This is a genomic window from Streptomyces sp. NPDC044061 (assembly GCF_056434305.1).
This window is the reverse complement of record NZ_JBWKFL010000003.1, coordinates 291648-348714: the sequence shown is the minus strand read 5'-3', so window position 1 is coordinate 348714 and position 57067 is coordinate 291648. Positions and strand designations below refer to the sequence as shown.

The following is a 57067-nucleotide window of genomic DNA, read 5'->3' as shown; positions in this document are numbered from 1 at the left end:
GCCCATCGTCCACACCTGGAGCATGGTGGGCGGGGCGACGGCGTCCGGCCCCCGGTACGCCGGACCGGTGTCGCCCATCGCCTCGCACCAGTGCCGGATCATCGGTGCGTTCACCGGGTCCTTGCCGACGCCGGTGACGGCGGCCGGGCACCCCTCGTACGCCTTGAGCCGTGCCCCCAGCGCGTCCGCCCGCTCGCTCACCTCGGCCCCCTCGTCATCCCGAGCCGCATCGTCGCGACGATCTCCCGCTGCACCTCGCTCACCCCGCCCCCGAACGTGTTGATCTGCGCCGCCCTGTTCAGCCGCTCCAGCTCGCCGTCCCCGAACGCACCCGGGGAGCCGGAGCGGACCAACGCCGCTTCTCCGACGATCTCCTGACACATGCGATACGTCGCGACAGCCGCTTCCGTTCCCGCGACCTTCACCGCACTGGCGTCCCCGGGGGTCGGCCGACCCGCCCCGACGTCACCCACCAAACGCCAGCTGAGCAGGCGCGATGCGGCCAGCCGGGCATGTGCTTCGGCCGCCAGGAACCGCACCCACGGCTCGTCAATCCGTCGACGGCCGGTCACCGGATCGGGTGTACGGGCGGCGGCGAGGGCGGCGGCGTGGAAGTCCTCGGCCTGGAGGCCGACGGCGGCGAGGGCGACCCGTTCGTGGTTGAGCTGGCTGGTGATCAGCGACCAGCCGTCGTTCTCGGCGCCGACCAGGTTCTCCGGGGGGACGCGGACGCCGTCGTAGTACGTGGCCGTCGTCGTCTGCCCGCCCACGGTCTCGATCGGCGTCCAGGAGAAGCCGGGGGCGTCGGTGGGGACGAGGAGGAGGGAGATGCCCCGGTGCCGGGGCGCTTCGGGGTCGGTGCGGCAGGCGAGCCAGATCCAGTCGGCGTGCTGGGCGCCCGAGGTGAAGATCTTCTGTCCGTCGATCCGCCAGCCCCCGCCCTCCCGCACGGCCCGGGTCCGCAGCGAGGCGAGGTCGGTACCGGCGGAGGGCTCGGTGTAGCCGATCGCGAAGACCAGGTCGCCGGCGAGGATCCGGGGGAGGAAGTAGGCCTTCTGGCGCTCGCTGCCGTACTTCATCAGCGTGGGGCCGACCGTGTTGAGGGTGACCATGGAGACGGGGGCGCCGGCCCGGTACGCCTCGTCGAAGAAGACGAACTGCTCGTCCGGGCCCCGGCCCTGGCCGCCGTACCCGGTCGGCCAGCCGAGCCCCAGCCAGCCGTCGGCGCCGATGCGGCGCAGCAGGGCGCGCCCGTCGGCGGGTTCGCCGTTCTCGGGCATCAAGGCGCGGAAGTAGGCGCGCAGTTCGGCGCGCAGGCGCTGCTGCCGCTCGGTGGGGGCGAGGTGCACGACGGGCCCTCCCGGCCTAACTTGCCCGACGGGACAGTTTCTGACTGTCCGTCAGATAGTGGTGGGTGTCAAGGTCGCCACCCCCGGCGCACCACCGGAAGAACGCCTGCGCGGCGGCACCGAAGCACCGCCGCGCAGGCGCGTTACGACCCCGAAGCACACCCCTGAGGGCCCTCCCCACGAGGGACCTCAGCCGGGATTCACCACCACAGCGGACTGAAGCGGATGGCCACGTTCTCGTTGCCCTGCTGGACGGCCGTCGACGCGGAGCCGTTGACCTGGGCGGTGTTGCTCCGGTTCGAGGCGCCGAAGCCGACCGCGTTCTGCGGTGCCGTGGACGAGTTTCCGTCGTTGTTGTGGCCGACCCCGCTGCCGGCCACGGCGTTCGATCCGTCGTCCGCGACGGCGCCGTTGTCCGCGGCAGCGACACCGGCGAAGAGGGCGGCGGCGAGCGGGAGAGCGGAGACGGCGGCGAGAACGCGGGCGGTACGGATGCTTGCCATGTTGTTCCTCCAGAACCGAACACTCAGCGGCCCCAGGGCCGCGAATACGTGAAGTACGGCTGTCATCAGGGCAGTTGGCCGACCGCCCCGGTTGTCGTGAACGACGTCGCGCATCCAGAGTTGCCCACCGAATCCCTGGCGAACCACTCCGGAAGCCGTGATTCGCACGCAAGCGTGATGACAAGTCGATAAACCCCTGTCGATATCTTTGCTGATCTTCCGCCACAAAAAAGCACAGAGCGGATCAATGATCACCAAGCACCATAAGAGGGGAATCGTTCCAGCGCTTTTCCGGCCATTTCCCCCGGCCCCGGCACGTCATCACGGGCCCCCACTTCCCTTTTTCGAACACGCGTACGAACATGGAGGCATGGCCACCACCGACCGGCAGGCCACGACGCTGGCCCTCGCACACGCCCTGTCAGCCGCCGAACGCGGACTGGCCGTCATCCCCCTGTCCCGGACGAAACTCCCGGCCCTGCGCTCCCCGCACCGCGACGACCCCGACTCCACCCCCTGCCACGGCCAGTGCGGTCGCTTCGGCCACGGCGTGTACGACGCCTCGACCGACCCGGTCCGCATCCGCGAACTCTTCGCCGCCGCACCATGGGCCACCGGCTACGGCATCGCCTGCGGGCTGCCCCCGCACCACCTGATCGGCGTCGACCTCGACACCAAGTCCGGCACCGACTCCTCGACCGCACTGCGCGAGCTGGCCCTGCGCCACCTGTTCACGATCCCGGAGACGGTCGTCGTCCTCACCCCCAGCGGCGGGCGCCACCTGTGGCTGACCGGCCCGGCGGACGTCGTCGTGCCCAACTCGGCCGGGCGGCTGGCCCCCGGCATCGACATCCGGGGCGCCGGCGGCTACCTCGTCGGGCCCGGCTCCCGCACCGACCACGGCGTGTACGCCACCGCGCCGGGCACCGCGCACCTGGCCCCCGCCATCTGCCCGCCCGCCCTGCTACGGCTGCTCCTGCCGCCGCCCCGCACCGAGCACCCGGCCCCACCGCCGGCCGGCGACCACGGCCGGGGCCTGGTCCAGTTCGTGCTGACCGCACACGAGGGCCAGCGCAACACCCGCCTGTTCTGGGCCGCCTGCCGCGCCTACGAGAACGGCATCGGCCCCGCCCTGCTCGCCCCCTTGATCGAAGCGGCGCTGAACACCGGCCTCTCCGAACGCGAGGCCCGCGCGACGATCGCGTCGGCGGCCCGGATGACGGGACATCGGCCGTAGTCGTCTGCCGGTCCACCGCGGCGGGTCCGGAATGTGAGCCCCCGGCCAATCAGCTTCTTTCCGGCCGGAGTTGGCTCAGGCAGCTGTCTCGCAGATGGCGTAGTAGGTCACGTCGATCGGGGACCGGCCCTCGTTGGCCACGACCTCGTACCAGCCGTTTCCCGAGGGCGCGGACCGGGTGATCCTGGAGACCTGATCGTTGGAGACGTTCGCTCCTCCCGACACCGGCTCCGTCCCCGCGGGGCACTGGAGGATCGGTCCCAGGGCCTCTCCCGGAGGGACCGTACCGTCCTCGGTGACCACTTTCCGCTCCACCGGCTTCGGCGTCTCCGTGGACGAGGTCTGCCTCGCGCTCTGGGAACAGCCGATGTTCTGAGTGCCGGAGGTGTTGTGGCTGCCGATCTGCCCCGAGGGGAAGCACGCGAGAGCGACCGAGGGGCCGTCGAGCAGGGACAGCGGGCCGCCGTCGTCCTGCGCCTGGGCACTTCCGGCCGCTGCGCCGAGCACGGCGGTGGCGGCGACGCACAAGGTGAGGATCTTCTGGCCGAGCTTGAACGACATCTCCCTTCGACGGCCCCCTCGGCAGACATCCGACACCCGGCGCAACGTGGTCCGGCGAGAGCCACTGCGCGCCACGGCCGCAATTCGCTCGTTCAGCGGGTCGGCCGCACGCGCCGGTCAAGGGAGGGATACGGGCGGCACCACAAGGTCATGCGGAAGGGGTGCGGCTCCGGAGAGCCGCACCCCTTCTGACCTGCAAGCTTCTGACCTACGTGGCGGTGGGTGTGGGATTTGAACCCACGGTGACATCGCTGCCACGACGGTTTTCAAGACCGTTCCCTTAGGCCGCTCGGGCAACCCACCTCTGTCTCCGCCGGGCTGGGCCGGAGCGGGTACAGAGTACCGGGAGCTGCACGGGTGGTGGGGGCCCGGTCCGCATCCGGCGTCCGGAGCCGACGGGAGGGGTGCCCCTCCGCAGGAGGCACCCCTACGCGCGCGTGCCGGTCAGCTGTCGCCCGCGCGGGAGCCGAGGGTGAGGTCCACCGTGTGCTCCTGGCCGCCCCGCTTGTAGGTGATCGTCACCTTGTCGCCGGGCTTGTGGGTCCAGATCTCGCCGATCAGGGTCGGGCCGCTGTCGATCACGTTGTCGTCGAGCTTGGTGATGACGTCACCGGGCTTGAGGCCGGCCTTGTCGGCGGGGCCGCCCGACTCGACCGCGGCGGAACCGCCCGAGCCCTGGTCGGTGATCTTCGCGCCGTCCGTGGACTCCTCCAGGGAGACGGACGCGCCGATCTTGGCGTACACCGGCTTCCCGTTCTTGATCAGCTGCTGGGCCACGTACTTGGCCTGGTTGATCGGGATCGCGAAGCCGAGGCCGATCGAACCCGACTGGCCGGAGCCGAAGCCGCCGCTGCCGGAGGACTGGATCGCCGAGTTGATGCCGATCACCGCACCGGAGGCGTTCAGCAGCGGACCGCCGGAGTTGCCCGGGTTGATCGACGCGTCGGTTTGCAGGGCGCTCATGTACGACGCCTTGCTCGAGGAGCTGCCGTCGCTGGAGGCCACCGGGCGGTTCTTGGCGCTGATGATGCCCGTGGTGACCGTGTTGGACAGCCCGAAGGGGGCGCCGATGGCGATGGTCTCGTCGCCGACGGCCACCCGGTCGGAGTCGCCGAGGGCGAGCGGATTGAGGTCGGACGGGGCGTTCTTGAGCTTGATGACCGCGACGTCGTAGCCCTGCGCGTGGCCGACGACCTCCGCGTCGTACTTCTTGCCGCTCGGGAACGTGGCGGTGAGCTTGCCGCCGTCCACCGCCTCCGCCACCACGTGGTTGTTGGTGACGATGTGGCCCTGCTTGTCGAAGACGAACCCGGTACCCGTGCCGCCCTCGCCGCTGGTGCTCTCCGCCTCGATGGTGACCGTGCTGGGCAGCGCCTTGGCGGCCACGTTGGCGATCGTGCCGGGTGCGCGCTTGACCTGCGAGGCGCTGTTGTCCGAGGCGGAGACGGTGGTGGATCCGCCGCTGTCGTTGTCCTTGGCCAGGGTGTAGCCGAGGCCACCGCCCAGACCGCCGGCGACCAGCGCGGCCACCAGGACCGCGGCGACGAGCCCGCCGCGCCCGTTGCGGGGCTTGGGCGCGGGCTGCTGGTACGAGGAGCCCCAGCCGGCGCCCGCGCCACCGGAGCCGTCGCCGTAGGACGGCGTGGCCGGGGGCGGGGGCGGCCAGGAGCCGTCAGGGGCGGGGCCGCCGTAGGGCTGCTGGGCGTCGTAGGGCTGGGCGTCGTAGGGCCGGGTGTCGGGCGCGGGACCGGAGGCGTGCGCCTGCTCCGTCGGGCCGGTGGGCGCCTGCGCCGCGGCCACCCCCTGCTCCGGAGCGCCGGGGGTGCCCTGGGGCACCGGCGGGAGCGGAGCCGTCGGCGCGTTCCCGTCGGGCGCGGAGCCCTGCGGCGAAGCAGCGGGAGATGCCACCGGCACGGGAGGTGCGGACGGGGCCGGGGGTACCGGGTTGCCCTCGTTCTCGGTGCTCACAGCTCTTCTCCTCGATCCACGGCTGTTGTTCCAGGTCGCACTCGGTCACACTCGCTCATGCTCGTTCACGCTCGTCGCGGCGTGCACGTTCTGTCGCCCGTGAAGCGTGGGCCCGGCGCGATGCAGCTGTGCATGGTTCTGGTGTTCCTGTTGTATGCAGTCAGCTTTTCCCACGGGCCGTCAGAGCACCATAAGCGGTTGCTGTGGGTCCAGCGGCACCCTTTATATAAGACTTTTAAGGCAAAAGTTACATAAACCAGCAGGTCGAGCGCCTCCGTTCGCTGCAGGGACGCACCCGCGCCGCCCCGTGTACCCCGCGTCGGTGGCACCATGACGCGGTGACCCACGCACCACAGCACGCCATCCAGGTCGTCGCCCATCGGGGGGCCTCCGAGGACGCGCCCGAACACACCCTGGCCGCTTACAAGAAGGCGATCGAGGACGGGGCGGACGCCCTGGAGTGCGACGTACGGCTGACCGCCGACGGCCATCTGGTCTGCGTCCACGACCGGCGGGTGAACCGTACGTCCAACGGCCGTGGGGCCGTCTCCGCCCTGGAACTGGCCGATCTCGCCGCCCTGGACTTCGGCTCCTGGAAGTCGCGCGACGCCTGGCGCGGGCGCGACGAGGAGCCCGACTGGGAGCACCGCCCGGAGGACCCGGCGGAGACCTCCGTGCTCACCCTGGAGCGGCTGCTGGAGCTGATCGCGGACGCCGGGCGCCGGGTGGAACTGGCCGTCGAGACCAAGCACCCCACGCGCTGGGCCGGGCAGGTCGAGGAGCGGCTGCTGCTCCTGCTGAAACGGTTCGGTCTGGACGCACCGGCCTCGGCCGCCGAGTCGCGGGTGCGGATCATGAGCTTCTCGGCGCGCTCGCTGCACCGCGTGCGTGCCGCGGCGCCGACGCTGCCGACGGTCTATCTGATGCAGTTCGTCTCGCCCCGACTGCGCGACGGGCGACTGCCGGCGGGCGTGCGGATCGCGGGCCCCTCGATCCGCATCGTGCGCAACCACCCCGCGTACGTGGAGCGGCTGAAACGAGCCGGCCACCAGGTCCACGTGTGGACCGTGAACGAGCCCGAGGACGTCGATCTCTGCGTCGACCTGGGCATCGACGCCATCATCACCAACCGCCCGCACGCGGTGCTGCGCCACCTGGGCCGCTGAACCCGCTGGGACGGGACCCCAAGAGCCGGGTAAGGACCGCTGCACACCCCTTGACCCGGGCGCCCGGCTCCAGCATTCTCCGTTCTCGGCCACACCAACGAAATTCAGCCACACGACGAGAAGCCCGTCACGGGGAGTGCTCCGGCGCATTCGTTCCGTACGCGGTCGTTGCGAATGCGTCACCGGAAGAGGATTGGCCGGTTTCCGGTACAGGCCAATGGGGCATCCACACCGTGGCGTGGGGCAAAGGAGGTCTCGGGGGTGGCGTTGGTGGTGGCACAGGAGGTGCCCACGTCGTCGAGCATGGCCGTACCCCATGGCCCTGCGGGCGTGGGGAAGGCGAGGCACCGGATGCGTGCGCAACTGCGCAGCGGAGGTGTGTCGGAATCGGTCATCGACGATGCCGTACTGATCCTTTCGGAACTTTTGAGCAACGCCTGCAAACACGGGCGCCCCTTGGGCGACGCCCCGGCCGGGGACGGCGACGTGCGCGCCGCCTGGCGGGTGGACAGGGGCGGACGGCTCGTCGTGGAGGTCACGGACGGCGGTGGTCCGACCCGGCCGGCTCCGGCGACCCCGTCGGTCACCGCGCACGGCGGCCGCGGGCTCAACATCATCACGGCCCTAGCCGACGACTGGGGTGTCCGGGACGACATCCAGGGCGAGGTGACGGTCTGGGTCGTGGTCAACGAGGACGTCCACGATCCCGACGCCGCGGACCGGCGCGGCGGCTTCGCTACGCGCGTCACCGGCCCGGCGGTTCCGGCCATGGCCGACCTGAACTTCGCGGACGCGTTCGACGAGCTGGACTGAGGCCTTCTGTACGGGGATTCCCCGCAGGTTCGCACCATCGGCTCGCCCAAGTGTCCGTTGTCCACAGGTTCCCGTCGGTCGTGCTCCGAACGACTAGGCTCCCGCCCGTACGAGAAGAGCCGTAACCGGGAGACCCCACGATGGCCAAGAAGCGACCCCAGACGAAGGCCAAGCGGCCGCAGCTCAGCGACGCAGAGGTCCCGGTCGTCGGCGCCCGCGAGCCCTGCCCCTGCGGCAGCGGCCGACGCTACAAGGCGTGCCACGGCCGGGCGGCCGCGCACGCCGCGACCGAACTGGTGCACCGCCCGTTCGAGGGGCTGCCCGGCGAGGGCGACTGGGTGGCGCTGCGCGAACTGGTGCCGGCCGCCACGGTGGAGCTGACCCTCCGGGAGAGCCTGCCCGAGGGCGTCCCGTCGGTCACGCTCGCCACGGTGCTGCCGATGGCCTGGCCCGCACTGCGCCGCGACGACGGCTCGGTCCTGATCGGCCTGCAGAACGACACGCCCTCCGGCGACATCAGCCGCGACCTCGCCGACACTCTCCGGCGCGCCCTGGAGGCCGAGCCCGGCACTCCGGTGGAGGGCCGCCGCGCCCCCGCCGAGGGTCCGCGGCTGCAGGACCTGCTCGACCCGGACGGCGCGTTCGAGCCAGTTGTGCACAGCGGCTTCGAGTTCTGGGTGCCGGACGCGGAGAACGCCACCCCGGACGTGGCCGCCTCCCTGGAGCGGGCCAACGCCGCCGCCATCCCGACCGTGAAGCTGTCGGGCGTGGATGCCGCGTACTGGTGCGAGACCCCGGAGAAGAACCACCTGCGCTGGGTCATGACGCACCCGGAGGAGCAGCTTCTGGACGCTCTCGCCCGGCTGCACGCGGCCGGCCGCTCCGGCCTCGGCGAGGGCACCCGGCTGGTGGGCTCCTTCCGTGCTCACGGCCTCACGGTGCCGGTCTGGGACCTGCCGAGCGGGGTCACGGCCGAGGACGTGGAGAAGCCGGCCGCCGAGTTCGCCGAACGGCTCGCCGCCGCCCTCGCCGTCACCGAACCGCTCACGCCCGAGGAGCGCCGGTCACGCGGCGGACTGACCAACCGGCAGGTCACGCTCAGCTGAGGCACAGCCGGACACGGATTCGCGGCTGACCGACCGGTCAGCCGCGAAGACGGCACCGAAACAGGTGACTCCTGTCACAACTCCCCGTCGTGACAGGGAAATCAGTGTCCGAATAGCCGAGATCGAATTTGCGAACCGCCGATCTCTTGTTACCGTTCCAGTAGCCCGGTTGCTGGTGCATCCCCCGTCGCCAGCAACCGGGTCTTTCCATGTCCGCGTCCGATGTACAGCGCGCAGGGCACGTCAACTGCCCATTGTTTCCCCGAAGTTGCTGACCGAGCGCAGCAGTAGCGGCCCGCCGGCCCCGAGTCGGGCGAACTCACTGACCGCCGTGTAGGCGTCCGTCCCGCCCCGGGTGTGTTCGCGGGGGGTCTCGCAGGTGGCGGGCTCGTCGTCGGCGCCCGCGGCGCAGTGCGTCTGTACGGTCCTGCCGCCCGGCCCCATCAGGCTCAGCACGGAGTCCAGGGCCTGGCCGGTGGTGTTGCGGTAGTAGGTGCGCGCCCAGGTGTCCACGCCCTGCGTCAGCACACAGGTCTGCGCCTCGACGCCGTCGGGGGAGGAGAGTTCGGGTCCGCAGCGGGCGGCGGTGGCCAGGCCGAGACCGAGCAGCAGCGGGGAGCGTGTGGGGGCGGCCGAGGGCGCGGCACCGGCGCGTGAGGGCGTGGGTACGGCGGCCCGCCGCCCGTTCTTCGCCGCGGGGCCGGTGGCCTCGCCCACCTGCCCCGCGGACGCCACGGCCAGCGGCAGAGCGGCCGCGGCCGCCACGACGCCCAGCAGGGCGAGCAGACGAAGCCTTCGGGGGTCCGGCCCGCCGCGGTCCGACGGTCGAGTGCCGTGACCCCCAGAAATGCGCAGCATGTAGCGGAAGATAACGACACGGGCGGGCATCGGGCCGCGCCCGCGCCCGACACCCCTACAACTCGGGCGCGCTCACACCCGTACGAGTGAGGGCGTCGACCACGGCGTCCACCACGGCCTCCACGTCGGGGACCCAGGGCGACGCCGAGCCGGGCAGCGGGGCGCGTTCCCAGCGGACGGCGCCCTGGCCGGTCTCGGAGGGAGGCAGGGCGAGGTAGCCGCCCTCCCCGTGGAAGCGCAGGGAGCCGGGCACGAAGTCCTTGGCGTAGAGCAGCTCGCCGAGCTGCTCCATGGAGTACGGCTTGACGAGCACCGCCCAGCGCGTCGGCGAGGCGATCACCGGGCCGAGGCGCATGCCCCGACGGTCGAGCAGGTCGAGCGCGTGGGCCGCCGCGAGCGCCGGCAGGCTGACCGCACAGGGCGCCGTACCGCCGGTGGCGAGGACGATCGGCGCGCCCGGCCGGTTGGTCCACCACCAGCGCACCATGCGCGCGTCGGTGGTGGCCGCGAGCAGGCCGGGGTCGAAGGGGTGCGCACCGGGAACCGTGCACTCCGGGTCCGGGCACCCGCAGCGGGCCCGCCCCTGCGGGTCCGGGGCCACACCCGGGAGCACGGGCCACTGCCATTCCGCCGCGAAGGTCAGGGCCGCGCTGATCAGCTCAGGCCTCCCGTCGTTCCGCCTGGACAGGAGCCTGCGTCGCCTTTTGAGGATCTCGCGCATGAGCGCTCGTTCCTTTCCGTTGCACCGCTGGCAACACCGTGGACCACATCACACCATGTGTCGATCACTTCACTGTGCGTACCTATTGGCGCATCACACCCCTGCGCACGGCAGGGGGAACCCCATGGGGTCGAGCGTTGACCGCTTCCGCTTCCTTGGTGCGTCCATCAAAAGCACGGGTGCGGCGTGGGGGTGGCGAAGTATGGCGTTTTGCCGTCGCGCGTATTTCTCTCCGCCTCCGCCACGGGAGGATGGGGCTCGGCCGTCGGTGGCTATGACGCCCGGGTCCGTCGCCAGGTTCCGGGTGGCCCCCAACCACCCCTGGCCTTCTCCGAGTACGTACCCATCACGACCGCTGTGACGCTCTGTGGAGCAAGGCCAGTCGACCGCAATGAACCCATACCTGAGGCAGTTTTAAGCCAACTTGGCAGTAAGGCAAGGGTTTCGGAAGAAACCCACATCAGACCCATGGACACCAGGAATCCCCGCAGGACAATGCTGGACATCCCCTCACGAGTGCGTGTACATGTGGAGACACCGCTAGCGGCGCAGAATGACATGGGGGTTTGCGATGCTTCTGAGCAATACGCACCGGTCTGAAGGCCGGACGCCATGAACGCCCCGCACCCACCGAAAGTGGCTGGAATCGATCCAACGGTTCCCACGCCCGCACACACTGTCGCGCCCGCGCCCTCCGCTCCGGGTGCCGACCCCTCCCCCGACGCCGCGCTTCCCGTCGCGAACGCCCCCGTGCCCGCCGGACCCGCTCCAGGCGCGCTGCTGCAGGACCGGCTGGCCGGCTGGGTATCGGACCTCACGACCCTCCACGAACTCACCGAGCGCCTGTCCCGCACGCACGCCGTCGAGCCCGCCCTCCACGAACTCCTGTGCGCCGGATCCACCCTGGTCGGCGCCCGCCGCGGCCTGGTCGTCCTGGAACCCGGTGACGGACTCGGCCCCCACTCCACCATCGGCCTCGGCCTGGGCCGCGCCGACCTCGGCCACATCGAGACCGTGCCGCGCCGCTCCCTCCCCTACGGCACCCTCCTCGACGCCGGCGCGAGCACCGGTTCGGGCACCGAGATCGTGCACCCCGACCTGCTCGCCGAGGACGGCCTCGACCCCCGCCACCGCGAGGTGGCCGCCCGTCTCGGCTACGCCGCCAGCTACGCCCTCCCCCTGTCCTCCGAGTCCGCGGGCCGCCTCGGCGCCGCCGTGTGGCTCTACGACGAGCCCGCCGAACCGGACGAGCGCCGCCGCCACCTCGTCGGCCTGTACGTGCGCCACGCGGCCGAGCACCTGGCCCGGCTGGTGGAGGTGGAGCGCACGCGCGCGTGCGTGGCGACCATCTCCGAGGAGCTGCTCCCCTCCCGGCTGCCCCGGGTGGCCGGCGTCCGGCTTGCCGTCCTGCACCGCACCGGTCCGCGCGGCGGCGGCGACTGGTACGACGCCCTGCCGCTGCCCGATGCCGCCCTCGGCCTCTCCGTCGGCTCGGTCACCGGCTCCGGACCGAGCGCCGTGGCCGCCATGGGCCGACTGCGCGCCTCCCTGCGGGCCTACGCCGTGATGGAGGGCGAGGACCCGGTCGCCGTCCTGTCCGACCTGGAGCTGCTGCTGCGGCTGACCGAGCCCGCCCGGTCGGCCACCGCCCTGTTCGCCTACTGCGAACCGGCACTGCGCAAGATCACCCTGGCCGGCGCCGGGCACAGCCCGCCCCTGCTGATCGGCGAGCGGCGCACCGAGTTCGCCGAGACCTCCGTCTCCGCGCCGCTCGGCATGCTCGCCTGCTGGGAGGCGCCCAGCGTGGAGATCCAGGCCGAGGCCGGGGAGACGGTCCTGCTCTACACCGACGGGCTGCTGCACCGCACCGGCGACCCCATGGACCGCGCCTTCGCGCGGCTGCACGCGGCCGCCGCGAGCATCCCGCGCACGCTGCGCCGCGACCCCGCGGCCGTCGCCGAACACGTGCTGCGCACCGTCCTGCCGGACGGCCGGGACACCGCGGACAGCGAGGAGGACGTGGTGCTGCTGGCGGCCCGCTTCGACTGAGAGCTTCCGCCCGGCCCGTCGGCATGGCCTGGCATAACACGTCTTCCGGCCCTGGGCCGCTCTCGGTACGACCGTACGATGATGGAGGTCCCCGCTCGGCCACAAGCATGAGCGCAGCGGGCCCGGGGGGAGATCACATGCGTACCGAGGAGGATCACGTGTCCGACGAGCTCAACCCGGCTGTGCCCGATTCTGCCACCGCAGAAGGCCCCGAGACCGAGTCCGAGGAGCCCACCAAGCAGCGGAAGAACGGCCTGTACCCGGGCGTCTCCGACGAGCTGGCCGAGAACATGCAGTCCGGGTGGGCCGACACTGAGCTGCGTGGCCTGGAGCCGATCACGCAGGCCACCGAGACCGCCCGCCGCCGCGGCGCGCTCTCCGCCCGCTTCCCGGGCGAGCGCCTGGTGATCCCCGCCGGCAACCTGAAGACCCGCTCGAACGACACCGAGTACCCCTTCCGTGCCTCGGTGGAGTACGCCTACCTCTCCGGCAACCAGACCGAGGACGGCGTCCTGGTCCTGGAGCCCACGGCCGACGGCCACCAGGAGACGATCTACCTCCTGCCGCGCTCCGACCGCGAGAACGGCGAGTTCTGGCTCTCCGGCCAGGGCGAGCTGTGGGTCGGCCGCCGCCACTCCCTCACCGAGTCCGAGGCGCTGTACGGCATCCCGGCCGCCGACGTGCGCGAGCTGGCCGACAAGCTGCGCGAGGCCACCGGCCCGGTGCGGGTCGTGCGCGGCTACGACGCCGGCATCGAGGCGGCGCTGACCGACAAGGTCACCGCCGAGCGCGACGAGGAGCTGCGCGTCTTCCTCTCCGAGGCCCGCCTGATCAAGGACGAGTTCGAGGTCGGTGAGCTGCAGAAGGCCGTCGACTCCACCGTGCGCGGCTTCGAGGACGTCGTGCAGGTCCTCGACAAGGCCGAGGCCACCTCCGAGCGCTACATCGAGGGCACGTTCTTCCTCCGCGCGCGCGTGGAGGGCAACGACGTCGGCTACGGCTCCATCTGCGCGGCCGGCCCGCACGCCTGCACGCTGCACTGGGTCCGCAACGACGGCCCGGTCCGCTCCGGCGACCTGCTCCTGCTGGACGCGGGCGTGGAGACGCACACGCTGTACACCGCCGACGTCACGCGCACGCTGCCGATCAACGGCTCGTACAGCGAGCTCCAGAAGAAGGTCTACGACGCCGTGTACGAGGCCCAGGAGGCCGGTATCGCGGCCGTCCGGCCGGGCGCCAAGTACCGCGACTTCCACGACGCCGCCCAGCGTGTGCTCGCCGAGCGGCTCGTCGAGTGGGGCCTGGTCGAGGGTCCGGTCGAGCGCGTCCTGGAGCTGGGCCTGCAGCGCCGCTGGACCCTGCACGGCACCGGCCACATGCTCGGCATGGACGTCCACGACTGCGCGGCCGCGCGGACCGAGACCTATGTCGACGGCACGCTGGAGCCGGGCATGGTCCTCACCGTCGAGCCGGGCCTGTACTTCCAGGCCGACGACCTGACGGTGCCCGAGGAGTACCGGAGCATCGGCGTCCGCATCGAGGACGACATCCTCGTCACCGAGGACGGCAACCGGAACCTGAGCGCCGCGCTGCCTCGGCGGTCGGACGAGGTCGAGGCCTGGATGGCGTCGCTGAAGGGTTGATAAGACACTTGGTGGCCGGGCACCCGGAAGGTGCCCGGCCATCGGCGTGTTCGCACGCGTGTGAAGGCTTCACGTGCCTAGGGGGAGGGTGTTCGTGGACGACTTCTGGTCCGGTGTGGGTGTGGACCTGCATCTCGAACCCGACGCGGCGGACGGGCGCCGCGTCGGTCTGGAACGGGCGCTCAGGGACGCCGTGAGGGACGGGCGGCTCGCGCCCGGCACCCGGCTGCCGGCCACGCGGCGGCTCGCGACCGACCTCGGCATCTCGCGCGGCACCGCGAAGGCCGCCTACGACCAGCTCGTCGCCGAGGGCTACCTGACGGCACGGCAGGGCTCGGGCACCCGGGTCGCCGAACTGCCGGCCGTCGAGACGGAGGAACCGGGGACGGCGGCACGCGCGCGTGCGCCGCGTTTCGACCTGCGGCCGGGCAGCCCCGACGTGGGCGCGTTCCCGGCCGCGGCCTGGCTGCGCGCGCTGCGCCGCGCCATAGCGACGGCGCCCTCACTGGCATACGACTACGGCGACCCGCGCGGCCGGATCGAACTGCGCACCGCGCTCTCGCGCTACCTCGGCCGGGCGCGCGGGGTGCTCGCGCCGCCGGAGCGGATCGTGATCACCTCCGGGTACGTCCAGGGACTCGCGCTCCTCACGCGCGTGCTGGACGGCGCCTCGGTCGCCATGGAGGACCCGGGGCTGCCCTTCCACCGGGAGGTGGTGCGGCGCAACGGCGGCACCGTCCTGCCGTTGCGGGTGGACGAGCGCGGGGTCCGTCCCGAGGAACTGGGCGACGCGGCCGCCGTGGTGGTGACCCCGGCCCACCAGTACCCGACCGGTGTGACCCTGCACCCCGAGCGGCGCCGCGCCCTCACCGACTGGGCACGCGCGCGTGCGGGGCTCATCGTGGAGGACGACTACGACGGCGAGTTCCGCTACGACCGCCAGCCGGTGGGCGCGCTGCAGGGCATGGCCCCGGGCCAGGTCGTCTACCTGGGCACCGCCTCCAAGACCCTCGGACCCGCGCTGCGGCTCGGCTGGATGGTGCTGCCGCCGCAGCTCGCCGACGCGGTCGCCGACGCCAAGCTGCACAGCGACCACCACACCGAGACCATCGGCCAGCTGGCGCTCGCCGAGCTGATCGACAGCCACGCCTACGACCGGCACGTGCGCGCGTGCCGGCTGCGGTACCGGCGCCGCCGCGACCAGCTGCTGGACCGGCTCGGGGCACGCGACGTGCGGGGCATCGCGGCCGGACTGCACGCGCTGATCGACGTGCCCGACGAGGCCGAGGTGCTGGCCCGCGCCGAGGCGGAGGGACTCGCCGTCGGCCACTTGGGCGGCCATTGGCACACTCCCGGCGAGGAGCGGCCGCAGGGCCTGGTCGTCGGCTACGGCACACCGCGGGAACGGGCGTACCCGGAGGCGCTGGAGGCGCTGTCCAAGGTCCTGGACGCCTGAAGTGGGCCACTGGCACGGCAGAGCGCCGGCTCTGCTCGGCGACTCAACGGGCACCTGACGTGGACGGCAGGACGAGCCGGCCGCAGCGCTTCCCGGCGCAGCCGGACACTGCCCTGCCGGCCGTGCGCCCCGGGACCCGCGAGCAGGCCCGCGCCGGCCTCCGTCGCCGTGCCGCCGGTCGCCGGTCGCCGCGAGAACGCGGCGCCGGTGATCGAGGGGTTCCTGCGGTTTCCCGTCATGGCCGGGGAAGTCGGGAAAGCCGCGCGCCGGCCCGATGGGCACGACCTGACAAAGAGCTGTGGACGCGAGGAAGCCGGAAAATCAGGCCGGAAACGAACCTCTCACGGAAGGGGGGCGTGGTCGTGCAGCACGCGCTGGAAGAGCCGGCAGTCCCGCCATTTTGCGTTGATGTGCAGGTAATTCGGTGCAAGGCCGATCGCTTCGAATCCGCATTTGTGGAGCACCCGTTGGGAACTCGTGTTCTCGGTCAGCGTGGAGGCCTCGATCCGGTGCAGTCCGATCGTGTCCCGGGCGATGCGGCAGACCTGCTCCACCGCGGAGCTGGCCAGCCCCCTGTTCTGCTGGTCGGCGGCGACCCAGTACCCGAGGTACGAGCTGCAGAAGGGGCCCCGGGAAATCCCCGACAAGGTGATGGCCCCGACGATCCGCCCGTCCGGAGCCTCGAACACCCACGGCATCATGGTGCCGTCGGCGCACTGCCGCAGCAGCCCGTCGATGCGCTCGGCCTGCCCCACGACGGTGAAGAAGGATTCCGGCCTGAGCGGCTCCCACGGTTCCAGGTGTGCACGATTGTCCGTATAGGCGGAGGCGAGCGCCAATGCGTCGGCCGCGGCGAGCGGACGCAGGATCACCCCGACGGCTATTTCCTTGCTTTCCATCGATTCGACAAGCATGCGCGCACCCTAGTGGCGGAGTTTCCCCGTGACGCCCGTCATGCCGTAAGCAGGGAAGGATCTTTCTTCCACTTGAGAATCTTGTCGAAGCTCACCACCGTCCCGCCCCGGCCCGGCTTGGCGACGCCGATGTGCACGTGGTCGGCGAGTTCCCGGATCAGACACAGCCCGCGGCCGTGCTCGGCGTCCTGGCGGACGGGCCGGACGTCCGGGAGGCGCGTGATACCGGGTCCCGAATCGGCCACCTCGATCCGGCACTTCTCGCCGTCGAGATAGGCGGTCACCCGGTAGGCCTCCGAGCAGCCGCGCGCGGCGTCCCCACCGTGCTCGACCGCGTTGGCGCAGGCCTCGCTGAGGGCGACGGACAGGTCGTAGGAGACATCGGGGTCGACACCCGCCGTCTCCATCGTGCCGATCAGCAGCCGCCGGGCGAGCGGGACGCTCGCTGCCTCGCGGCGCAGATGGAGTGACCACCAGATGCTCATGCTCCAGCCTCCAGGCCGCGGCTCGACATACCGTTACCTATTGCCGCCCGTAGGCGGCCGTAAGCACACCGTTGACGTGACTCCGCCCATACAGTCGATGCGCCCCGGGAGGAATCGGTGTATGAGGGGTGACTTTCGGCGGAGGATGATCTTCCAGTCGTAACAACGGCCGTTTCGCCGTGGCGGGATCCCGCGACCTGCCGCAGGGCCCCTGTGAGCCCAGTGGGATGATTGGCCCGCCATGACTGCCCCCCACCCGCGCACGGCGCGTCCCGGAGCCGGGCTCCGGATCCTGCGGGCCGCGGTGTTCGCCGCGGTCTGCGTCGTGCTGGCCGCGGCCGGGCACACTCTGGCCTCCTGCGCACGCGTGCCCCTGTGGACGCTCGGCGCGGGATTCCTCGGCTCCCTGCTGCTCGTGGCGCCGCTCGCCGGACGCGCGCGCTCGCTGCCGGGCATCGCCGCTCTCCTCGCGCTCGGCCAGACCGTGCTGCACACCCTGTTCGGGCTGGGCCAGCACGGGGCGTCCGGCGCGATGGCGATGGGCTCGACGAGCATGCCGGCGAGCGACAGCGCGCTCGTCGAGCGGGCCGCCCGGCTCCTGTGCGGGTCCAGTCCGTCGGCGCTCACCCCCGGGCACGCCTACCGGCTGCTGCTCGACGCGCACCTCATCGACCCCTCGGGCCGGGGCGCCGGCACCATGCCGGCCATGCGCCACATGGACGACACGGCCGGATCCCCGACGTCGCTGCTGCCGTCCCTGCCGATGCTGCTCGGCCACGTCCTCGCGGCCGTCGCCGCCGGCTGGCTGCTGCGTCGCGGCGACCTGGCCCTGCTGCGGCTGGTCGAACTGTCGGCGCACGGAGTCGCGGAGGGGGCGCTCGTGCGGTCCCTGCGCGGGGCGCTCGCGCTGGCGCACGCCCTGTGCACCGGGCTGCTGCCCTCGATCGAACCGGGCCCACGCCCCCGTCGTACCGCCCAGGACGACACGCCCGCCCCGCACACCACCGCGCTCCAGCACACGGTGATCCGGCGCGGCCCGCCCACCGCCGCGTTCCTCCTCGCCGCCTGACGCGACGCGACCACACTCCACCGGAGCCGGAAACGGAGACCCGGACGAGAGGGGCCGCCGTCGTGCGGCACGCGTGCGTGCGCGCTTTCCCGAGCGCCACGGCCCCGACGCCGACCACGCGCGCGCATCCCTCTCACACCGCAACTCACTCAGAGTGGAGTGCTCCCAGCCATGAAGGCTTCTCGTATCGCCGCCGCCACCGCCGTCGCGGGCTCGGCCGTCCTCGCCCTGTCCGCCCCCGCCTTCGCGCACGTCACCGTGCAGCCCGAGGGCACGGCCGCCAAGGGCGGCTACGCGGTCGTCGACTTCAAGGTCCCCAACGAGCGCGACGACGCCTCGACCACCAAGGTCGAGGTGAACTTCCCGGCCGACCACCCGATCGCCTCCGTGATGCCCGAGCCGCTCCCGGGTTGGAAGATCGACGTCACCAAGTCCAAGCTCGACAAGCCGCTGACCATGCACGGCCAGAAGATCGACGAGGCCGTCACCAAGGTCACCTGGACCGCCGACGGCAAGGGCGTCGAGCCCGGCTACTTCCAGAAGTTCCCGCTCTCCGTCGGCGCCCTGCCCGAGGACGCCGACCAGCTCGTGTTCAAGGCGATCCAGACGTACTCCGACAAGGAGGTCGTGCGCTGGATCGAGGTGCAGCAGAAGGGCCAGGACGAGCCGGAGAACCCCGCGCCGGTGCTGGAGCTGTCCGCCGCCACCGGCGACCACCACGGCACCTCGACCGCCGAGGACGCCTCCGACAAGACCGACGGCAAGGCCGAGGCCACCGCCGCCGACGAGGGCTCGAAGGGCGGCAGCGACACCACCGCGCGCGTGCTCGGCGTGGTCGGCATCGTCATCGGCGTCGCGGGCGTGGGCTACGGCGTCCTCGCGGGCCGTCGCCGGACGGCCTGACCACCGTTCCGCACGCGCACCGGGGCCGTGCGACGCTGTCGTACGACCCCGGTGCGCGCCGGATACCTCACATCTGGGACATTTTTCTATGCGCAAGAAGACGTTCGCCGCGGCCGCGCTGCTCGCCGCCGCCACCCTGACCCTCTCCGCCTGCGGCAGCGGTGACGACGGCAAGTCGCCCGTCGCCGTGGTGTCCGAGGAGTCCGACTCGGGCAAGGCCGCCACCGTCCTCGACCAGCCGTTCGAGAAGCCGGACCTGGTCCTCACGGACACGCACGGCAAGAAGTACGACCTGCGCGCCGAGACCAAGGGCCACCCCACCCTGATCTACTTCGGCTACACGCACTGCCCCGACATCTGCCCGACGACGATGAGCAACATCGCCGTCGCCGAGAAGGCTCTGCCCAAGGCCGAGCAGGCCAACCTCAGGGTCGTCTTCGTCACCACCGACCCCGACCGCGACACCCCCGCCGAGCTGGGCAAGTGGCTCAAGGGCATCGACCCGCAGTTCATCGGCCTGACCGGCGACTTCGCCACCGTCCAGGCCGGCGCCCGCTCCCTCGGCATCTCCATCGAGCCGACCAAGAAGGACAAGAACGGCAAGGTCGTCTCGGTCCACGGCACCCAGGTCATCGCCTTCTCACCGAAGACCGACGGCGGTTACGTCCTCTACGGCGAGGACGCCACGGTCGACGACTACACCAAGGACCTGCCCAAGCTCGTCGAGGGAGCGAAGCCGTGAGGCGTGCGCTGCTGCCGGCGGCCGCCCTCGCCGGCGCCCTGGCCCTCACCGGCTGCGGCTCGGACCAGGACTCCGGCGCCTCGAAGGCCGCGCTGTCCGTGAGTTCGCCGTACATGCCCCAGCCGGTCTCCGCCGACATGGCCGCCGGGTTTCTGACGATCACCAACAAGGGCGGCGCGAAGGACGAGCTGACCTCGGTGACCAGCGACGTCGCCGGCCGGATCACCATGCACAGCACCGTCGGCGGGGCGATGGAGCAGAAGAGCTCCTTCGGCATACCCGCCCATGGTCAACTCGTGTTCAAAAGCGGCGGCAACCATCTGATGTTCGAGAAGCTGAAGCACAGGCCGGAGCAGGGCCAGAAGGTCACCCTGAAGCTCACCTTCGCCAAGTCCGGGGCCCTCACCGTCGAGATGCCGGTGAAGTCCGCCACGTACAACCCGTCGACCGGCCACTGAGGGAGGGACCACCTTGACGCGGACCATCACCCCCCGCCTGCGCACCCTGGTGCTGCTGCTGCTCGCCGTCACCGGCGCGCTCCTCGCGGGTGCCGGACCGGCCTCCGCGCACGCCGCGCTGACCGGCAGCGACCCCGCGCAGGGGGTGGTGGTCGACAAGGCTCCCACCCAGGTGTCGCTCACCTTCTCCGAGAAGGTGGCGATGAACGACGACTCGCTGCAGGTACTTGACCCCAAGGGGAAGAACGTCGAGGTGGGCGGGCCCGCCAACATCAGCGGGACGACATACGCCGTGAAGCTCAAGGGCGGTCTGGCCAAGGGCACCTACACGGTCGCCTACCAGGTCGTCTCGGCGGACAGCCACCCCGTCTCGGGTGCCTACACCTTCTCCATCGGGGCGCCCTCGCAGACCGTGGTCTCCGGCGTCGCGGCGGCGGGCGGCGGAGTCGTCGGCTTGCTGTACGCGGCCGGGCGGTACGTGTCGTACGCCGGGTTCATCGTGCTGGCGGGCGGCGCCGCCTTCGTGCTGGCCTGCTGGCGGCGCGGCTCGGGCGTACGGGCCGTGCAGCGGCTCGTGGTCGGCGGCTGGCTCGCGCTCACGGCGGCCACCCTGTGGCTGCTGCTCCTGCGCGGCTCCTACACCTCCTCGGGGAAGTTCGGCGACGTCTTCGACCTCAACCTGCTCGGCCAGGTGCTGCAGACCAAGACCGGCGCCGCGCTGGTCTCCCGGCTGCTGCTGCTCGCCGCCGCGGCGCTGTTCATCGCCGTCCTCTTCGGCGCCTACAACCGGCGCGAGGAGGGCGAGGAGAAGCGGGACCTGACCTTCGGGCTCGCGATCGGCGGAGTGGTCGTGGCCGCCGGTCTCGCGGCGAGCTGGGCCATGGCCGAGCACGCCTCCACCGGACTCCAACCGGGCATCGCCATGCCCGTCGACGTCCTCCACCTGCTGGCCGTCGCCGCCTGGCTGGGCGGCCTCACCACTCTCATCGTCGCCCTGTACCGGGCGCCCGCCGAGGCCCCGGTCGAGGCCGCCGCCGTCCAGCGCTTCTCCCGTGTCGCCTTCGGCTCGGTCCTCGCCCTGGTCGTCACCGGCACCTACCAGTCCTGGCGCCAGCTCGGCTCCTGGTCGGCGTTCACCGAGACCCGCTACGGGCAGCTGCTGCTGGTCAAGATCGGGCTGGTGGCGCTGCTGGTGGGGATCGCCTGGATCTCGCGGCGCTGGACGGGACGGCTCGTGGACGCGGCCGCGGCCGCCCTCGCCAAGAAGGGGAAGCAGCGCGAGAAGGAGCAGGTCGGCTCCGCCGCCAAGAAGGCGTCCGGGAAGAAGTCCGCGTCCGGCGACACCACAGCGGACACGTCCGGTGACGGCAAGGCGGCCGCCGCCGGTGACGGCAAGCGTGCCGCCCAGCTCGCCCGGCAGCGGGCCGCGGTGGACGCCGCCCGGCAGAAGCGGCTGCGGGCCGCCGACCCGAACCGCTTCGGCCTGCGCCGCTCTGTGCTCGCCGAGGCGGGCGTCGCGGTCGTGCTGCTCGCCGTCACCACCTGGCTGACCCAGACCGAGCCGGGCCGCACCGAGCTGGAAGCCAAGGCGGCCACGTCGTCGTCATCGTCGTCGTCATCGTCGTCTTCATCGTCGTCTTCATCCTCGTCCTCGAATTCCTCCGGCGCGCTGACGCTGGACATGCCCTTCGACACCGGCGGCACCGACGGCAAGGGCCTCGTCCGGATCGACTTCGACCCCGCGCGCGTGGGCGGCAACGAGATGCACGTCTACGTCCAGCGGCCCAACGGGCGCGCCTTCGACGTCCCCGAGGTGAAGGTCGCCTTCACCCTGGAGGCGAAGAAGCTCGGACCGCTTCCGGTGACCCCCGACCACATCACCACCGGCCACTGGTCGGCGAGCGGAGTGCAGATCCCGATGGCGGGCGACTGGAAGATCGCCGTGACCGTGCGGACCTCCGACATCGACCAGGTGACCGTCTCCAAGAACGCGCAGATCGGCTGAACCACACCATGCCCGACCAGTCCGTCCCTCAGGCCCGCACGCCCGACTCCGCGGTGCGGGAACCCGCCGCCGACAGCGCCTCGGGCCCAGGTATCTCCCGACGCGCGCTGCTCGGCACCGCCGGGGCCACCGGGGTCGTGCTCGGCGCGACCGGCGGAGCCGTGGGCTACGCGGCAGCGCCCGCCCAGGCCACTCCGCTGAGCTCGGTGGGCTCCGACCGGGCGATGTTTCACGGGAAACATCAGTCCGGCATCACCGAGGGACTGCAGGCCCGCGGCCATCTCGTCGCCTTCGACCTGGCGGCGGGCGCGGGCCGCAAGGAGGCGACGGCCCTGCTGCGCCGCTGGTCCATGACGGCCGAGCGGCTGATGACGGGCAAGGCGGCTCCGCACGACGACACCGATGTGGCCCGGGACGCGGGCCCGTCCTCCCTGACCGTCACCTTCGGCTTCGGCCACAGCTTCTTCGGGAAGACCGGCCTGGAGAAGCAGCGGCCGGGCGCTCTCGACCCGCTGCCCGACTTCTCCTCCGACCGGCTCGACAAGGCGCGCAGCGACGGCGACCTGTGGGTGCAGATCGGCGCCGACGACGCCCTGGTCGCCTTCCACGCGCTGCGCGCCATCCAGAAGGACGCCGGCAGCGCGGCCCGTGTCCGCTGGCAGATGAACGGCTTCAACCGCACCCCGGGCGCCACCGCCCACCCGATGACGGCCCGGAACCTCATGGGCCAGCTGGACGGCACCCGCAATCCCAAGCCGTCCGAGGCCGACTTCGACAAGCGGATCTTCGTGCCCGCCTCGGGTGAGCCCGCCTGGATGGCGAACGGCTCCTACGCCGTCGTACGCCGTATCCGCATGCTCCTCGACGACTGGGAGAAGCTGTCGCACTCCGCCCAGGAGGCGGTCATCGGGCGCCGCAAGGCCGACGGCGCGCCGCTGTCCGGAGGCGGCGAGACGACCCCGATGGACCTGGAGAAGACCGACGACAAGGGCGAGTACGTCGTCCCCGTCAACGCGCACGCCCGCATCACCCGGCCCGACCGGAACGGTGGCGCGGCCATGCTGCGGCGCCCGTTCTCCTACCACGACGGCATCGACGCGGACGGCACGCCGGACGCCGGGCTGCTGTTCATCTGCTGGCAGGCGGACCCGCTGCGCGGCTTCGTACCGGTGCAGCGCAAGCTCGACCGCGGGGACGCGCTCTCGACGTACATCCGGCACGAGGCGAGCGCTCTGTTCGCGGTGCCCGGTGGGTCGGCCGAGGGGGAGTACGTGGGACAGGGGCTGTTGGAGGGGTGAATCGGGGTTCAAACCACCCGGTCGAGTGGCTTCCATGAGACACGGAAGCCACGTTCCCCGACGGCCATTAGGGTGAGGACATGCCAGCGAGCTATGCGTATCTCGGTCCCGAAGGCACCTTCACCGAAGTCGCCCTGCGCACGCTTCCGGAGGCGGCCACCCGGGAGCTGATCCCGTACGTGTCGGTGCAGTCCGCGCTCGACGCGGTGCGGGCCGGCGAGGCCGAGGCCGCGTTCGTGCCGATCGAGAACTCCGTCGAGGGCGGCATCACCACCACCCTGGACGAGCTGGTCGCGGGCGAGCCGCTGATGATCTACCGCGAGGTGCTGCTCTCGATCACCTTCGCGCTGCTGGTCCGCCCGGGCACGAAGCTGTCGGACATCAAGACGGTCTCCGCGCACCCGGCGGCCCAGCCGCAGGTCCGCAACTGGCTCAGGAAGAACCTCCCCGACGTCGACTGGGAGTCGGCCGCCTCGAACGCGGACGCCGCGCGGCTGGTCCAGGAGGGCAAGTACGACGCCGCCTTCGCGGGTGAGTTCGCCGCCGCCCGGTACGGCCTCGAGGCCCTGGAGACCGGCATTCACGACGCGGAGAACGCGCAGACCCGGTTCGTCCTGGTCGGCCGCCCGGCCCGGCCCGCCGCGCCGACCGGCGCCGACAAGACCTCGGTGGTGCTGTGGCAGCGGGACGACCACCCCGGTGCCCTGCGCGACCTGCTCGGCGAGTTCGCCACCCGCGGCATCAACCTCATGCTGCTGCAGTCCCGCCCGACCGGCGCCGGCATCGGCAACTACTGCTTCTGCATCGACGCCGAGGGCCACATCTCCGATCGGCGAGTGGCCGAGGCGCTGATGGGGCTGAAGCGGATCTGTCTGCAGGTTCGTTTCCTCGGCTCCTATCCGCGCGCGGACATCCAGCCGGGCGAGGCCAGGTCCACCTTTCCGGGAACCTCGGACGAGGAGTTCGTGGCGGCGTCGGACTGGGTGGCGCGCTGCCAGGACGGCCGGTTCTAGAGCGGCCGTAGCGCTGCTTCCGGCCAGTCGTACCTGCGTATCTTCGTTATCCACAGAAGTTATCCACAGGTCCGCTTCTCGACCTGGGGACAAGTCGACAAGAGACTGCGACTTGGTCGACAAATCGCCCTGGAAGTCCCAGATGCGGCCACCGTCCCGCAGGTCACCCTTCGTCCACTCGTTTCCTTTGGTTCATCTTTTGGAGCGACCCCTTTCCACCCGAAAGTGGGTGTCACCCCTGCTCGAACCGGGAATTCCTCAGTCCGGCCAGAACTTCCGGAGTGATCAATTCCAAAATCCACAGAGTTTCCGCACAGCCTGTGGATAACTCTGCCCGGCGCATGGATTCCTGTGGACAACGGCCCGCTCAAGTGCCGCTCTCCACAAGGCGATCCGGTCAACCAGGAGTCCACCGGCTGACTCGTTCCAGGTAGTGAGACGGCTTCAATTGACACACGACTACACACAGCGACAAGTGTCGACACTCTGCGTAATTGCCCCATATCGGCGCGTGGGTCGCGAGTCGCAATAGTGAGTCGTGGCCTGCGAGCTCGCACCGGTAGCCTTGGCCACGTGATTGACCTTCGCCTGCTTCGTGAGGACCCCGACCGTGTGCGCGCATCGCAGCGCGCCCGTGGAGAGGATGTCGCGCTCGTCGACTCCCTCCTGTCTGCCGACGAGCGGCGCAGGTCCTCCGGCGTCCGCTTCGACGAGCTGCGCGCCGAGCAGAAGCAGCTCGGCAAGCTGATCCCCAAGGCCACCGCCGACGAGAAGGCCGAGCTGCTCAAGCGGGCCGAGCAGCTGAAGGCCGACGTCAAGACCGCCGACGCCGAGCGCGACGCGGCCGACGCCGAGACCCAGCACCTGCTGCTCCGGCTCGGCAACCTCGTCCACCCCGACGTGCCCGTCGGCGGCGAGGAGGACTTCGTCACGCTGGAGACGCACGGCACGATCCGCGACTTCGGCGCCGAGGGCTTCGAGCCCAAGGACCACCTCGAGCTCGGCCAGCTCCTCGGCGCGATCGACGTCGAGCGCGGCGCCAAGGTCTCCGGTTCCCGCTTCTACTTCCTCACCGGCGTCGGCGCCCTGCTGGAGCTGGCCCTGGTGAACGCGGCGATCGCGCAGGCGACCGCGGCCGGCTTCACCCCGATGCTGACCCCGGCGCTGGTCCGCCCGCAGTCCATGGCCGGCACCGGCTTCCTCGGCCAGGCGGCCCAGGACGTCTACCACCTCGACAAGGACGACCTGTACCTGGTCGGCACCTCCGAGGTCCCGCTGGCGGCGTACCACATGGACGAGATCATCGACGCCGACCGGCTGCCGCTGCGCTACGCGGGCTTCTCGCCGTGCTTCCGCCGCGAGGCCGGCTCGCACGGCAAGGACACGCGAGGCATCTTCCGCGTGCACCAGTTCGACAAGGTCGAGATGTTCTCCTACGTCACCCCCGAGGACTCGCAGGAGGAGCACAAGCGTCTGCTGGAGTGGGAGAAGCAGTGGCTGAGGTCGCTGGAGCTGCCGTTCCGCGTCATCGACGTCGCCTCCGCCGACCTCGGCGCCTCGGCCTCGCGTAAGTACGACTGCGAGGCCTGGATCCCGACCCAGGGCAAGTACCGCGAGCTGACCTCGACCTCGGACTGCACCGAGTTCCAGTCCCGCCGGCTGTCGATCCGGCTCCGGGACGGCAAGCAGGTCCGCCCGCTGGCCACGCTCAACGGCACCCTGTGCGCCGTACCGCGCACGATCGTGGCGATCCTGGAGAACCACCAGCAGGCCGACGGCTCGGTGTACGTGCCCAAGGTGCTGCGCCCGTACCTGGGCGGCCGGGAGGTCCTGGAGCCGGTCGCCAAGTGAGCGCCGGATTCCCGTTCCGACTCATCGCCACCGACCTCGACGGAACGCTCCTGCGCTCCGACGAGTCGATCTCGCAGCGCACCCGTGAAGCGCTCGCCGCGGCCACCGCGGCGGGCGCCGCGCACATCGTCGTCACCGGCCGCGCGGTCCCCTGGACCCGGCACATCCTGGACGACCTCGGCTACGACGGCCTCGCCGTCTGCGGCCAGGGCGCCCAGGTGTACGACGCCGGGGCGCACCGCCTGCTGACCTCCGTGACCCTGGACCGCCGGCTGGCGGGCGTGGCCCTGGCCAAGATCGAGGCCGACGTGGGCCCGCTGCACCTCGCGGCGAGCCGGGACGGCCTGGACGGCGAGGTGCTGGTGGGGCCGGGGTACGCGGTCACCGGCGCGCTCCCGGCGACGCCGTTCACGGACGCGTCGGACCTGTGGACCGCCCCGCTGAACAAGATCTACATACAGCATCCGACGCTGAGCGACGACGACCTGGCGGAAGCGGCACGCCTCGCGGCCGGTGGTCTCGTCACGGTCGCCATGGCGGGCGCGGGCATCGTGGAGCTGCTGCCGCTCGGCCTGTCCAAGGCCACGGGCCTGTCGCTCGCGGCCCGCCGCCTGGGCCTGAAGGCGGCCGACACGATCGCCTTCGGCGACATGCCGAACGACATCCCGATGTTCGCCTGGGCGTCCCGGGGCGTGGCCATGGCCAACGCCCACGAGGAGCTCCGCGCGGTGGCCGACGAGGTCACGTCCTCCAACGAGGAGGACGGCATCGCGGTGGTGCTGGAGAGACTGCTGGCGTAGGAATGCGCGGCGGTCGGAGCGCCTCGACGGCCGACGGCGCCGCAACTCCCAGGGGCGCGGGGAACCGCGCCACCGGCCCCCACGTACCCGCAGGGCGAACGACGGCACGCCCCACGGCCGTGAGTGGTCGTGCCGCTGGGGCGGCACGGGTGGGCACGGTCAGAAGCACCGGGTGTCTCTTCGACATGCTTCCGGCCCTGAGCCTCGGCCGAGCCCCAGTGGCAACGTCTCGCGGAGGATGCACGGATCGAACGTGCGCGGGGTCACCCCCGACCATGGCTTAGCAAGCCAGTGCCTTACCACTCGGCCAATCCTCCGGGTGGGCGGCCCACGCGAGAGCGACATCGCGTGCTCGAAGCGGCCGCCCCGGGCAGTGCCCGTGGCTACACGGAGAGGTAACGGCTACTCCGGAGCCCGCCTCGGACTGCCCTGTCGGGAGCCGGGCGTACTTCCGTGCATGGACATCGCCCGCCTCCTCTCCCAGATCGCGGCGCCGGGACACTCCCGGCGGATGGGGCACAACCACTCTGCCCCGCCGCCGAGTTGGGCGCCACCGAATTAACCGGGGGACCGTGTCACCGGCGGCGCCACCTGCGCCGGCGCGCCTTGCTGAAGAACCAGCCCGCCGGCGGATCGTCCGACCGCCACGGCTGCGGCTGCGGTTCCTCGGCCCGCCAGCGGGCGGCGAGCATCCGGGCCCGGGCGGACGGCTCGGAGGTCTCGGCGGCGCGTACGAAGGACTCGTCGAGGACCAGCTCGTCCCAGACGTCACCGGCAGCCCGTCCACGGGCGTCGCGCTGCGGCGTCTCCTCTGCCATCCGGACCTCCCAATCGAACATCCGCTTTGCCCAGTCTGCCCGGGCAGAGATGAAGCCCCCGTCAAGACGGGGACCGGTCACTCCTCGCCGGCCAGCGTCAGCGCCCGCAGCTTCTGGCCCGCGTACCAGGTGGCCAGGACGGTGACCGCGACCAGCAGCACCGTGGCCGTGGTCAGCCCGACGTCGGAGGTCACCAGGTCCCCGCCGGCGACCTTGTGGGCGACGGCCAGCGACCACTGCTGGACGCTCAGCGTGCGCGCGCCGGGCACCAGGGAGCCGAACAGGGCCTCCCAGACGAGGGCGTAGACCAGGCCGAAGACCACCGCGTGCCGGGACACGGTGCCCAGCAGCAGGAACAGCGCGGAGTAGGCGATGGAGGAGACGAGCGCGGCCACCGTGTAGGCGACGGCGATCTGCTGGCCGTTCCCGTTCAGGATCAGGCCCGCGATCATGGTCGGCACCGCCGAGAACACCATGGTCACCGCGATGGCGACGATCAGCTTGGTGAGAATGATCGTCGGCCGCTTCAGCGGCTTGGACAGCAGGTAGACGACGGAGCCGTCGTCGATCTCGGGGCCGATCGCGCCCGTGCCCGCGATGACGCCGATGATCGGCACCATGGTGGCGAGCGCGAACCCGCCGAGCACGTCGGCGGCGGTCTGGTCGTCCGCGCCGGTCAGGGCGCGCACGGCCACGGAGATCACGAGCAGCAGCAGGGGCAGCGCGCCGAGGATGAGGGCCCGGCGGCGGCCGAGCAGGGCCCGGTAGGTGAGCCGGGCGACGGTGGGGTCGTACATCTTCGGCCTCCTACGCCGCGACCAGGTACGAGAAGACGGACTCGAGGGACTCGTCGGACGGCGAGACCGTGAGCAGCCGGATGCCGTGGTCCCTGGCGACCTTCGGCAGCAGGGCGGTGAAGCGGCCGAAGTCGACGGCCTGGACGCGCAGCGCGCCCTCGGTCACGTCCACCTCGATGCCGGACGTCGACGGGTCGGCGATCAGCGCGGCCGCGAGGGCGCGGTCGTCGCTGGAGCGCACCAGGTAGCGGTGCGGGCGGTCGGTCATCAGGCGGCGGATCCTGCGGAAGTCGCCGCTGGCCGCGTGCCGTCCGGCGACGACGACCTCGATGTGCCGGGCGAGCTGCTCGACCTCCTCCAGGATGTGCGAGGAGAACAGCACCGTGCGGCCGTCGTCGCCCATCTTCCGCAGCAGGTCCATCAGTTGCATGCGCTGGCGCGGGTCCATGCCGTTGAACGGCTCGTCCAGCAGGAGCAGGGAGGGGTCGTGGACCAGGGCGCTCGCCATCTTCACGCGCTGGCGCATGCCCTTGGAGTACGTGGCGATCCTCCGGTCCTGCGCGTACTCCATCTCGACCGTGGCGAGGGCGCGTTGGGCGGCCTTGGCGCCTAGGCCGTGCAGCTCGGCGTTGGCGACGACGAACTCGCGGCCGGTGAGGAAGTCGTACATCGCCTCCCGCTCGGGGACGATACCGATCTGCTTGTAGATGGACTCGTTGCGCCACACCGGCTGCCCGTCGAGAGTGACCGTGCCGGTGGAGGGGGCGAGGAAACCGCCCATCATGTTGATGAGGGTGGACTTCCCGGCGCCGTTGGGGCCGAGCAGGCCGGTGACGCCGGGCCCGATGGTCATGGTGATGTCGTTGACGGCGACCACGTTGCCGAACCAGCGGGAGACGTGGTCGATGCTCAGCGTGGTCACAGTCCCACCTTCTGGTAGCGGCGGATCAGGAGGCCGTAGCTCGCGGCGATCAGGCCCAGGACGGCCAGGACGAACACCACGCCCTCACCGGTGGACGGGCCGGTACCGCCGGGGAAGGCGGAGGTGCCGCCGAGGAAGGCGGACTGCACGCCGTCGATCAGCGTGATCGGGGAGAACAGGCCGATCCAGGGGACGGCGCCGCTGTTGCCCTGGACGTCGGCGATGGCCTGGAGGGTGGAGACCGCGCCGTAGGAGATGGTCATCACGGCGATCACGGCGGCGATGCCGAAGCCGCGGCGCGGGGTGACGGCGGCGACGACCAGGCCGATGCCGGCGAACAGCAGCGAGAGCAGGGCCACGGCGACCAGTCCCTGGGCGAATTCCTTCGTCTGGTGGGCGAAGCCCATCTTGGACAGCAGCGCGCCCACGTACATCACGAGCAGCGGGGCCCCGGTGAGGACGAACAGGGCCGAGGCGAGCGCCGCGAACTTCGCCCGCACGTAGTCGGCGGTCTCGATGGGCCGCGAGAAGTACAGCGGTACGGTCTTGAAGCGCAGGTCGCGGGAGACGGACTGGGGCGCCTGCGAGGCGACGTACAGGCTGATCACCGCCTGCATGACAATCGCGTAGCGGGTGTAGGACACCGGCAGTTCGTGCGCCTTGGTGGCCACCGCGACGGCCACCATGATGGCCGCGGGCACGCACATGACCGCGAACAGCAGCATCGGCAGCACCTTGGACTTCACCGAGCGGCCGAGGCCGTAGGCGCCGCGCAGGGACTGCGAGTACAGCGAGCGCCGGGCGTAGGCGCGGCCGAGGCGCGGGCCGTCGTAGCCGCGGTAGCCGATGTCGTGGATGCGGGTCTGGTCGCCGGCCCGCGTCGCCGGGGAATGCTCAACCGCCATGTCCGACGGCCTCCTTCCGCTGCTCGTCGCTGCTGGTGAACACCTCGGAGATGTGGTGCCGGCGCTGCTCCATGCGCACCAGGCCGAGGCCGAGGTCGGCGACCACGTCGCGCACCAGGTCGTACGTCTCCTCGCCGGAGGCGGTCAGCAGCAGGATGTGGCCGGCGCCGGGCAGGCCGCCGCCCTCGTCGTGGGTGTCCACCCCGCGCGCGTGCAGCGCCTCGCGGACCGCGCGGGTGCCGTCGGGGTGGTCGTCGCTGTCGGTGACCTCGATCGCGAGTGTCGTCGTGGTCTGGGTGAAGTCCGTGGTGGAGCTGGAGCGCAGCAGCTTGCCGCCGTCCACCACGACGACGTGGTCGCAGGTGCGCTCCAGTTCGCCCAGCAGGTGGGAGGTGACCAGGACCGAGATGCCGAAGTCGGTGTGGATGCGGCGGATCAGGCCGAGCATCTCGTCCCGGCCGACCGGGTCGAGGCCGTTGGTCGGCTCGTCCAGGAACACCAGCTGCGGGTCGTGCACCAGGGCCTGGGCGAGCTTCACACGCTGCTTCATGCCGGTGGAGTAACCGCCGATGGGGCGGTAGCGCTCCTCGTACAGGCCGACATGGCGCAGGGTGTCCGCGGTGCGCTCGCGCGCGGCGGTGGGCGGCAGACCGGACATCCGCGCCATGTGGACGACGAACTCGGTGGCCGAGACGTCGGGCGGCAGGCAGTCGTGCTCCGGCATGTAGCCCACGCGCTCACGGATGGCGGCGCCCTTGGTGGCCACGTCGAGGCCGAGCACCTCGGCGCGGCCCTCCGTGGCGGGGGACAGACCCAGCAGGATCTTGATCAGGGTGGACTTGCCGGCGCCGTTGGCTCCGACGAGTCCGGTCACACCGGGTCCGATGTCCACGGACAGCCGGTCGAGCGCGGTCACCCGGGGGAACCGCTTGCTCAGGCTTTCGGTCGCGATCACAGTCACGTCCTCGACCGTAGTGACGCGGAACACGCCCGGCGTCAGACCACAGAGCCGTCTTCGCGTCAGCCTCGAGTATTACGCGGCCCTAAGGGATCCGACCGCCGACAGGTGCCCGCCGTCGCTCGCGACCGTTGTCCACAGCCCTTGATCCACCCTATTGACGCCGCCTCTAACAACTGTCACATTCACCAGTGTCAAGTTACGGACGCGTACCGCAGTCGACGGGACGGGGCGGCATGACGACGGCAGTGAGAAGCGAACTCTCCATGGAGCTGCGGGGGTTCAGGCGGGTGCAGCGCCTCGCCTACGAATGCGCGGAGGCGGTCGCGGCACGCCTGGAGCCCGGCGTGACCGAGCGCGAGGCGGCACGGATGCAGCGCGAGTGGCTGCGCGAGCGGGGGGTGCGGGACTGGTTCCACCTGCCCTTCGCCTGGTTCGGGGACCGCACGGCGTTCGTGGACTTCCGCATCCCGCTGCAGTTCTTCCCGACCGACCGCGCGCTGGAGCCCGGGATGCCGTTCATCCTGGACATGGCCCCGGTGTACGAGGGCTTCACGGCCGACATCGGCTACTCGGGCTCGCTCGGCGTCAACCCGGTGCAGGACCGGCTGATGGCCGACCTGGAGGCGCACCGCGAGCTGATCCTGCGCGAGGTGCGCGAGCGACGGCCGCTGCGTGAGATCTACGAGGACGTGGACCGGCTCATGGTCCGCCAGGGATACGCCAACCGGCACCGCGCGTACCCCTTCGGCGTCATCGCCCACAAGGTGGACCGGGTGAAGCAGCGCCGCTGGTCACCGCATCTGTTCGGGTTCGGCACCCAGTCCCTCAAGGGCCTGGCCGCCGACGCCCTGCACGGCCACCGCGAGGGCTGGTCGCCCCTGTGGTCTCCGTACCGCTTCTCCGACCACCCGCCGCAGCCGGGCCTGTGGGCGGTCGAACCCCACCTCGGTTTCCGGGGTACGGGCGCGAAGTTCGAGGAGATCCTGGTCGTCACCGACTCCCGGGACCCCGGGCAGAGCGCTTTCTGGCTGGACGACGATCTGCCGCACGTGCGGCGCTGGGCGGAGGCGAAGTGACGCTGAAGGGTGCGCGGGAGCGCCGGGTGCACACCGGCGGGGCCGAGCTGTGCGTGGCCGAGCTGGGCGATCCGGAGCAGCCGACGGTGCTGCTGGTGCACGGCTACCCGGACAGCAAGGAGGTCTGGTCGGAGGTCGCCGTCCGCCTCGCCGACCGTTTCCACGTCGTGCTGTACGACGTCCGGGGCCACGGCCGCTCCACGGCACCGCGGCCGCTGCGCGGCGGCTTCACCCTGGCGAAGCTCACGGACGACTTCCTGGCGGTCGTGGACGCGGTGAGCCCGGACCGGCCGGTGCACCTGGTCGGTCACGACTGGGGCTCGGTGCAGTCCTGGGAGTTCGCCACGGTGGGCCGCACGGAGGGCCGTATCGCCTCCTTCACGTCGATGTCCGGCCCGTCCCTGGACCACTTCGGTCACTGGATCAACGCGCGCGTGAAGCGTCCCACGCCCCGCCGGGTGGGCCAGCTCCTCGGCCAGGGCGCCAAGTCCTGGTACGTGTACCTGCTGCACACGCCCGCCCTGCCGGAACTGGCCTGGCGCGGACCGCTCGGCAGGCGCTGGCCGAAGATCCTCCAGCGGACCGAGAAGGTGCCCGCAGGCGAGTACCCGACCGCGTCCCTGCCCTCCGACGCGGCGCACGGAGCCTGGCTGTACCGCGACAACGTCCGCGCACGGCTGCTGAGGCCCCGCCCGGACGCGTACGCACACGCGCCCGTGCAGCTCATCACGCCCCTGGGGGACGCGTTCCTGTCGGAGCGCCTGTACGACGACCTGGAGCAGTGGGTGCCCCGGCTGACCCGCCGCACGCTCCCCGCCAAGCACTGGATCCCGCGCACGCGTCCCGACCAGGTCGCCGCCTGGATCGAGCAGTTCGTGACGGGCGTCGAGGGCGGGCGACCGGAGCCGCAGGCCGCCGGCCGCCATGCCGATCGGTTCGGCGGGCAGTTGGTGCTGGTCACCGGTGCGGGCAGCGGGATCGGGCGGGCCACGGCGTTCGCCTTCGCGGAGGCCGGCGCGCGGGTGGTGGCCGTCGACCGCGACGCCGAGGCCGCCGCCCGCACCGCCGAGCTGTCCCGGCTGATCGGCGCGCCGGAGGCGTGGGCGGAGACGGCGGACGTCTCCGACGAGCAGGCCATGGAGAAGCTCGCCGAGAAGGTGCACCGCGCGTACGGCGTGCTGGACGTGCTGGTCAACAACGCGGGGATCGGCCTGTCGGGCTCCTTCTTCACCACCACGACCGCCGACTGGCGCAAGGTCCTGGACGTCAACCTCTGGGGTGTCATCCACGGCTGCCGTCTCTTCGGCGCGCGCATGGCCGAGCGCGGCCAGGGCGGCCACATCGTCAACATCGCGTCCGCGGCCGCCTATCAGCCCTCCCGGGCCCTGCCCGCCTACAGCACCTCCAAGGCGGCGGTGCTGATGCTCTCCGAGTGCCTGCGCGCCGAACTGGCCTCCCAGGACATCGGAGTCACGGCGATCTGCCCCGGCATCGTCAACACCAACATCACCTCGACGGCCCGCTTCACCGGCGTCGACGAGGCGGAGGAATGCCGCCGCCAGAAGCACTCGGCCCGCCTGTACGGCCTGCGCAACTACCCACCGGAGAAGGTCGCCGAGGCCGTCCTGGACGCGGTGACCCACAACAGGGCGGTCGTACCGGTGACCCCGGAGGCCCGGGGCGCCCACCTCCTGTCGCGCTTCATGCCGGGGGTGCTGCGGGGGATCGCGCGGGTGGAGCCGAAGTTGTGAGCGCCCCCCTCCCGCCAGGCCCCTTCTCCGGTCGCCACCCGAGGGACCCCACATGACCGACCCCCCACCCCAGAGGACCTACCGCATCGAAGACCTGGCCCACCGCACCCGCACCACCGTGCGGACCATCCGCGCCTACCAGGACAAGGGGCTCCTTCCCCGCCCCGAGCGCCGGGGCCGCGCCAACGTCTACTCCGACGTCCACCTCACCCGCCTCCACCAGATCGGCCACCTCCTCAACCGCGGCTACACCCTGGCCTCGATCAAGGAACTCCTGGACGCCTGGGACACCGGCCGCGGCCTGGGCGGTGTCCTCGGCCTGGTCACCGAGGTGGAGGGACCATGGACCGACGAGGAACCGGACCGCATCACCCGCACCGAGCTGGACGCCCGCTTCGGCGGCACCCCCGACGAGGACGCCGTGGCGGAGGCGGTCGAGCTCGGCGTACTGGAACCGGTCGACGGCGACCCCGACACCTTTCTCGTGCCGAGCCCCCAAGAACTCGCGGTGGCAGCCGAGTTGCACGCCGCCGGGGTGCCACTGTCCGCGATCTCGGGCCACCTGCGGGAGTTGAGAGGCCAGGTCGAGCACATAGCCGCCCGCTTCCTGGAGTTCACGACCGAGTACCTTTTCGCGCGCTACCTCGACGACCCCGCCCACCGCACGGACGCACACGCGGCGGAAGCCGCCTCGCTGGTACGTCGGCTCCGGCCCCTGGCCCGGCAGACCGTCGACGCCGAACTGGCCCGCGCGATGCGCGTGTTCGCCATCGAACACCTGCGGACACACCTCGTCGCCGACAAGCCGCCGGAACCCCGCACCGAAACGCGCTCCGTCGACCTTCCCGCCGAGACGATCGGGGCCGTGGAGCGCCTGGTTGGCTTCGATCGCGCGCCGGCATTCATCGCGCTGGCCGCCGAACGGGAGGTCAGAGCACGGTCCTTGGACGACCTGGTGCCACCACAGGCCGGAAGCACCGGACTTGGCGAATCGCCCTGAGACGCCTGCCGGTTGTCCACAACTTCTCCAATTTCCCTGTGGATAACCGCACTTGCTTGTGGACCAAACCTGAGGACAAAAACAACCTGCGTGATCCGCGTCTCTCCAGCACGCTGGGGGGATGGATGAAAGACGTACCGTGAAGGTGTCGAAGTACCTCTCGAAACACCTCCGCCACCAACCCGAACGCATCGGCCTCACGCTCGACGAGGGCGGCTGGGTCGACATCGACACACTGATCACCGCGGCCGCCGCGCACGGATTCCGGTTCACGCGCGAGGAGCTCGACCATGTGGTGGCCGCCAACGACAAGCAGCGCTTCGCGATCGAGGGCACGAGAATCCGCGCCAGCCAGGGCCACAGCGTCGAGGTCGAGGTCGACCTCGGCCTGCCCCCGGCGATCCCGCCGCCGTACCTCTACCACGGCACCGTGGGCCGCAGTCTTGACGCGATCCGCGCCGAGGGCCTCAGGCCCATGAACAGGCACGACGTCCACCTCTCGGCCGACCGGGAGACCGCCACCCGGGTCGGGGCCCGCCGCGGCCGCCCCGTCGTGCTCGCCGTGGACGCCGGCGCCATGCACCGCGACGGGCACGTCTTCCACGTCAGCGCGAACGGAGTGTGGCTCACCAGGGCCGTGCCACCGCGCTACCTGCGGTTCTCCGATCCGCACTGACACCGGGCCGCCCGGAGCCCGGGCGCACGCGACGCCTCCCGGCCTGCTCGGTCCGTGGCCCGGCAGGCACGTACGGTGACCGATTTCGGCCATTGTCGAGGGGTCCCCGTACTCTCGGACGCATGAGTCTGCGTCTGAGCACCGTGATCCTGCCGTACCGCCGCTGGAACGAGGGCGGCCGTTCGGCCTGGGTGCGGGCCGAGCAGCTCGGCTTCCACACCGCGTACACCTACGACCATCTGTCCTGGCGCAGCTTCCGTGACGGCCCGTGGTTCGGGGCCGTACCGACGCTGACCGCCGCCGCGGCCGCCACCGAGCGGCTCCGCCTCGGCACGCTGGTCACCTCGCCGAACTTCCGGCATCCGGTGACCCTCGCCAAGGAACTGATCTCCCTGGACGACATCTCCGGCGGCCGCGTCACCCTCGGCATCGGCGCGGGCGGCACCGGCTTCGACGCGACGGCCCTCGGCCAGGAGCCGTGGACGCCGCGCGAGCGCGCCGACCGGCTCGCCGAGTTCGTGCCGCTGCTCGACCGGCTGCTCACCGAGGACGCCGTGTCGTACGAGGGCCGGTTCTACTCGGCACACGAGGCGCGCAACATCCCCGGCTGCGTGCAGCGGCCCCGGCTGCCGTTCGCGGTCGCGGCCACCGGCCCGCGCGGGCTGAAGCTCGCCGCGCGGTACGGACAGGCGTGGGTGACCACAGGCGACCCGAAGCTGTACGAGAGCGGCACCCCGGAGCAGTCGGTCCAAGCCCTGCGCGGGCAGCTGGAGAAGCTGACGGAGGCATGCGCGGCGGCCGACCGGGACGTGGCCGAGCTGGACAAGGTCCTGCTCACCGGCTTCACCCCGGACCGCGCCCGACCGCTCGAGTCGCTGGACGCCTTCGTGGATTTCGCCGGTCGCCACCGGGAGTTGGGCTTCACCGAGATCGTGATCCACTGGCCCATCCCGGACTCCGACTTCGCCGCGGACGAGAAGGTCTTCGAGCGGATCGCCATGGACGCGCTCGCGCAGCTGCCCTGACCCGGTGACAGACGACGTCCGCCGGCCGTCCCCGATGTGTCCGTGGACTCATCTGTGCGTACTACCACACGGCCGTGCGGGCATATGCGCGAGAATGGCCCGGTGACCTCAGCGACCAGACAGCCCGGGACCCCGGCCGCCGCCCTCAGGCCGCGGCTGATCGCCACCGACCTCGACGGCACTCTCCTGCGCGACGACAAGTCGGTCTCCCCGAGGACGGTCGCCGCACTGGCCGCCGCCGAGGCCGCGGGCATCGAGGTCTTCTTCGTCACCGGGCGCCCGGCCCGTTGGATGGACGTCGTCAGCGATCACGTCCACGGCCACGGCCTGGCGATCTGCGGCAACGGCGCCGCCGTGGTCGACCTGCACGGCGGCCCCGGCACCCACCGGTTCGTGAAGGTGCGCGAACTGGCCCGCGAGAACGCCCTGGACGCCGTACGGCTGCTGCGCGAGGCGGCACCCGGCACGGTGTTCGCGGTCGAGCAGACGTACGGCTTCCACCAGGAGCCGGACTACCCCAAGCTCCACATGGAGATACCGGACAACCTGCTGCCCGCCGAGGCCCTCCTCTCGCCCGACGGCCCGGACGCCGACCAGCCCGTCCTGAAGATCCTCGCCTACCACGCCGAACTCGACCCGGACGCCTTCCTCACCCTGGCCCGCCTGGCGATCGGCGACCGCGCCGACGTGACCCGCTCCAGCCCCAGCGCCCTGCTGGAACTCAGCGGCCCCGGCGTCTCCAAGGCCAGCACGCTCGCCCTGTGCTGCGCCGAGCGCGGCATCTCGCACGAGCAGGTCGTCGCCTTCGGGGACATGCCCAACGACGTCGAGATGCTGACCTGGGCCGGCCGGTCCTACGCGATGGGCAACGCCCATCCGGACGTCATCGCCGCCGCCTCGGGCCGTACGGTCGCCAACAACGAGGACGGCGTGGCGGTCGTGATCGAGCGTCTGATCGCCGAGGGCGTCTGACGCCGCCGCGTCACCGCGCCCCCACGAGCGCCTGAGCCGTGCTCTCCCGACGCGCCATGGCCCGCAGCGGTCCGTCCACGACGGCCAGCTCCGCGTAAGGACCCCGCTGCACCACCCGGCCCGCGTCGAGTACGACCACCTCGTCCACCGCGTCCAGACCCGCCAGCCGGTGAGTGATCAGCAGCGTCGTACGGCCCTCGGTGGCCGCCAGCAGGTCCGCGGTGAGCGCGTCCGCCGTCGGCAGGTCCAAGTGCTCGGCGGGCTCGTCCAGGACGAGGGCGGGGAAGTCGGCGAGCAGCGCGCGGGCCAGCGCGAGCCGCTGCCGCTGTCCGCCGGACAGCCGCGCCCCGTGCTCCCCGACGAGCGTGTCCAGGCCGTCGGGCAGCCCGTCCACCCAGTCCAGCAGCCGGGCCCGGGCCAGTGCGTCGCGCAGGTCGGCCTCTGTGGCGTCCTTCCGGGCGAGCAGCAGATTCTCGCGCACGGTGCTGTCGAAGAGGTGCGCGTCCTGGGCGCACAGTCCGACGAGCCGGCGTACGTCGTCACCGTCGAGCGCGCTCGCGTCCACACCGGCGAGCGTGTACGAGCCCGCGCCCGGGTCGAGGAACCGCAGCAACACCTGGGCGAGGGTCGTCTTGCCGGAGCCGGAAGCACCGACGACGGCGATCCTGCGCCCCTCCTCCAGTGTGAGGTCGACTCCGGCGAGCGCGTCCCGTTGCTGCCCCGCGTGCCGGGCGGACAGGCCGCTGACGACGACCGGGAACGGCGAGGCGGGAGCCTGCCGGGGCCGCTCGGGCTCCCGTACGGGCTCCGGGGCGTCCAAGACCTCGTACACACGCTCCGCGCTGCGGCGCACCTGCTGACGCCGGCGCACGGCGAGCGGCAGCCCCAGTACCGCCTCGAAGGCGGCCGGCGGGGTGAGGACCACCACGGCCATCGCCACACCGTCGAGCCGGCCCGCGGCCACCGCCTGGGCGCCGAGCAGCGCGGTGGCGGTGACGGTCAGGCCGGACAGCAGAGCGGTGAGCCCGTCGCCGAGCGCGGTGGCGGCGGCGGCGCGCGAGGCGATCCGGGTGAGCGTGCCGTCGGCCTGCCTGGCCGCGGCCGTACGGGCCGGCAGCGCGCCGGAGACGGTCAGCTCGGCGGTCCCGGTGAGCAGGTCGGTCACGCGGGTCGCGAGCGCGCCCCGGGCGGGCGCCAGCCGCCGCTCGGCACGCCGGGCCGCGGCCACGGTGACCAGCGGAACGCCGGCGCCGGCGGCGAGCAGCCCCGCCGCCAGCGCAGCCCCGGCCTCGGGCAGCAGCCAGGCCGTGAAGGCGACCGAGGCGGTGGAGACGGCGACCGCGACGCCGGCGGGCAGCAGCCAGCGCAGCCAGTAGTCCTGGAGCGCGTCCACGTCGGTGACCAGCCGGGACAGCAGATCGCCACGGCGTGCCGTCCGCAGCCCCGCGGGCGCCAGCCGCTCCAGCCGCCGGTAGACGGCGACCCGGGTGTCGGCCAGCATCCGCAGCACGGCCTCGTGCGACACGAGCCGCTCGGCGTACCGGAAGACGGCCCGCCCGATCCCGAAGGCCCGCGTCGCCGTGACGGCCACCATCAGGTACAGCACCGGCGGCTGCTGGGAGGCCCGCGAGATGAGCCATCCGGAGGTGGCCATCAGCCCGACGGCACTGCCGAGCGCCAGGCTTCCGAGCAGCAGCGCGAGAAGCAGTCGGCCGCGCCGGGGGCCGGCCAGGGCCCGGACCCGGGCGAGCACACGGCGCCGAGGCGCGAAGGCGCCGGTTTCGGGCTCGGCCTCGGCGGGGCCGCTCGCTTCGACGGCGCACGTTCCGGGGCCCTCGTGCCGGGCGGCCACGGCGGCGGGTGACTCCGCCCCGGGCGCCTCGGGGAAGTCGAGCTGCACCAGGCGGTCCGCCACCTCCAGCAGCGCCGGCCGGTGCACCACCAGCAGCACCGTGCGGCCCACCGCCAGGCGCCGCACCGCTGCCACGACTTCGGCCTCCGTCGCTCCGTCCAGCGCGGCCGTCGGCTCGTCCAGCAGCAGCACGGGCCGGTCGGAGAGGAAGGCCCGAGCCAGCGCGAGCCGCTGCCGCTGACCGGCGGACAGCCCGGCCCCGTCCTCACCGAGCACCGTGCCGGGGCCCTCGGGCAACGCGTCCACGAACTCCAGCGCACCCGCGTCGCCCAGCGCCCGGCGTACGGCGGTGTCGTCCGCCTCGGGCCGGGCCAGCCGGACGTTCTCCGCGATGGTCCCGGCGTACAGGTGCGGCCGCTGCGGCACCCACGCGATGCGCGAACGCCACTCCTCCAGGTCGACGTCCGCGAGATCGGCTCCCCCGACCCGGACTCGGCCCTCGGTGGGCCGTACGAACCCCAGCAGCGCGTTCAGCAGGGTCGACTTGCCCGTACCGCTCGGGCCGACCAGCGCCACCGTCTCCCCGGGCTCCACGGTGAAGGACACATCAGTCACGGCATTCGACGACCGGCCCGGGTAGCGGATCGTCACCGCCTCGAAGGCCAACGGGCCCGCGGGCACCGCCGCGGTGCCACACGCCGGGGTCGGCGTCTCCAGGACGGCGAAGATCTCCTCGGCCGCGGCGAGACCCTCCGCCGCCGCGTGGTACTGCGCGCCGACCTGGCGCAGCGGCAGATACGCCTCGGGCGCCAGCACCAGGATGACCAGGCCGATGTACAGGTCCATGTCGCCGTGGACCAGGCGCATGCCGATGGTCACCGCGACCAGCGCGACCGACAGCGTGGCCAGCAACTCCAGGGCGAACGAGGAGAGGAAGGCGATCCGCAGGGTGCGCATGGTGGCCTGGCGGTACTCGCCGGTGATCCGGCGGATCGACTCGGCCTGCGCCTTGGCCCGGCCGAACACCTTCAGGGTGGGCAATCCGGCGACCACGTCCAGGAAGTGGCCGGACAGCCGGGACAGCAGCCGCCACTGACGGTCCATCCGGGACTGCGTGGCCCAGCCGATCAGCATCATGAAGAGGGGGATCAGCGGCAGGGTGCCCACGATGATGGCCGCGGACACCCAGTCCTCGGTGACGATCCGCGCCAGCACGGCCACCGGGACGACCACCGCGAGCCCCAACTGCGGTAGGTAGCGGGAGAAGTAGTCGTCCAGGGCGTCGACCCCACGGGTGGCCAGGGTGACCAGCGAGCCGGTTCGCTGCCCGCTCAGCCATCCGGGACCCAGCTGAGCGGCGCGCTCCAGCAACCGGCCCCGCAGCTCCGACTTCACGGCCGCGCTCGCGCGGTGGGCGGCCAGCTCGGTGAGCCACGCGACAACGGATCGGCCCACGGCCACGGCGGCGAGCAGCAGCAGGGGAGTGCGCAGTTCGGAGAACGACTGCCCATGCTGGAAGGCTCCGACCACCACTTCGGCGATGAGCATCGCCTGGGCGATGACCAGACCGGCCCCGACGGCTCCCAGGCCGACGACCGCCACCAGGAAGAAGCGGGTGGCGCGGGCGTATCGCAAAAGGCGCGGATCGATCGGTTTCACGTGAAACATGCCCTTCGGGCCAGAGGGTGTGTTTCACGTGAAACACACCCTCGTCGGACTCAGTGTGCGGCGCCGGCGGCAGCGTCAGGAGCGATGTGCTGCGTACCGATCCGCTTACGGAAGACCCAGTAGGTCCAGCCCTGGTAGAGCAGTACGATCGGCGTGGCGATCGCCGCACACCAGGTCATGATCTTCAGGGTGTACGGGCTCGACGAGGCGTTGGTGACCGTCAGGCTCCAGTCCCCGTTGAGCGTGGACGGCATGACGTTCGGGAAGAGCGAGAGGAAGAGCATCGCCACCGAGGCCACGATGGTCACGCCGGACAGCGCGAACGACCAGCCCTCGCGCCCCACCTGGTTGGCCACCAGAGCGGCGACCAGGGCGGCGACCGCCACGATCAGCGCCACCAGGCTCTTGCCGTCACCGCTGTGGGCTTGCGTCCACAGCAGGAAGCCGATCGCCAGGACAGCGGTGACGAGACCGACCCGGAGAGCCAGCTTCCGTGCCCTCAGCCGGATGTCCCCGACAGTCTTCAGTGCCGTGAACACCGCCCCGTGGAAGGTGAACAGCGTGAGGGTCACGAGGCCGCCGAGCAGGGCGTAGGGGTTGAGCAGGTCCCCGACGGTGCCGACGTACTCGAAGTGCTGGTCGATCTTCACGCCCCACACGATGTTCCCGAAGGCCACGCCCCACAGGAACGCCGGGATGAGCGAGGTCCAGAAGATGGCCGTCTCCCAGTTGCGCTGCCAGTTCTCCTCGGGGCGCTTCGCCCGGTACTCGAAGGCCACGCCCCGCAGGATCAGGCTGACCAGGATGACCAGCAGTGGCAGGTAGAAGCCGGAGAAGAGGGTCGCGTACCACTCCGGGAAGGCGGCGAAGGTCGCACCGCCCGCCGTGAGCAGCCACACCTCGTTGCCGTCCCAGACGGGTCCGATGGTGTTGATCAGCACCCGGCGCTCGGGCCGGTTCCGCGCGAGCAACTCGGTGAGGATGCCGACCCCGAAGTCGAACCCCTCCAGGAAGAAGTAGCCGGTCCACAGGACGGCGATCAGGACGAACCAGACGTCGTGAAGTTCCATGACTGTCCCCTCGGCCTAGTACGAGAAGGCCATCGGCTTGTCGGCGTCACGGGTATCGCCGCCGATCTTCGTGGGCGGGTTGAGGTCGGCATCGGTCAGCTCGGGCGGTCCGGCCTTGACGTATTTCACGAGCAGCTTGACCTCGACGACGGCGAGGATGGCGTACAGCGCGGTGAAGACGATCAGCGAGGTGAGTACCTCGCCCTGCGAGACACCGGGGGAGACCGCGTCCCGGGTCTGCAGGACGCCGTAGACGGCCCACGGCTGACGGCCCATCTCGGTGAAGATCCAGCCCCAGGAGTTGGCTATCAGCGGGAAGGCCAGGGTCCAGATCGCGATGCGCCAGTACCAGGTGGTGAGCTTCGGGCCGAGTGCCTTGCTCTTGAACAGGACCAGGTGCGGCGCCTCGTCGTCGCCGACCCTCAACTGCTGCGGCAGCATGAACTTCTTGCGTGTCAGCCACAGTCCGGCGAGGCCGATGGCGAAGGAGGCCATGCCGAAGCCGATCATCCAACGGAAGCCCCAGAAGGCGACGGGGATGTTGGGCCGGTAGTCGCCGGGCCCGAACTTCTGCTGCTCGGCCTTGTTCACGTCGTTGATGCCGGGGACGTACGAGGTGAAGTCGTCGTCGGCGAGGAAGGACAGCAGGCCGGGGACCTCGATGGCCACGGTGTTGTGGCCCTTCTCGACGTCGCCGTAGGCGAAGATCGAGAACGGCGCCGGCTTCTGGCCGTCCCACAGCGCCTCGGCGGCCGCCATCTTCATCGGCTGCTGCTTGAACATCACCTTGCCGAGCACGTCACCGCTGACCGCGGTGAGCAGACCGGCTATGACCACGGTGATCAGGCCGAGCCGCAGGGAGGTCTTCATCTCCCGGATGTGCCTCTTGCGGGCCAGGTGGTAGGCGGAGATGCCCACCATGAAGGCGCCGCCGGTGAGAAAGGCGGCGGAGAGGGTGTGGAAGGCCTGGCTGAGCGCGGTGTTCTGGGTCAGCACGGCCCAGAAGTCGGTCAGCTCGGCACGCCCCTTCGCCTTGTCGATCTTGTAGCCGACGGGGTGCTGCATCCAGGAGTTGGCCGCCAGGATGAAGTACGCCGACAGGATCGTGCCGATCGAGACCATCCAGATGCAGGCCAGATGGATCTTCTTCGGCAGCTTGTCCCAGCCGAAGATCCACAGGCCGATGAACGTGGACTCGAAGAAGAACGCGATCAGAGCCTCGAAGGCGAGCGGGGCGCCGAAGATGTCACCGACGAAGCGCGAGTAGTCCGACCAGTTCATGCCGAACTGGAACTCCTGGACGATGCCGGTGACCACGCCCATCGCGATGTTGATCAGGAAGAGCTTGCCCCAGAACTTGGTGGCCCTGAGGTACTTCTCCTTCTCCGTGCGGACCCAGGCCGTCTGCAGCCCGGCCGTGAGGGCGGCCAGGGAGATCGTCAGCGGGACGAACAGGAAGTGGTAGACGGTGGTGATGCCGAACTGCCAGCGCGCCAGTGTCTCCGGCGCCAAAGCCAATTCCACGTCGTCAGCTCCTTACCTCGCCGTGGTAGCGGCAGTCTGTCCCGTTTGTTCCGTGCATTACGGGACTAACCGGGCAAGCTTGTGAACGCGTTCACATTCACAAGCCATTATGACGCACCGATTTTCGGCCCGGTAGGGCGGGGTGGTGCTAGCGCCATCGAGTCAAGACCTTGGCAGCGACTTCAACATCTTGTTGAATTGCGCGCCATGCAGATACGGATCTCCTGGCCTGCGGGCAACATCACCGCGGCCCTCGATGACACACCGACCGCCCAGGCCCTCGTCAAGGCGCTGCCGCTCGCCTCCACCGCCTACACCTGGGGCGAAGAGGTCTATTTCGACACGGGTGTCTCTGTTTCACGTGAAACGGACGCCCGGCAGGTCGTGGAGCCGGGCACCGTGGCCTTCTGGACGGACGGCGACGCCCTGGCCCTCCCCTACGGGCCCACGCCCATCTCGCGAGGCGACGAGTGCCGCCTCGCGAGCCCGTGCAACGTCCTCGGACGCGTGGACGAGGACCCTGCGGTCCTGGCGACCGTGCGGGACGGCGACCCCGTACGCGTGGAACTGCTCGACGAGTAGGGCCCCGCACCAGGCGAGGCCCACTCGGAACCGCTCAGGAACCCGGTACGAGCCCCGTCACATCTCCTTGCGGAACGCTTCCGCCACCTTCAGGAAGATGTCGTTCCCCTCGGCCTCCCCGACCGTCACCCGCACACCCTCGCCCGGGAACGGCCGGACCACCACACCGTGCTCCTCACAGGCCGCCGCGAACGCGACCGTGCGCTCCCCCAGGCGCAGCCACACGAAGTTGGCCTGGGTCTCCGGCACCGTCCAGCCCTGGGCGCGCAGCGCGTCGACCACGCGGTTGCGCTCGCACACCAGCGAGCCGACCCGGCCCAGCAGCTCGTCCTCGGCCCGCAGCGAGGCGATCGCCGCCTCCTGCGCGAGCTGGCTGACACCGAACGGAACCGCCGTCTTGCGCAGCGCCGCCGCCACCGGCTCATGGGCGATCGCGAAACCGACGCGCAGCCCCGCAAGGCCGTACGCCTTGGAGAACGTGCGCAGGACGCAGACGTTGGGTCGCTGCCGGTACAGCTCGACGCCGTCCGGCACCTCGGGGTCACGGATGAACTCGCGGTAGGCCTCGTCCAGTACCACCAGCACATCGCCGGGCACCCGGTCGAGGAACCGCTCCAGCTCGGCCCGTCGCACCACCGTGCCGGTCGGGTTGTTGGGGTTGCAGACGAAAATCAGCCGCGTCCGGTCGGTGATCGCCTCGGCCATGGCATCCAGGTCGTGCACATCGCCCGGCGTGAGCGGGACCCGCACCGACCGGGCGCCGCTGATCTGCGTGATGATCGGGTACGCCTCGAAGGACCTCCAGGCGTACATCACCTCGTCACCGGGTCCGCTGGTGGCCTGGATCAGCTGCTGGGCGACGCCCACCGAGCCGGTGCCGGTGGCCAGGTGGGAGAGCGGGACCCCGAAGCGCTCCGACAACTCGTTCATCAGCCCGGTGCAGGCCATGTCCGGGTAGCGGTTGAAGTTGCAGGCGGCCGCGGTCACGCTCTCCATCACGCCGGGCAGCGGAGGATACGGGTTCTCGTTGGAGGACAGCTTGTAGGCGACCGGACCGCCGGCCGCGGCGGGCTTGCCCGGCTTGTAGGTGGGGATACCCTCCAGCTCGGCGCGCAGCTTCGGGCTCGTCTCGCTCACCGCAGTCCTCCTCGCGACCACCGGCGGACCGCGACGCCGCCGGCTTCCAATACTCCTCACCTTATGAGGATTCGGCCTCCCTGCGAACAGGTGCGGGACGGCAAGAGGCGAACCTCATTCGTCACACAGGCATCAGGGGCATCACCCTACGAAGGCGTACGTATCGGGGGGCGCGCCCTACATATATCTATGCGCCGGTGGCTCACGCCCTGGCGCGCATCCCCCGTGAAGGTGAGTTGAGACCTCTTCGAGACATCGGGCACTTGGCAGGCCCATGCGCGTGGGCACGAGACATCTCGCCATGGGAACGCTCAACTAGCTTGCTTTCTAAGGCAGTTAACCCTATATGACCTTGCAGAAACGTGCCTGTCAATGCGTGCATATGCGTCCGCACTACCCCACCGCATGAGCCCTACTATCGGCTCGCCATGACAGCAGCAGGGAAGCACCAGGTGAGCCGCGCGGAAACCTCACGTCGAGGCAGTCGGCCGGGCCGGGCGGGCATCAGAGACGTGGCCGCCGCCGCCGGGGTCTCCATCACGACCGTCTCCGACGCCCTCAACGGCAAGGGGAGACTCCCGGATGCCACCCGGCGCCATGTCCGCGAGGTGGCCGACCGGCTGGGGTACCGCCCCTCCGCCGCCGCCCGAACCCTCCGTACCGGCAAGTCGGGACTCATCGGCCTGACCGTGACCACGTACGGGGATGAACCTTTCACCTTCACGGAGTTCGCCTACTTCGCCGAGATGGCCCGGGCCGCCACCTCGGCCGCGCTCGCCCGTGGCTACGCCCTGGTCATCCTGCCCGCGACCTCCCGCCACGACGTGTGGTCCAACGTGGCCCTGGACGGCACGGTCGTCATCGACCCCTCCGACCAGGACCCGGTGGTCAGCGAGCTCGTCCGGCAGGGCCTGCCGGTCGTCTCCGACGGGCGCCCGGCCGGCTCCCTCCCGGTCACCGCCTGGGTGGACAACGACCACGAGGCCGCCGTCCTCGGCATCCTGGACCATCTCGCCGCCGCCGGCGCCCGCCGGATCGGCCTGCTCACGGGCACGACGACGGACACGTACACGCATCTGTCGACCACCGCCTACCTGAGCTGGTGCGAGCGCGTCGGCCAGGATCCCGTCTACGAGGCGTACCCGGCCCACGACCCGTGCGCGGGCGCCGTCGCCGCCGACCGGCTGCTGGCCCGGCCCGACCGGCCCGACGCCGTCTACGGGCTCTTCGACCCCAACGGCACCGACCTGCTCGCCGCCGCCCGCCGCTACGGCCTCCGGGTCCCTGACGACCTGCTGCTGGTGTGCTGCAGCGAGTCCACGGTGTACGCCAACACCGAGCCGCCCATCACCACGCTCTCCCTGAAGCCGCGCCGGATCGGCACGGCGGTGGTCCAGCTCCTCATCGACGCCATCGAGGGAGTGGAGTCGGACCACACCGTCGAGCAGGTGATACCGACCGAGCTGATCGTGCGTACCTCGTCCCAGCGGCGCCCTCCGCGCACGACCATCAGCCCGCCGCGGGCTCCGGAAAAGGGATAGCGGGAGCAGCGGGGGTACCGCGGGGCGGACGGGGTGCCCGGTCGGTTCGTCCGGCCGCCCGTCGGACCCGGCCGGAACGCCCGCAGCCAGGGGCCCGGACCCGGTCCGCACGGTGTGGCCGGCCGCCGGTGCAGAGCCGGGTGGCCGGCCGCACGGGGCCCCGTACGCCCCCGGACGTGTCGGTCGGCCGTCGGGCGTGCGGCCGACACGTGATGCACAGCCGGTCGAACCCCGGCCCAAACGGGGCGAAAGCCGCGGTGAACTGGAGTCTCGCTCCGATTCACCACCCCTGGGTCATCACACGGCGCGACGCGCGTTCCTATGATGGGCCCACGACACCGCGGGCCGCTGCGACCAGGCAGTCCGAAGCGGTGCAGATGCGGCGCGATGGTGGAGGGGTCTGATGACTCAGGGGGCCGGTCAGGGACCCGAGGTGGAGCGGACGGCGACGTTGCGCGACTTCCGGGTGCCCGCGTACGTCAACGAGACCGGTCCGTACGTCCACACCCACCCCGGTGACACCGTCCCCGCCGTGGACGAGGCCCACCCCGAGGGCTACACGCCCACCCAGCGCGATCTGCCCGTCATCAACCGCGGCGACACGGTGCAGGTTCCCGTGGAACCGGCCCCCGCCGCGGCCCCCGCCCAGCAGGCCTCGACCGGCCCCGGCCCGCTGTACGTCGTCGGCGACGTCCACGGCTACCTGGACGAACTGACGGCCGCCCTGCGGGAGAAGGGCCTGATCGACGCCTCCGGCCAGTGGTGCGCGGGCACCGCCCGGCTGTGGTTCCTCGGGGACTTCACCGACCGCGGCCCGGACGGCATCGGCGTCATCGACCTGGTGATGCGGCTGTCGGCCGAGGCGGCCGCGGCCGGCGGCTACTGCAAGGCCCTCATGGGCAACCACGAGCTGCTGCTGCTCGGCGCCAAGCGGTTCGGCGACACCCCCGTCAACTCCGGTGCGGGCACCGCCACCTTCCAGGCGGCCTGGCTGCTCAACGGCGGCCAGAAGACCGACATGGACCGCCTCCAGGACCACCACCTGCAGTGGATGGCCCGCCTCGACGCCGTCGAGGAGGTCGACGGGTTCCTGCTCATCCACTCCGACACCACCGCCTACCTCGACTACGGCGACTCGATCGAGGCGGTCAACGACACCGTCCGCGAGGCCCTCACCCGCAACGACGCGGACGAGGTCTGGGACCTGTTCCGCAAGTTCACCAAGCGCTTCTCCTTCCGGGACGAGGGCGGCGCCGACGCCGTGCGCTCCCTCCTCGATACGTACGGCGGCACACGCGTCGTTCACGGTCACAGCCCCATCCCCTACCTGCTGGGCGAAGTGGGCTCCGAGGACGACGAAGAGGGCACCGACCCCGTCGTCGAGGGACCGCACGTCTACGCCGAAGGGCTCGCCATCGCCATGGACGGCGGCGTGACCATGGCCGGAAAGCTACTGGTCCAGCAACTGCCCCTGGATAACTGAGGGTTCACCGGGCAGGCGCACCCCGGCCGCGTGGGCCCAGGTCGGCACGCAATTTCCGCCAACCCCCTGTCACCGTGTGCCGTCACGGCTCTACCATCGGCTTATCCGTAGCAGGCTCCCCTCCGTTTCTGCCCGACGGCTCGCCGGCGTGCGAGCCACAAGCCCTACGGAGCATCGGGGGATGCACATGAACAGCGTTCCGCAGCACCTGCTGAGCGAGGACCGCCAGGAATTCGAGCGGATCCTCGATGAGGCGCTGCGCTCCGCCCCACACCGACCCGAACTGGCCGCTGTCGGACAGCGGCTCAACCCCGAACAGCTGCGCACCATGGCGCTCAACGCCACCGCGCTCATAGCGGCGGCCGCGGCGACCGAGTACCAGAGCTATGTGAAGGCCCGCGAGGAACTGCGCCACCCGGCGCCGTCCACCGCTTCGGCGGCCGGTGAATCCGGTTCCGCCGAGCCGGGTTCCATCGCCATGGGACTCGCCACCGGCCTCGGCGAGGCCGCCGAGACGACCGGAGCGGGTGCCATCGCCGTGATCGCGGTACTGGCCCCCGTCCTGGCCGGAACCGCGGCGGCGATCTTCCTGCTCGTCGGCTACATCCTGAAGATGCTGGACCCGGGCCAGGGTTTCGCCCAGACCATGCTCACCGCGGGCTGGGTGTTCGGCGCCATGGCCGCGGCCGCGATCCTCGTCGCGGCGGTCGGGCTGCTGCTCACCGCCCTGCGCAACAGCGCCTCGGCGGAAGCCGGAGCCCACGGCGCGGTGAACGAGGAGGTGGCCAGGGCCAGAGAGGCCTGGCGGGAGGCCCTGCTGGAGCGCGGCATCCTGCCGTTCCTGCGGGACGCGCTCGCCCAGCCCGGCACGGCCGCCCTGCACCGCACGGCCCCGCCGGCCCCGACCGGTCGCATGCCCCGCCTGGGCTACGACCGCCCCGGCTTCAGCAGCCCCGACGACGGCTCCGGCTCCGGCCGCCCGAGCTTCACCAGCCCCGACTACACCAGCCCCGACTTCGGCGGTCCGGAGCATCAGCCGGAATAGCCCCCGGCTTGCGCCCCATTGAGGGGCGCAAGCCGAGCGGGGCCGTCAGTCGGCCAGCGGCAGGTACACCCGGTTGCCCGCTGCCGCGAACTCCTTCGACTTCTGGGCCATGCCCTCCTCGATCTCGGCCCGGCTGCCGCCGTGTTCGCGGCGGATGTCCTGGGAGATCTTCATGCTGCAGAACTTCGGCCCGCACATGGAGCAGAAGTGGGCCGTCTTGGCGGGCTCGGCCGGCAGCGTCTCGTCGTGGAACTCCCGTGCCGTGTCCGGATCCAGAGCGAGGTTGAACTGGTCCTCCCACCGGAACTCGAAGCGGGCGTCGGACAGCGCGTCGTCCCACTCCTGCGCACCGGGATGCCCCTTGGCGAGGTCGGCCGCGTGGGCCGCGATCTTGTAGGTGATGACGCCGGTCTTGACGTCGTCCCGGTTGGGCAGGCCCAGATGCTCCTTGGGCGTGACGTAGCAGAGCATCGCCGTGCCCCACCAGGCGATCATCGCGGCGCCGATGCCGGAGGTGATGTGGTCGTACGCCGGAGCGACGTCCGTCGTCAGCGGGCCGAGCGTATAGAACGGAGCTTCATCGCAGATCTCCTGCTGAAGGTCGATGTTCTCCTTGATCTTGTGCATCGGGACGTGTCCCGGGCCCTCGATCATGGTCTGTACGTTGAAACGCTTGGCGATGCGGTTGAGTTCCCCGAGCGTGCGCAACTCCGCGAACTGCGCCTCGTCGTTGGCGTCCGCGATGGAACCCGGCCGGAGACCGTCACCCAGCGAGTACGTGACGTCGTAGGCGGCGAGGATCTCGCAGAGCTCCTCGAAGTTCTCGTACAGGAACGACTCCTTGTGGTGCGCCAGGCACCACGCGGCCATGATGGAGCCGCCGCGCGAGACGATGCCGGTCTTGCGGTTGGCTGTGAGCGGCACATACGGCAGGCGTACGCCCGCGTGGACGGTCATGTAGTCCACGCCCTGTTCGGCCTGCTCGATGACGGTGTCCTTGTAGATCTCCCAGGTCAGTTCCTCGGCCTTGCCGTCGACCTTCTCCAGCGCCTGGTAGAGCGGCACCGTGCCGATGGGGACGGGGGAGTTGCGCAGCACCCACTCGCGGGTGGTGTGGATGTTACGGCCGGTGGAGAGGTCCATGACCGTGTCGGCGCCCCAGCGGGTCGCCCAGGTCATCTTCTCGACCTCCTCCTCGATGGAGGAGGTGACCGCGGAGTTGCCGATGTTGGCGTTGACCTTCACCAGGAACCGCTTGCCGATGATCATCGGCTCGATCTCCGGGTGGTTGACGTTGGCCGGCAGCACCGCACGGCCCGCCGCGATCTCCTCGCGGACCACCTCGGGCGCAACGTTCTCCCGGAGGGCCACGAACTCCATCTCGGGCGTGACCTCGCCCCGGCGTGCGTACGCCAGCTGTGTGACCGCCTGGCCGTCACGGCCCCGGCGTGGCTGGCGCGGGCGCCCGGGGAAGACCGCGTCGAGGTTGCGCAGTCCACCGCGCGGCGAGGTGTGCTTGATCCCGTCGTCCTCGGGTCGGACGGGCCGGCCCGCGTACTCCTCGGTGTCTCCGCGGGCGATGATCCAGTTCTCCCGCAGCGGTGGCAGGCCCCTGCGGACATCGGTCTCGACGAGTGGATCGGTGTACGGGCCCGACGTGTCGTACAGCGTGACCGACTGCCCGTTGGTGAGATGCACCTGACGGACCGGCACGTGCAGGTCGGGGCGGGTGCCCTCGACGTACGCCTTGTGCCAGCCGATGGACTTCCCGGCCTCCTGGGACTTCTCGTCCTGAACGGAGGCAGGCGTGCGTGCGTCCTTGTTGGTCATGAGACCTACTCCCTACGCCGGCATTACCCGGTAACAGGTTCGGCGGTCGACGCAGCGGTTTCCGTCTGCCGACGTTTTCCGTGAAACCAGGTTCCACGTGAAACATCGCGATGACGGAGGTCAGCGCCCTCTCAGCCCGGTGCTCCGAGCTCCCGCGTGTGCAAAGGTGCCTCCACGCTAGCGTCAATTCGGGCGCGGTGAACAGAGGGCCCCTGCCGTTCTTGCGATGATCGGGCGGTGACCACGATGGACCAGTACCCGTACCCGCCGTCCGAGCCGCCGCGCCGAAGCGGCTCCGGACAGGGTGGCGGACACGGCTATGACGGCCACGCATCCGGTGGTGGACCAGGGCAGTTCCACCACTCCAGCAGTGACACGGGCCACAACTCTGTGCAGGTGCACCCCGGCCAGGGCAACGGCCACGAACCCGGGCACGCTCCTGGCCGCGGGCACACCCACGGCTCCGGTGCCGGCGGCGGTCACAGGGATCCGCACGGCCAGGGGCCGGGCGACGGACATGGCCATGCGCACGGGCACAGCCACGGACCCGCCGCGCCCGTCTCCAAGCATCTGCGCAAGGTCATCGCGGCGGTCCTGATCCCGTTCACGGCGGCGGTGGTGGTCGGCCTGGTGCTGCTGTGGCCCGGGGGAGCCCCGCCGCACGAGCGCACCGGCGTCGGCTTCGACCGCCAGACGCAGCAGGCCACGGTCACCAAGGTGGTCGGGGTGAGCTGCAAGTCGGTGAACGCCTCGGGAGGTGCGTCGCTCGGCGACACCTCCACCGCCGGGGGCAGCTCGGCACAGCAGGAGCCGAAGGGCACCTGCAAGAAGGCCACGGTCCAGGTCGACACCGGCAAGGACCAGGGCCGGACGTTCACCGAGATCGTGCAGCCGGACCAGACACGGCAGTTGCACCAGGGCCAGAAGGTCGTCGTCGCCTACGAGCCCTCCGCGCCCAGGGACCTGCAGTACTCCGTCACCGATGTGAACCGGAAGTTCCCGATGGCGCTGCTCGCGGGGATCTTCGCGGTGGCCGTCGTGGTGGTGGGCCGGATGCGCGGTGTCATGGCGCTGGTCGCGCTGGCCGTGAGCTTCCTGGTGCTCACCCTCTTCATCCTGCCCGCCATCCTGCAGGGGTCGAATCCTCTGCTGGTGGCCGTCGTCGGGTCGAGCGCGATCATGCTCATCGCGCTGTACATGTGCCACGGGTTGTCCGCCCGGACATCGGTCGCGGTGCTCGGCACCCTGGTCTCGCTCCTGCTGATCGGCGTCCTCGGCTCGGAGTTCATCGACTGGGCCGCCCTGACCGGCAACACGGACGACAACACCGGCCTGATCCACGGCCTGTATCCGTCGATCGACATGAGCGGTCTGCTGCTGGCGGGCGTCATCATCGGTTCGCTGGGTGTCCTGGACGATGTGACGGTGACACAGACGTCGGCGGTCTGGGAGCTGCACGAGGCCAATCCGGCGATGGGCTGGCGCGGGCTGTACCAGGCGGGCATCCGGATCGGCCGTGACCACATCGCCTCGGTGGTCAACACGCTCGTGCTCGCATACGCCGGTGCCGCGCTGCCGTTGCTGCTGCTGTTCTCGATCGCGCAGAGCAGCGTGGGCACGGTGGCCAACAGCGAGCTGGTGGCCGAGGAGATCGTGCGCACGCTGGTGGGTTCGATCGGCCTGGTCGCCTCGGTCCCGCTCACCACCGCCCTGGCCGCCGTGGTGGTGTCGGCCGACCGGCCGGGACCGGATGCGGCAGCCGCCGGCGCACACCCCGCTCCGGCGCGCGGCGGCAGGGGCCGGCGCCGGAAGCGGTGAGCCGGTCCCCAGGAGACCGGAAAGCCACTGAAGAAGCGTTCCTGCATCAATACGCGCGGCACTGCGGGGTCCCCGCGCCCGATGCCGTAACGCTTCAGCCGGCGCTCTGTTCCTCCGCCAGGATACGGTCCAGGGCCTCCTCGAGGTGCGCGTCGAAGTCCGCCAGCGCACCCTCCTGGCCGAGCGGCACCAGCTTGTCCGTGCGGTCGAGGAAGGCCACGAGCGGCGGCGTCGAGGAGCGGAACAGGGCCTGGTCGCCGCCCACCTGGAGCCGGATCAGCACCTCGCCCAGCACCTCGGAATCGGCGGGAGCGATGCGCACATCCCCCTCACCGCACGGCCGCCCGACCCCGTCGATCAGCAGCTCACGGCCGAAGGCCCAGGTCACCGGGGCATCGCCGGGCAGATGAAAGGTCAGTCGCACGGCATAGGGATCACAGGTCTCGTAGCGCAACTCCACCGGGATGCGGAAGGAGAGCTCCTCGGACACGAGAAAGCTCATCATGACTTCTGCCTGTACGGATTCGCGCATCGCCTACCCCGTCAAGTGACATCGACTGGCCGGGAATGGACCCCTCGACCGTGGTCAAATCTTGCTGAACGTACACAACAGATCACAAGGAGTGAGTTTTCAGATACTGATAGAGAGCGCCAGCGCACCCAGATGGTGCCCGATCTCGGCCTGCAACCGGTGGGCCGCCGGCAGCAGCCGGTCGGACCGGTGGGCGGGCAGCGAGATCGCCATCGTGGCCGCCGTGGTTCCGACCGTGATCGGAATCGCCGCGCAGACCGTCCCGAGCGCGTACTCCTGGCGCTCCACGACCGGCTCCATCCGCGGCATCCTGGCCAGCCGGCGCAGCAGGGCGTGGCTGTCGCGCACGGTGTACGGCGTGAGGGACCGCACCGGATAGCGGGCCAGGTGCTCCCGGCGGGCTTCCTCGTCCAGCTGCGAGAGCAGGCACTGCCCGATCGCGTGGGCGTGCCCGGTTTCGCGGAAGTCGGCCCACTCCTCGACCGCCGGGGTCTCCCGCGAGTCGGAGACGCACATGACCTCGATCTCGCCGTCCCGGTACATCGCGTAGTACATCGGCACACCGATGGAATCGCGCCAGTGGGCGAGGGTGTCGGCCACCGTGCTGCGACGTTTCTCCTGCGCTCCACTGCTGCTCAGCCGCTCGGCCGCGTCACCGAGGAAGAACAGCCCCTTCTCACGGCGCAGATAGCCCTCGTGCACGAGGGTGCGCAACAGGTGATAGGTCGTGGGCAGGGCCACTCCGGTCTCACGGGCGAGTTGCTTGGCGGGAGCGCCGTACTCGTGTGCCGCGACGGTCTCCAGCAGGCGCATCGCGCGCTGGACGGATCCGATGAGGGTGGCGGCGGGCGGTTGTCCCGCGTCGTCCGCGGACCGGACGGGCCCGGGGACGGTCACCGGGCGCGGTTGCCCCGGGACGACCGCGCCGGGTGGCCGCTGCACAGGGGGCGTGCAGGGGCGCGGCGAGGTGGGAGGTGCGTGGGGTTCTGCCGGTGCGGTGTCAACCGTGGCCAAGGGTCACTCCCGAAGCGCGAGGTGGGGCAGCCCGTGCGGAGAGAACACGGGTGGGGGTGTACGCCGCCCGCGGGGCCCGGCCCCGCGTGGGGTTCCGGACTCTAACCGCCCGCCACCGCGTGCGGACGGCCTGCCGGGGAAACTTCCCTCCCCCGAGGGAACCGGTGATTCCCGTTACCGGTCACCGGTTCCCAAGGCCCTCACCAGTCGCTGCGTGACGAGGAGTTCGACATGAACTTGCGCACGATGTAGATCAGTCCGCCGACCAGGGCGACGAAGACCAGCGCCTTGAAGAGCAGACCGATCACGAAGCCGACGACGGTCGCTATCAGGCTGCCGAACACCACCAGGGCGATGACCGGCACCGCGACCCACTTCACCCACCACGGCAGCCCCGCGAAGATCTCTCGCATTGCCCTCGTCCTTTGCGTTTCGTCGCGTTCACGGCGTAGTGCGCGCTGTCGTGGACGCGGTTCTCGATGTCTGCACTCGATGCTAGGGCCGCCGCAGGGTCCCGCGGGGCTTCGCAGCCCTTGTCCTCCCCTGACCCGTCCCCTAGGGAACCCCGAGCCGTGAACCCCGAGGCCGGGGCTCAGGCCGCGGGCTGAGACCTCAGGCCTCGGGCGGGGAGAAGACGACCAGGACCCGCAGATCCTCGCTGATGTGGTGGAACTTGTGGGCGGCGCCGGCCGGGACGTACACCACGCTGCCCCGCGCCACCTGCGTGGTCTCCAGTCCGACCGTGATCGAGGCGCGGCCGCTGACCACGAAGTACACCTCGTCCTGGTTGTGCGGCTTCTGCGGGTCGTGCTCGCCGGCGTCGAGGGCGTACAGACCGACCGACATGTTCCGCTCCCGCAGGAACTGCAGGTACGCCCCCTCGTTGGCGGCGCGCTCCGCCTCCAGTTCGTCCAGCCGGAATGCCTTCATCGCCGTTGTCCGCCCTCGCCCCACTGCTCGCAATCGATCTGGTCTGCCACGATCAGACACATGAAGAATTTCGTAGTCAAGACGATCGCCAACGCGGGCGCCCTGGCGGTCGCCGTGTGGCTGCTCGACAAGATCACCCTCACCGGTGACAGCACGGGCAAGAAGGTCGGCACCCTGCTCGTGGTCGCGCTGATCTTCGGCTTGATCAACTCCCTGGTCAAGCCGATCGTGAAGGTCCTCACCTTCCCCTTGTTCCTCCTGACCCTCGGGCTGATCACCCTGGTCGTCAACGCGCTGATGCTGCTGCTGACCTCATGGGTGTGCGGCAAGCTCGACCTGAGTTTCCACGTGGACGGCTTCTGGACGGCCGTGGTCGGCGGTCTGATCATCTCGATCGTCTCGTGGGCGCTGAACCTCGTCCTGCCCGACGAGGACTGAGTACGTCATGAGCTACCGCGTCTGTTTCGTGTGCACCGGCAACATCTGCCGCTCCCCGATGGCCGAGTCCGTCTTCCGCGCGCGCGTGACAGAGGCCGGCCTCGAGGGCCTGGTCGAGACCGACAGCGCCGGCACCGGCGGCTGGCACGAGGGGGAGGGCGCCGACCCGCGCACCGTCTCGGTCCTCGACGAACACGGCTACGGCACCGAGCACACCGCACGCCGGTTCCGGCCCTCCTGGTTCGCCGGCCTCGACCTGGTGATCGCCCTGGACACCGGCCATCTCAAGGCCCTGCGCCGGCTCGCCCCCACCGAGGAGGAAGCCCGCAAGGTACGTCTGCTGCGCTCGTACGACCCCGCGGCCGGCGACGACCTCGACGTACCGGACCCGTACTACGGGGGCCGCGACGGCTTCGAGGAATGCCTTGAGATGGTGGAGGAGGCGAGCACCGGCCTGCTCGCCGCTGTACGGGAACAATTGGAGGGACGGGCCGCATGAGCGACACCAACAAGAACGCGGACCACAGCGGCGACGGCACGCGCGCGGTGCGGGCCGGACTGCCCGAGCCGGTCAAGCACGAGCCGACCCTGCCCGGACCGGTGTTCGCCGCGCACTTCCACCTGCCGGGCGACGTGACGGGACCGTACTCCTACGGACGTGACGACAACCCCACCTGGACGCTGCTGGAGCGCGCCATCGGGGAACTGGAGGGGCCGGGGCGCGACGACGTC

Annotated in this window: 53 protein-coding genes and 2 tRNA genes (2 of these 55 only partly in view); 30 read left to right on the top strand and 25 right to left on the bottom strand. The window is 71.0% G+C overall.

All coding sequences use genetic code 11. The features are described 5' to 3' along the window. The 3 genes from AC07CM_RS06425 to AC07CM_RS06415 form a co-directional block, all read right to left on the bottom strand. A protein-coding gene (locus tag AC07CM_RS06425) for a bifunctional MaoC family dehydratase N-terminal/OB-fold nucleic acid binding domain-containing protein (protein ID WP_478875193.1) crosses the window boundary here: on the bottom strand, positions 1-201 show its start. 750 nt of this gene lie to the left of the window's left edge; only the first 201 of its 951 coding nucleotides appear in the window; the start codon lies at positions 199-201; the stop codon falls past the left edge of the window. Next, positions 198-1349, bottom strand: coding sequence for an acyl-CoA dehydrogenase family protein (locus tag AC07CM_RS06420; protein WP_478875192.1), 1152 nt, complete (start codon positions 1347-1349; stop codon positions 198-200). Before AC07CM_RS06420 ends, AC07CM_RS06425 begins: the two co-directional genes overlap by 4 nt. A gap of 200 nt (positions 1350-1549) precedes the next feature. Then, entirely contained in the window at positions 1550-1852 is a 303-nt protein-coding gene (locus tag AC07CM_RS06415) for a hypothetical protein (RefSeq protein WP_478875191.1), read from the bottom strand. 370 nt (positions 1853-2222) lie between these two features. On the opposite strand from AC07CM_RS06415, the gene AC07CM_RS06410 reads away from it, so the two are divergent. Continuing rightward, positions 2223-3089: a bifunctional DNA primase/polymerase gene (locus AC07CM_RS06410; RefSeq protein WP_478875190.1), complete on the top strand. Its 867-nt coding sequence runs from the start codon at positions 2223-2225 to the stop codon at positions 3087-3089. Between the two features lie 75 nt (positions 3090-3164). Here AC07CM_RS06410 and AC07CM_RS06405 read toward each other — a convergent pair whose 3' ends face one another. The 3 genes from AC07CM_RS06405 to AC07CM_RS06395 form a co-directional block, all read right to left on the bottom strand. Continuing rightward, positions 3165-3650: a hypothetical protein gene (locus tag AC07CM_RS06405; RefSeq protein ID WP_478875189.1), complete on the bottom strand. Its 486-nt coding sequence runs from the start codon at positions 3648-3650 to the stop codon at positions 3165-3167. Between the two features lie 213 nt (positions 3651-3863). Beyond that, positions 3864-3953, bottom strand: a tRNA-Ser gene (locus AC07CM_RS06400). 141 nt (positions 3954-4094) lie between these two features. Further along, positions 4095-5618, bottom strand: a complete 1524-nt coding sequence (locus AC07CM_RS06395; RefSeq protein ID WP_478875188.1) for a S1C family serine protease — start codon at positions 5616-5618, stop codon at positions 4095-4097. Positions 5619-5956: 338 nt separating this feature from the next. On the opposite strand from AC07CM_RS06395, the gene AC07CM_RS06390 reads away from it, so the two are divergent. The 3 genes from AC07CM_RS06390 to AC07CM_RS06380 all read left to right on the top strand — a co-directional run bounded on the left by AC07CM_RS06390 (position 5957) and on the right by AC07CM_RS06380 (position 8703). Next, positions 5957-6784, top strand: a complete 828-nt coding sequence (locus AC07CM_RS06390) for a glycerophosphodiester phosphodiesterase (protein ID WP_478875187.1) — start codon at positions 5957-5959, stop codon at positions 6782-6784. A 174-nt stretch (positions 6785-6958) separates the two neighbouring features. Continuing rightward, positions 6959-7597, top strand: a complete 639-nt coding sequence (locus AC07CM_RS06385) for an ATP-binding protein (protein WP_478875186.1) — start codon at positions 6959-6961, stop codon at positions 7595-7597. 140 nt (positions 7598-7737) lie between these two features. After that, positions 7738-8703 carry a DUF5926 family protein gene (locus tag AC07CM_RS06380; RefSeq protein ID WP_478875185.1) on the top strand — a complete coding sequence of 322 codons (966 nt, stop codon included), beginning with the start codon at positions 7738-7740 and terminating at the stop codon, positions 8701-8703. Between the two features lie 243 nt (positions 8704-8946). Here the strand turns inward: AC07CM_RS06380 and AC07CM_RS06375 are convergent, their stop codons facing one another. Both AC07CM_RS06375 and AC07CM_RS06370 read right to left on the bottom strand, forming a co-directional pair. Beyond that, positions 8947-9561 (bottom strand): hypothetical protein, encoded by a 615-nt coding sequence (locus AC07CM_RS06375; protein WP_478875184.1) that lies wholly within the window; start codon positions 9559-9561, stop codon positions 8947-8949. Positions 9562-9616: 55 nt separating this feature from the next. After that, a complete protein-coding gene (locus tag AC07CM_RS06370; RefSeq protein ID WP_478875183.1) occupies positions 9617-10282 on the bottom strand; it encodes a bifunctional DNA primase/polymerase in 666 nt (221 codons plus the stop codon). 612 nt (positions 10283-10894) lie between these two features. Here AC07CM_RS06370 and AC07CM_RS06365 point away from each other — a divergent pair. From AC07CM_RS06365 to pdxR, 3 genes are all read left to right on the top strand, one after another. Beyond that, complete coding sequence (locus tag AC07CM_RS06365; RefSeq protein WP_478875182.1) at positions 10895-12331, top strand: PP2C family protein-serine/threonine phosphatase; 1437 nt, start codon at positions 10895-10897, stop codon at positions 12329-12331. 137 nt (positions 12332-12468) lie between these two features. After that, complete coding sequence (locus AC07CM_RS06360) at positions 12469-13974, top strand: aminopeptidase P family protein (RefSeq protein ID WP_478875181.1); 1506 nt, start codon at positions 12469-12471, stop codon at positions 13972-13974. Between the two features lie 94 nt (positions 13975-14068). Next, positions 14069-15430: a MocR-like pyridoxine biosynthesis transcription factor PdxR gene (gene pdxR, locus AC07CM_RS06355; RefSeq protein ID WP_478875180.1), complete on the top strand. Its 1362-nt coding sequence runs from the start codon at positions 14069-14071 to the stop codon at positions 15428-15430. 341 nt (positions 15431-15771) lie between these two features. Here the strand turns inward: pdxR and AC07CM_RS06350 are convergent, their stop codons facing one another. Further along, positions 15772-16344: a GNAT family N-acetyltransferase gene (locus AC07CM_RS06350; RefSeq protein WP_478875179.1), complete on the bottom strand. Its 573-nt coding sequence runs from the start codon at positions 16342-16344 to the stop codon at positions 15772-15774. Between the two features lie 38 nt (positions 16345-16382). Further along, entirely contained in the window at positions 16383-16829 is a 447-nt protein-coding gene (locus AC07CM_RS06345; RefSeq protein ID WP_478875178.1) for an ATP-binding protein, read from the bottom strand. Between the two features lie 241 nt (positions 16830-17070). Between AC07CM_RS06345 and AC07CM_RS06340 the strand changes: the two genes are divergently transcribed. From AC07CM_RS06340 to AC07CM_RS06300, 9 genes are all read left to right on the top strand, one after another. Further along, complete coding sequence (locus AC07CM_RS06340; RefSeq protein WP_478875177.1) at positions 17071-17898, top strand: hypothetical protein; 828 nt, start codon at positions 17071-17073, stop codon at positions 17896-17898. Between the two features lie 171 nt (positions 17899-18069). Further along, the gene (locus AC07CM_RS06335; RefSeq protein WP_478875176.1) at positions 18070-18801 is read left to right on the top strand and encodes a YcnI family copper-binding membrane protein; all 732 of its coding nucleotides are present in this window, start codon (positions 18070-18072) and stop codon (positions 18799-18801) included. Positions 18802-18889: 88 nt separating this feature from the next. After that, on the top strand, positions 18890-19543 hold the full coding sequence (locus tag AC07CM_RS06330) for an SCO family protein (RefSeq protein WP_478875175.1): 654 nt from the start codon (positions 18890-18892) through the stop codon (positions 19541-19543). Continuing rightward, positions 19540-20001 carry a copper chaperone PCu(A)C gene (locus AC07CM_RS06325; protein ID WP_478875174.1) on the top strand — a complete coding sequence of 154 codons (462 nt, stop codon included), beginning with the start codon at positions 19540-19542 and terminating at the stop codon, positions 19999-20001. Before AC07CM_RS06330 ends, AC07CM_RS06325 begins: the two co-directional genes overlap by 4 nt. Positions 20002-20014: 13 nt before the next feature. Continuing rightward, positions 20015-22006, top strand: a complete 1992-nt coding sequence (locus AC07CM_RS06320; protein ID WP_478875173.1) for a copper resistance CopC/CopD family protein — start codon at positions 20015-20017, stop codon at positions 22004-22006. An 8-nt stretch (positions 22007-22014) separates the two neighbouring features. Continuing rightward, positions 22015-23304 carry an iron uptake transporter deferrochelatase/peroxidase subunit gene (gene efeB / locus AC07CM_RS06315; protein ID WP_478875172.1) on the top strand — a complete coding sequence of 430 codons (1290 nt, stop codon included), beginning with the start codon at positions 22015-22017 and terminating at the stop codon, positions 23302-23304. Positions 23305-23384: 80 nt separating this feature from the next. Next, positions 23385-24317 carry a prephenate dehydratase gene (gene pheA, locus AC07CM_RS06310; RefSeq protein WP_478875171.1) on the top strand — a complete coding sequence of 311 codons (933 nt, stop codon included), beginning with the start codon at positions 23385-23387 and terminating at the stop codon, positions 24315-24317. A gap of 573 nt (positions 24318-24890) precedes the next feature. Continuing rightward, a complete protein-coding gene (gene serS, locus AC07CM_RS06305; protein ID WP_478875170.1) occupies positions 24891-26168 on the top strand; it encodes a serine--tRNA ligase in 1278 nt (425 codons plus the stop codon). Further along, positions 26165-26968, top strand: coding sequence for an HAD family hydrolase (locus AC07CM_RS06300; protein WP_478875169.1), 804 nt, complete (start codon positions 26165-26167; stop codon positions 26966-26968). The genes serS and AC07CM_RS06300 overlap by 4 nt, the downstream gene beginning before the upstream one ends. Positions 26969-27200: 232 nt before the next feature. Here the strand turns inward: AC07CM_RS06300 and AC07CM_RS06295 are convergent. The 6 genes from AC07CM_RS06295 to AC07CM_RS06270 form a co-directional block, all read right to left on the bottom strand. Continuing rightward, a tRNA-Ser gene (locus AC07CM_RS06295) sits at positions 27201-27285 on the bottom strand. Between the two features lie 258 nt (positions 27286-27543). After that, positions 27544-27786 (bottom strand): SGM_3592 family protein, encoded by a 243-nt coding sequence (locus AC07CM_RS06290; protein ID WP_478875168.1) that lies wholly within the window; start codon positions 27784-27786, stop codon positions 27544-27546. Between the two features lie 77 nt (positions 27787-27863). Then, positions 27864-28583 (bottom strand): ABC transporter permease subunit, encoded by a 720-nt coding sequence (locus AC07CM_RS06285; protein ID WP_478875167.1) that lies wholly within the window; start codon positions 28581-28583, stop codon positions 27864-27866. A gap of 10 nt (positions 28584-28593) precedes the next feature. Continuing rightward, positions 28594-29505, bottom strand: a complete 912-nt coding sequence (locus AC07CM_RS06280; RefSeq protein ID WP_478875166.1) for an ABC transporter ATP-binding protein — start codon at positions 29503-29505, stop codon at positions 28594-28596. Next, entirely contained in the window at positions 29502-30410 is a 909-nt protein-coding gene (locus tag AC07CM_RS06275) for an ABC transporter permease (RefSeq protein WP_478875165.1), read from the bottom strand. The genes AC07CM_RS06280 and AC07CM_RS06275 overlap by 4 nt, the downstream gene beginning before the upstream one ends. Beyond that, positions 30400-31365, bottom strand: coding sequence for an ABC transporter ATP-binding protein (locus AC07CM_RS06270; RefSeq protein ID WP_478875328.1), 966 nt, complete (start codon positions 31363-31365; stop codon positions 30400-30402). The genes AC07CM_RS06275 and AC07CM_RS06270 overlap by 11 nt, the downstream gene beginning before the upstream one ends. Positions 31366-31604: 239 nt before the next feature. Between AC07CM_RS06270 and AC07CM_RS06265 the strand changes: the two genes are divergently transcribed. The 6 genes from AC07CM_RS06265 to AC07CM_RS06240 all read left to right on the top strand — a co-directional run bounded on the left by AC07CM_RS06265 (position 31605) and on the right by AC07CM_RS06240 (position 37871). After that, entirely contained in the window at positions 31605-32447 is an 843-nt protein-coding gene (locus AC07CM_RS06265; RefSeq protein WP_478875164.1) for a M24 family metallopeptidase, read from the top strand. After that, positions 32444-34198 carry an SDR family oxidoreductase gene (locus AC07CM_RS06260; protein WP_478875163.1) on the top strand — a complete coding sequence of 585 codons (1755 nt, stop codon included), beginning with the start codon at positions 32444-32446 and terminating at the stop codon, positions 34196-34198. Before AC07CM_RS06265 ends, AC07CM_RS06260 begins: the two co-directional genes overlap by 4 nt. A 52-nt stretch (positions 34199-34250) precedes the next feature. Beyond that, positions 34251-35198 (top strand): MerR family transcriptional regulator, encoded by a 948-nt coding sequence (locus AC07CM_RS06255; RefSeq protein ID WP_478875162.1) that lies wholly within the window; start codon positions 34251-34253, stop codon positions 35196-35198. Positions 35199-35319: 121 nt separating this feature from the next. Further along, on the top strand, positions 35320-35874 hold the full coding sequence (locus AC07CM_RS06250) for an RNA 2'-phosphotransferase (RefSeq protein WP_478875161.1): 555 nt from the start codon (positions 35320-35322) through the stop codon (positions 35872-35874). A 122-nt stretch (positions 35875-35996) separates the two neighbouring features. Continuing rightward, positions 35997-36899, top strand: coding sequence for an LLM class flavin-dependent oxidoreductase (locus tag AC07CM_RS06245; RefSeq protein WP_478875160.1), 903 nt, complete (start codon positions 35997-35999; stop codon positions 36897-36899). A gap of 84 nt (positions 36900-36983) precedes the next feature. Then, on the top strand, positions 36984-37871 hold the full coding sequence (locus AC07CM_RS06240) for an HAD-IIB family hydrolase (protein ID WP_478875159.1): 888 nt from the start codon (positions 36984-36986) through the stop codon (positions 37869-37871). A 10-nt stretch (positions 37872-37881) separates the two neighbouring features. On the opposite strand, the gene cydD is transcribed toward AC07CM_RS06240, so the two are convergent. Genes cydD through AC07CM_RS06225 form a run of 3 tightly spaced genes read right to left on the bottom strand, consistent with a single transcriptional unit; the run spans position 37882 to position 43985 of the window. Beyond that, positions 37882-41382, bottom strand: a complete 3501-nt coding sequence (gene cydD, locus AC07CM_RS06235; RefSeq protein WP_478875158.1) for a thiol reductant ABC exporter subunit CydD — start codon at positions 41380-41382, stop codon at positions 37882-37884. 59 nt (positions 41383-41441) lie between these two features. Beyond that, positions 41442-42461, bottom strand: coding sequence for a cytochrome d ubiquinol oxidase subunit II (gene cydB, locus AC07CM_RS06230; protein ID WP_478875157.1), 1020 nt, complete (start codon positions 42459-42461; stop codon positions 41442-41444). A gap of 15 nt (positions 42462-42476) precedes the next feature. Next, on the bottom strand, positions 42477-43985 hold the full coding sequence (locus AC07CM_RS06225) for a cytochrome ubiquinol oxidase subunit I (RefSeq protein WP_478875156.1): 1509 nt from the start codon (positions 43983-43985) through the stop codon (positions 42477-42479). Positions 43986-44192: 207 nt separating this feature from the next. Between AC07CM_RS06225 and AC07CM_RS06220 the strand changes: the two genes are divergently transcribed. Further along, positions 44193-44567, top strand: a complete 375-nt coding sequence (locus AC07CM_RS06220) for a cyclophilin-like fold protein (protein WP_478875155.1) — start codon at positions 44193-44195, stop codon at positions 44565-44567. A 57-nt stretch (positions 44568-44624) separates the two neighbouring features. On the opposite strand, the gene hisC is transcribed toward AC07CM_RS06220, so the two are convergent. Next, entirely contained in the window at positions 44625-45704 is a 1080-nt protein-coding gene (gene hisC, locus AC07CM_RS06215; protein ID WP_478875154.1) for a histidinol-phosphate transaminase, read from the bottom strand. A 428-nt stretch (positions 45705-46132) separates the two neighbouring features. Here hisC and AC07CM_RS06210 point away from each other — a divergent pair, with 428 nt between their 5' ends. The 3 genes from AC07CM_RS06210 to AC07CM_RS06200 all read left to right on the top strand — a co-directional run bounded on the left by AC07CM_RS06210 (position 46133) and on the right by AC07CM_RS06200 (position 49773). Further along, positions 46133-47245: a LacI family DNA-binding transcriptional regulator gene (locus tag AC07CM_RS06210; protein ID WP_478875153.1), complete on the top strand. Its 1113-nt coding sequence runs from the start codon at positions 46133-46135 to the stop codon at positions 47243-47245. 403 nt (positions 47246-47648) lie between these two features. Next, positions 47649-48728: a metallophosphoesterase gene (locus tag AC07CM_RS06205; RefSeq protein ID WP_478875152.1), complete on the top strand. Its 1080-nt coding sequence runs from the start codon at positions 47649-47651 to the stop codon at positions 48726-48728. Positions 48729-48909: 181 nt separating this feature from the next. Then, positions 48910-49773: a hypothetical protein gene (locus AC07CM_RS06200; RefSeq protein WP_478875151.1), complete on the top strand. Its 864-nt coding sequence runs from the start codon at positions 48910-48912 to the stop codon at positions 49771-49773. A 45-nt stretch (positions 49774-49818) separates the two neighbouring features. Here AC07CM_RS06200 and thiC read toward each other — a convergent pair whose 3' ends face one another. Next, the gene (gene thiC, locus AC07CM_RS06195) at positions 49819-51603 is read right to left on the bottom strand and encodes a phosphomethylpyrimidine synthase ThiC (RefSeq protein WP_478875150.1); all 1785 of its coding nucleotides are present in this window, start codon (positions 51601-51603) and stop codon (positions 49819-49821) included. Between the two features lie 237 nt (positions 51604-51840). On the opposite strand from thiC, the gene AC07CM_RS06190 reads away from it, so the two are divergent. Beyond that, positions 51841-53421: a YibE/F family protein gene (locus AC07CM_RS06190; RefSeq protein WP_478875149.1), complete on the top strand. Its 1581-nt coding sequence runs from the start codon at positions 51841-51843 to the stop codon at positions 53419-53421. A gap of 94 nt (positions 53422-53515) precedes the next feature. Here AC07CM_RS06190 and AC07CM_RS06185 read toward each other — a convergent pair whose 3' ends face one another. From AC07CM_RS06185 to AC07CM_RS06170, 4 genes are all read right to left on the bottom strand, one after another. After that, complete coding sequence (locus AC07CM_RS06185) at positions 53516-53953, bottom strand: SsgA family sporulation/cell division regulator (protein ID WP_478875148.1); 438 nt, start codon at positions 53951-53953, stop codon at positions 53516-53518. Between the two features lie 99 nt (positions 53954-54052). Continuing rightward, positions 54053-54967, bottom strand: a complete 915-nt coding sequence (locus AC07CM_RS06180; protein WP_478875147.1) for an IclR family transcriptional regulator — start codon at positions 54965-54967, stop codon at positions 54053-54055. A gap of 200 nt (positions 54968-55167) precedes the next feature. Continuing rightward, the gene (locus AC07CM_RS06175; protein WP_094218693.1) at positions 55168-55380 is read right to left on the bottom strand and encodes a DUF5326 family protein; all 213 of its coding nucleotides are present in this window, start codon (positions 55378-55380) and stop codon (positions 55168-55170) included. A gap of 199 nt (positions 55381-55579) precedes the next feature. Continuing rightward, a complete protein-coding gene (locus AC07CM_RS06170; protein ID WP_478875146.1) occupies positions 55580-55897 on the bottom strand; it encodes a cupin domain-containing protein in 318 nt (105 codons plus the stop codon). Positions 55898-55957: 60 nt separating this feature from the next. Between AC07CM_RS06170 and AC07CM_RS06165 the strand changes: the two genes are divergently transcribed. The 3 genes in view from AC07CM_RS06165 to AC07CM_RS06155 are tightly spaced (at most 7 nt apart) and all read left to right on the top strand, a layout consistent with a single transcriptional unit that may run on beyond the window. Beyond that, entirely contained in the window at positions 55958-56335 is a 378-nt protein-coding gene (locus tag AC07CM_RS06165) for a phage holin family protein (RefSeq protein WP_478875145.1), read from the top strand. Positions 56336-56342: 7 nt separating this feature from the next. Then, positions 56343-56834, top strand: a complete 492-nt coding sequence (locus tag AC07CM_RS06160; protein WP_478875144.1) for a low molecular weight protein-tyrosine-phosphatase — start codon at positions 56343-56345, stop codon at positions 56832-56834. Next, positions 56831-57067: the 5' portion of a cystathionine gamma-lyase gene (locus AC07CM_RS06155; RefSeq protein WP_478875143.1), read on the top strand. 912 nt of this gene lie beyond the right edge of the window; the window shows 237 of its 1149 coding nt (coding positions 1-237); the start codon lies at positions 56831-56833; its stop codon lies beyond the right edge, outside the window. Before AC07CM_RS06160 ends, AC07CM_RS06155 begins: the two co-directional genes overlap by 4 nt.

Coding starts and splice junctions, on each gene's coding strand:
- AC07CM_RS06185 (WP_478875148.1), bottom strand. CDS start 53,953: ATGCGCGAATCCGTACAGGCAGAAGTCATGATGAGCTTTCTCGTGTCC.
- AC07CM_RS06380 (WP_478875185.1), top strand. CDS start 7,738: ATGGCCAAGAAGCGACCCCAGACGAAGGCCAAGCGGCCGCAGCTCAGC.
- AC07CM_RS06240 (WP_478875159.1), top strand. CDS start 36,984: ATGCGCGAGAATGGCCCGGTGACCTCAGCGACCAGACAGCCCGGGACC.
- AC07CM_RS06265 (WP_478875164.1), top strand. CDS start 31,605: ATGACGACGGCAGTGAGAAGCGAACTCTCCATGGAGCTGCGGGGGTTC.
- AC07CM_RS06205 (WP_478875152.1), top strand. CDS start 47,649: ATGACTCAGGGGGCCGGTCAGGGACCCGAGGTGGAGCGGACGGCGACG.
- cydB (WP_478875157.1), bottom strand. CDS start 42,461: ATGGAACTTCACGACGTCTGGTTCGTCCTGATCGCCGTCCTGTGGACC.
- AC07CM_RS06350 (WP_478875179.1), bottom strand. CDS start 16,344: ATGCTTGTCGAATCGATGGAAAGCAAGGAAATAGCCGTCGGGGTGATC.
- AC07CM_RS06330 (WP_478875175.1), top strand. CDS start 18,890: ATGCGCAAGAAGACGTTCGCCGCGGCCGCGCTGCTCGCCGCCGCCACC.
- AC07CM_RS06415 (WP_478875191.1), bottom strand. CDS start 1,852: ATGGCAAGCATCCGTACCGCCCGCGTTCTCGCCGCCGTCTCCGCTCTC.
- AC07CM_RS06250 (WP_478875161.1), top strand. CDS start 35,320: ATGGATGAAAGACGTACCGTGAAGGTGTCGAAGTACCTCTCGAAACAC.
- AC07CM_RS06385 (WP_478875186.1), top strand. CDS start 6,959: ATGCGTCACCGGAAGAGGATTGGCCGGTTTCCGGTACAGGCCAATGGG.
- AC07CM_RS06365 (WP_478875182.1), top strand. CDS start 10,895: ATGAACGCCCCGCACCCACCGAAAGTGGCTGGAATCGATCCAACGGTT.
- AC07CM_RS06220 (WP_478875155.1), top strand. CDS start 44,193: ATGCAGATACGGATCTCCTGGCCTGCGGGCAACATCACCGCGGCCCTC.
- AC07CM_RS06410 (WP_478875190.1), top strand. CDS start 2,223: ATGGCCACCACCGACCGGCAGGCCACGACGCTGGCCCTCGCACACGCC.
- AC07CM_RS06375 (WP_478875184.1), bottom strand. CDS start 9,561: ATGCTGCGCATTTCTGGGGGTCACGGCACTCGACCGTCGGACCGCGGC.
- AC07CM_RS06285 (WP_478875167.1), bottom strand. CDS start 28,583: ATGTACGACCCCACCGTCGCCCGGCTCACCTACCGGGCCCTGCTCGGC.
- AC07CM_RS06405 (WP_478875189.1), bottom strand. CDS start 3,650: ATGTCGTTCAAGCTCGGCCAGAAGATCCTCACCTTGTGCGTCGCCGCC.
- AC07CM_RS06290 (WP_478875168.1), bottom strand. CDS start 27,786: ATGGCAGAGGAGACGCCGCAGCGCGACGCCCGTGGACGGGCTGCCGGT.
- AC07CM_RS06160 (WP_478875144.1), top strand. CDS start 56,343: ATGAGCTACCGCGTCTGTTTCGTGTGCACCGGCAACATCTGCCGCTCC.
- AC07CM_RS06200 (WP_478875151.1), top strand. CDS start 48,910: ATGCACATGAACAGCGTTCCGCAGCACCTGCTGAGCGAGGACCGCCAG.
- AC07CM_RS06210 (WP_478875153.1), top strand. CDS start 46,133: ATGACAGCAGCAGGGAAGCACCAGGTGAGCCGCGCGGAAACCTCACGT.
- AC07CM_RS06360 (WP_478875181.1), top strand. CDS start 12,469: ATGCGTACCGAGGAGGATCACGTGTCCGACGAGCTCAACCCGGCTGTG.
- AC07CM_RS06275 (WP_478875165.1), bottom strand. CDS start 30,410: ATGGCGGTTGAGCATTCCCCGGCGACGCGGGCCGGCGACCAGACCCGC.
- AC07CM_RS06340 (WP_478875177.1), top strand. CDS start 17,071: ATGACTGCCCCCCACCCGCGCACGGCGCGTCCCGGAGCCGGGCTCCGG.
- AC07CM_RS06370 (WP_478875183.1), bottom strand. CDS start 10,282: ATGCGCGAGATCCTCAAAAGGCGACGCAGGCTCCTGTCCAGGCGGAAC.
- AC07CM_RS06255 (WP_478875162.1), top strand. CDS start 34,251: ATGACCGACCCCCCACCCCAGAGGACCTACCGCATCGAAGACCTGGCC.
- AC07CM_RS06175 (WP_094218693.1), bottom strand. CDS start 55,380: ATGCGAGAGATCTTCGCGGGGCTGCCGTGGTGGGTGAAGTGGGTCGCG.
- efeB (WP_478875172.1), top strand. CDS start 22,015: ATGCCCGACCAGTCCGTCCCTCAGGCCCGCACGCCCGACTCCGCGGTG.
- AC07CM_RS06245 (WP_478875160.1), top strand. CDS start 35,997: ATGAGTCTGCGTCTGAGCACCGTGATCCTGCCGTACCGCCGCTGGAAC.
- thiC (WP_478875150.1), bottom strand. CDS start 51,603: ATGACCAACAAGGACGCACGCACGCCTGCCTCCGTTCAGGACGAGAAG.
- AC07CM_RS06345 (WP_478875178.1), bottom strand. CDS start 16,829: ATGAGCATCTGGTGGTCACTCCATCTGCGCCGCGAGGCAGCGAGCGTC.
- AC07CM_RS06335 (WP_478875176.1), top strand. CDS start 18,070: ATGAAGGCTTCTCGTATCGCCGCCGCCACCGCCGTCGCGGGCTCGGCC.
- pheA (WP_478875171.1), top strand. CDS start 23,385: ATGCCAGCGAGCTATGCGTATCTCGGTCCCGAAGGCACCTTCACCGAA.
- AC07CM_RS06165 (WP_478875145.1), top strand. CDS start 55,958: ATGAAGAATTTCGTAGTCAAGACGATCGCCAACGCGGGCGCCCTGGCG.
- AC07CM_RS06170 (WP_478875146.1), bottom strand. CDS start 55,897: ATGAAGGCATTCCGGCTGGACGAACTGGAGGCGGAGCGCGCCGCCAAC.